The sequence below is a fragment of the Paenarthrobacter sp. AMU7 genome (assembly GCF_041200195.1).
Classification (GTDB): Bacteria; Actinomycetota; Actinomycetes; order Actinomycetales; family Micrococcaceae; genus Arthrobacter.
Genome location: NZ_CP165735.1, coordinates 4,463,794 through 4,518,023, shown reverse-complemented (window position 1 = coordinate 4,518,023; position 54,230 = coordinate 4,463,794). Strand labels below are relative to the sequence as shown.

Sequence of the window (54,230 nt, the reverse complement as noted above, 5' to 3'; positions counted from 1 at the left end):
GCCGGAACCGGCTCGTCGACGGTGTGGTGACTGGTTGCCCCAGCTCTTACCGACCCTAATTGACTTATGCACATAGCGCAGCCCCTACTCCCGCCGGGACCTTTGCGGTCATAGACTCATGCCAACTGAGTTCTGGAGAATTCCGGAAAAGGGGTGGCGGGTGAAAGCAGGCATAGCGCGCGAGAGGCTCGACGGTGAGCGACGTGTGGCCGCAACGCCGGAAACGGTGAAGCAGCTGGTGGGGTTGGGGCTGGAGGTTGAGATCGAGTCCGGTGCGGGGCTGGCGTCCGGGCATGGCGACGACGACTACCGGGCGGCGGGCGCCGCTGTGGTGCAGTCGTTGGTTCTCGGATCGCTTGATGTCTATTGCCACGTACGTCCCATGGAACCGTCGACGGCGGGAGCCCTCCGCCGGGGTTCGGTCACCGTCGGGTTGGGGTCGCCGTCCTCGGAGTTGCCTACGGTGCGGGCGCTCGCCGCAGGTGGAATCACGTCCTTTGCCCTCGAGCTGGTTCCCCGTATTTCCCGCGCCCAATCCATGGATGCGCTCACTTCGCAGGCCCTGGTGGCCGGCTACCGCTGCGTCCTCGAGGCGGCCATGCGTTTGCCCCGGTTCTTCCCGCTGTACATGACGGCGGCCGGGACCATCCCGCCCGCCAAGGTGCTGGTGTTGGGTGCAGGTGTTGCAGGACTGCAGGCGATCGGCACAGCCAAGCGGCTCGGGGCCAGGGTTTCCGCCAACGACATCCGCCCGGCTTCGGCGGACGAAGTAGCGTCCATGGGCGGCACGTTCATCAAACTGGACCTGGAAACCGCCGAGGCATCCGGTGGATACGCCCGCGAACTCAGCGCAGACCGCGGCGCGTTGCAGCGGGCACTCCTGGCACCGCACGTTGCCCAAGCCGATGTATTGATTACCACCGCCGCTGTTCCCGGGAGAAGGGCGCCGCTCCTGGTGAGCCGCGAGATGGTGCAGGGTATGCGCCCCGGCTCCGTGGTAGTGGACCTGGCGGCCGAATCCGGCGGGAATGTTGAGGGAAGCATCCCAGGGCAGGACATCCCCGTGCCCACCGCTGACGGCCAAGGGTTCGTGACACTGGTGGGAATCAAGGACCCAGCCTCCGCGATGCCCGCAGACGCTTCCCGCCTCTACGCCAAGAACGTGGCCAATCTGCTGGCGCTCATGACCAAAGACGGGACGGTCTCCCCGGACTTCGACGACGAAGTAGTAGCGGGCACCTGCCTCACCCACCTCGGCGAAGTCAGGCACGCACCCACCGCGGAGGCACTCAGGGCGCTCGCAGGCGAAACAGCACCCGTTGGCACAACCCGTCCCGGAACTGAAGGAGTGCGCTGATGGATGGCATGAGCCTGCTGACGATCACCGTGCTGGCCGTGTTCGTGGGCTTCGAGGTTGTTTCCAAGGTTTCCAGCACCCTGCACACGCCGCTCATGTCCGGCGCGAACGCCATCCACGGCATCATCCTGGTGGGAGCCATCATCGTTGCCGGACAGGCTGCTGACCCGTGGGTGCTGGCAGTAGCCTTGTTGGCTGTCGTCCTTGCCACGGCCAACCTAGTGGGCGGATTCGTGGTGACCGACCGCATGCTGGAGATGTTCCGCGGAAGGCAACGGCCGCCGTCGAAAGTTGAGCCGGCTGGTCCGGGCTCCGCCGAAGCCGTGACGAAGGAGCGCCAACCGTGACGCTCCTCAATCCCACGTGGACGGCACTCCTCTACCTGGCTGCGGCGGCGTGCTTCATCCTCGCGCTGAAGGGGCTGAACTCACCGAAAACGGCCCGTCGCGGCAACCTGATTGGCGCCTTGGGCGCCTTGTTGGCCGTGGTCACGGTTTTTGTCTCCGTTAAGTTGGACAACGTTCCCTGGATCCTCGGTGCCATTGCGGTGGGTTCAGGTGTGGCGGCGCCGGTGGCCCGCCGCGTGCAGATGACGCAAATGCCACAGCTCGTGGCCCTCTTCAACGGTGTTGGTGGTGGTGCTGCTGCGCTTGTTGCCATGCTGGAACTCTCCCACTCAGACGATCCCTGGGTTCGCCTGGCCATCGTCTTTACGCTGCTGGTCGGTGCGGTGTCCTTCGCCGGTTCCGGTGTCACGTTCGCCAAGCTCCAAGGGCTCATGACCACCCGCCCCGTCACATTCCCGGGCCTGCCCGCACTGATGGCTGTGGTTCTACTGGCTGCGGTGGGTGCCGGTGTAGTGGTGATCCTGAACGGCTCGCTCGCGCTGGCGCTGGTGCTGTTGGTCCTGGGTCTTATTACCGGCATCCTCTTGGTTCTTCCGGTGGGTGGCGCGGATGTTCCGATCGTCATCTCGCTCCTGAATGCCTCCACCGGCTTGGCTGTCGCGGCATCGGGGCTGGTGCTGGGCAATGTTCTTTTGCTGGTCGCCGGAACGTTGGTGGGAGCCTCGGGCACCATCCTGACCCGGGCCATGGCGGCGGCGATGGGCCGGAGTGTCGCCGGCATCATGTTCGGCGCCTTCAAAGGTGGCTCGACGGCAGGATCCACCGCTGTGAGCGAGCGGCCAGTGCGGTCCTCCAGCGCAGAGGACGTTGCAGTGCTGCTCGGCTATGCCCAGCGGGTCATCATTGTGCCGGGATACGGGCTTGCGGTCGCACAAGGACAGCACACCGCGGCCGAGCTCGCCCTGGCGTTGGAAGCCCGCGGAATCGACGTGGATTTCGCCATCCATCCCGTGGCAGGACGTATGCCCGGACACATGAACGTGCTGCTGGCTGAGGCCAACGTGCCCTACGAATCGTTGAAGGAAATGGGCGATATCAACTCCGAATTCAAGACCGCCGATGTTGCTTTGGTGGTGGGCGCCAACGACGTCGTCAACCCTGCCGCGAAGACCACCTCCGGCTCACCGATCTACGGAATGCCCATCCTTGAAGTTGCCGACGCCCGGCAGGTGGTATTCCTCAAACGCTCCATGCGTCCGGGATTTGCCGGTATCGAAAACGAACTCCTCTACGAACCCCAAACCACCTTGTTGTTCGGAGATGCCAAGGATTCACTGACCAAGGTCCTGGGCGCGGTGAAAGGACTCTAGGAAAAACCCGCGAACCGCGTCATGTACTGGCCCGTGGCGGCACAAGTCTTTACAGACAGTTTGTCAAGCACCGCTAGGAGTCATTGACGTGAAGGACAGCAACAAAAAATCGTCGACCGGGACGCCTTTCAGCCACATCGAAGGCAGGGCCGTGACCAATTGGCGGGTCCTTGTGGGCCAGACGGTGGAGGTCTGGCGGTACAACGAGGTAGTGGACCAAGGCTGCGTGGAGTCCGTCACCTATGACGGCAAAGTCCTCTGGCTTGCCCAAAGCGGTCCCATAGAGCGGAGGTTGGTGGAGAAAGAGCGGGGAACCGGTCTCAGGATCCGGCTGGTGGACTGACCGCTATGGCTGGGCGCGGTAGCTGAGCCTGAGCGCCGGGGCTGCCATTCCGGCCCTCCGACCCAACGGCCTTTCCACCCGTCCGCCGGCGTCCTATGCTGGGCTGCACGAGCTTCCGGATTCAGCCCAAGCCACCAACCCCAGCGAGGTGCGCCATGACAGTGAAACTCAACAAAAAGGCCTTTGACCATGCGAAGCGCCTGGTCACGGACGGCAAGGTGGTCAAGGACACCCGAGACGACTGGAGTGAGCACGCGCCCTCCACCAAGGACGAAAATGCCTTCCTGGACAAGCACGGGCACGCCGAATACTCCAAGTGGTTCCTCGGGGTGGACGACGACCACCCGGATGACCAAAAGGGCCACTACAAGTTCCCCATCGGTGATTTCACGAAGATCCACCGCTGTGGTGTGATCGCCGCCGAGAGCAGGGCCGGCCAGTACGACTACGACGACATCCGGGATGCCCTGGGGAAGCTCCTCGAGAAGATCGACCAGGACTGAACGCTGTGGGGTTCAGCAGCGCGCTCTCTCCGGGGCCGCCGGGCTGTGCGCCAGGATCTCCGCGAGCTCAGCCAGCCTATGCGCACGCGCGGACTCGGCCGGCGTGAACGGTTCGCCGGGTCGGGAAAAGACCAGCGGGCCATTCCAGGCCGTGGGGATCTTGAGGACGTCCGGTGAAGGCCCGACGCCGGCGCTCGTCTCGGGCGCCGGATGCTCCGGATCGCTCGGGACGACTTTGGCGGAAAGCAGCTCGGCCACTGCATGCGGAAGTTCCTTCGGGTTTCCGGCAATCCGGGTCGCCAGGGTCAGTGCTTTGGTCTGGCCATCTGCCATGGCCAAAGCGGTGGTGGGCCAAACAAGGGACCCACACCCGCCGCCGTCGGCCAGGGCTTTCAACAGTTCCTGCTCGGTGACGTCCCCCGGGGCGGAGAGAACAAACTCGTCCATGACAGTTCCGATGTGTCCCGGGGCGAGGGACCCGGCTCTCATCACCGGGTGGACGTGAAGGCTGAGGATGTTCGTGCCCAACTTGGCCAAGGACTGTGTGACCGTCTGCAGTGAACCTGGCTGGTCCAGCAGCACTGTCCGGGCCCGCCACAAGGCCGGCGCCAGATGTAGTCTGTGCCGTTGGCGGAGGGCCGGCGCGTGCAGCCAGCCCCGGAGGACCTTGGCAGCTGAAGGTTCGGCCACCCAGATCACCAAAACGGTGGCGGTCACTGCAAGCAGCAGGACCTTGGCCACGTAGGGGAGGGTGGTTCCCACCACGGCCGCATGAACCAACAGTTCGATAGGAAGCATCACCGCGATGTTGGCGAGGGTGAGCCGGGCCTTGGGAGGTTCAGGCAATTGTCCGCAGACATCACACAGAAGATCCGCGGTGACGGAAGTGCTCGGGTTGGGCTTCATGTTCCCATGCTGCCCTCCCCCCGTTTCGCGCCGGTTGCCAGCGCGTCACGTTCTGTGGACGGGCCGGTGAACGTGCAAGAACCCGGCGCCCTCGCGGAGAGAACACCGGGTTCGGTGAAGCAACTGGGAACTGATGCCCGCAGGGAGCCGGCGATCCTAGCGGGTTCGGTCGGAATCGAGTTCGGAGTCCAGGTCCGATCCAAGGCCAGAGGTCCGGGCAGTGCTGCGGGCGGCAGCAGCGTCCTTCAGGAGGTCGCGGATTTCGGCCAGAAGGGCAGTATCTGCCGGAAGCGGCTCTTCCTCGGGCTCCTCGGTGGAGAGGCGGTCCTTGACCAGGGAATTGATCTTGTTCATGGGTGCCACAAAGATGAAGTAGACCACGGCAGCGGTGATCACAAAGGTCACGAGAGCCGTCAGCACGGCACCGATGTTGATGAAGGTGGCGGGGTTGTCCTGCCAGATCCTGAAGCCGAGACCATCAGCGTTCACTCCGCCTGCGGCGGCGATCACGGGGTTAATAATGTTGGTGGTGAAGGCCGCAACGAGGGCTGTGAACGCACTGCCGATGACTACGGCAATGGCCAACTCGATCACGTTGCCGCGAAGTATGAAGTCCTTGAAACCCTTGAACATGGATGATCCTCCGAATAGGTGCAGTGTCTGCCTCCAGCAGAGATCAAAATACCACTCCGGGGTTTCCAGCCGGTGTAAGCGGGGATGTGAGAGAGCGTTGGTGGGAAGGGCTCGGGATGTGAGAGAGCGTTGCTTTCTCCCACATCCCGGCACACCCATGACTCCCTGTCAGGCGAGCAGGGACCTGGTGTGGTCGTTGAGGAACATTCCGCGGGGGTCGAACTCGCGGCATCAGTAACCACACCTTGCTTGCACTTTTTCAAAACAACCCGCTATGGTGTGAAGCGTGTCACTCATGGTGGCGCAACGCTTTTGATCTGCGGCGGGAGAGTCCTGCCGGTACATCCAGTCAGGCGCCGTAGGAGCAAATCCTCCCCAGGAATCTCTCAGGCCCATGTACCGCCGCGGTTAGGCAACTCTGGAAAGCAGTCCGGGCAACCGGGCTCACCGACGGTGCAAGCAGGCAACCATTCCTGCGGAATCTCTCAGGTCCAATACAGAGCGGGGAGGAACCCCACATCATCGTGGCGCTCATTGGGCGCCTGAATCATGGAGTTCCTCTTGACTGTTCAATCAACCCCCACCGCCTTCGCGGACCGGCACATCGGCGCCCGCCGCCAGGCCGACGTTGACACCATGCTCAAGGCCATCGGCTACGACTCTGTCGACGGCCTGGTAGACGTCGCGGTCCCTGATTCCATCCGCCAGGACACTGCCCTGAAGTTGCAGGACGCCCTCACTGAAGTCCAGGTCCTCGCCGAGTTGCGCAAACTGGCTTCCAAGAACAAAACCGCTGTCCAGATGATCGGCCAGGGCTACTACGACACCGTGACGCCCCCGGTGATCCGCCGCAACATCCTGGAAGCCCCCGCTTGGTACACGGCTTACACCCCGTACCAGCCGGAAATTTCGCAAGGCCGCCTCGAAGCGCTGCTCAACTTCCAGACCATGGTCCAGGACCTCACGGGACTTCCAGTAGCCAACGCTTCGTTGCTTGATGAAGCCACCGCCGTTGCCGAGGCCGTGTTGCTGATGCGTCGGGCCAACAAGTCCAAGTCGGCCAAGGACGGCAAGACCGTCCTGGACGCCGACCTCCTCCCGCAGACCATCGCGATCGTCAAGGGCCGTGCTGAGGCCCTGGGCTTCGAGGTGGAGATTGCTGACCTGTCTGCCGGTCTTCCCGATGGCGACATCAACGGCATCGTCCTGCAGCAGCCCGGCGTTTCCGGCCGGGTCTTCAACCACTCCGGCGTCATCGCCGACGCCAAGGAACGCGGTGCCCTGGTCACCGTGGCCGCTGACTTGCTGGCGCTCACCCTCATCACGCCCCCGGGCGAGCAAGGTGCGGACATCGCCGTCGGAACTGCGCAGCGCTTCGGTGTTCCGCTGTTCTTCGGCGGCCCGCACGCTGCGTACATGGCCGTTCGCGAAGGCATGGAACGTACACTTCCCGGCCGCATCGTTGGTGTTTCCAAGGACAACGCAGGCGTCCCCGCGTACCGCTTGGCGCTGCAGACCCGCGAGCAGCACATCCGCCGCGAAAAGGCCACGTCCAACATCTGCACGGCCCAGGCATTGCTCGCCATTGTCGCCTCGATGTACGCCGTCTACCATGGCCCCGAGGGCCTGAAGGCGATCGCCGAGACCGTCCACGGCCACGCACGTACGCTTGCCACCGCACTGCAGAAGGCCGGCCGCGAACTCGTCTCCGAGGCATTTTTCGACACCCTCACGGTGCGCGTCCCCGGGAAGGCGGACAAGGTTATCGCCGCCGCTGAAGCCCGCGGTATCAATTTGCGGTTCATCGACGCCGACACCGTTGGTGTCTCCGTTGATGAAACCACGACGCCGGAGGTCCTCTCCGCGGTAGCCGTCGCCTTTGGCGCCGGACCCGTGGGGGACGCGGCCGGGTTTGAGCTGCCCTCTGACGTGGTCCGGACGTCCGACTTCCTGCAGCACCCGGTGTTCAACACGCATCGTTCCGAGACGCAGCTGTTGCGCTATATCCGCAAGCTGTCCGACCGGGACCTTGCTCTGGACCGCACCATGATCCCGCTGGGCTCCTGCACCATGAAGCTGAACGCCACTGCTGAAATGGAAGCCATTTCCTGGCCGGAGTTCGCCTCCATCCACCCGTTCGCTCCGGACCACCAGACTGCTGGTTGGCGGGAACTGATTGAGGATCTGGAAGCTGACCTCACGGAGATCACGGGCTATGACCAGGTCTCCATCCAGCCGAACGCCGGTTCCCAGGGTGAGCTCGCAGGTCTGCTGGCAATCCGCGGCTACCACCTGTCCCGCGGTGATGAGCAGCGCACTGTCTGCCTCATCCCCGCGTCGGCCCACGGCACCAATGCAGCGTCTGCTGTGCTGGCGGGCATGAAGGTAGTCGTGGTGGCCACGGCTGCTGACGGCACCATCGATCACGCGGACCTGACCGCCAAGATTGAAGCCAACAAGGACGTCCTGTCCTGCATCATGATCACCTACCCGTCCACGCACGGTGTGTACGACGCCGACGTGCGGGAGGTGTGCGACGCGATCCACGCAGCCGGCGGCCAGGTCTACGTTGACGGCGCAAACCTGAACGCACTGGTTGGCTTGGCACAGCCGGGCAAGTTCGGCGGCGACGTGTCCCACCTGAACCTGCACAAGACCTTCTGCATCCCGCACGGTGGCGGCGGACCGGGCGTGGGCCCTGTTGCTGCGAAAGCCCACTTGGCTCCGTTCATGCCGGGCGACGCGAACAAGGCTGCGCACGAGCCTGGTCATGGTGTCGCGATTTCCGCCTCACGTTACGGCTCTGCCGGTGTACTGCCGATTTCCTGGGCGTATGTGAAGCTCATGGGTGGGCAGGGACTGACGGAAGCTACCAAGTCGGCCCTGCTTGCAGCCAACTATGTTGCTTCCCGCCTGGATGAGCACTTCCCCATCCTTTACACGGGTGAGGGCGGGCTCGTGGCGCACGAGTGCATCCTTGACCTCCGCGAACTGACCTCCCGCACGGGTGTCACGGCCGAAGACGTGGCCAAGCGGCTGATCGACTTCGGCTTCCACGCCCCCACCCTGGCGTTCCCGGTTGCCGGCACGTTGATGGTGGAGCCGACGGAGTCCGAGGACCTCGTGGAGATTGACCGCTTCATCGAAGCCATGATCACCATCCGCGCCGAGATTGAGCAGGTGGCCAGCGGTGATTTCACCGTTGAGAACTCGCCGCTGCGCAACGCGCCGCACACGGCTGCCGCCGTCGTGAATTCCGGCTGGGACCGGGATTACCCGCGCGAGCAGGCCGCCTTCCCGGTCCACCACCTGAAGCAGGACAAGTACTTCCCGCCGGTCGGCAGGATCGACGGCGCCGCTGGTGACCGGAATCTTGTGTGCTCCTGCCCTCCGCTCGAAGACTTCGAAAACTAAGGACTCCTGACATGTCTGAGAATTACACCGCTCTCTATGAGCAGCACAAAAAGGCCGGTGCATCCTTCACGGACTTCGGCGGCTGGCAGATGCCCCTGAAGTACGAGTCCGAACTCGCCGAACACCACGCAGTCCGCAAGTCCGCGGGCTTGTTCGACCTCTCCCACATGGGTGAAGTCTGGGTGTCCGGCCCGGACGCTGCGGCCTTCCTGGATTACGCGCTGGTAGGCAAGCTGTCCGCGATCGCCGTGGGCAAAGCGAAGTACTCGCTGATCTGCAACACCGACGGGGGCATCATCGACGACCTCATTACCTACCGTCGACCCTCTCCTGAGGACGGCGTGGACAAGTACCTGGTGGTCCCCAATGCGGGCAACGCCAAGGTGGTCGCCGCGGCGCTGCTGAAGCGCGCGGCCGGTTTCGACGTCGTCGTAGAGGACGTTTCTGCCGAGACGTCACTGATCGCGGTGCAGGGCCCGAACGCCGAAGCCATCCTGCTGACCCTGGTTCCCACCGATCAGCACGCGCTGGTCACCGATCTGAAGTACTACGCTGCGGTTGAGGTTGGGCTGACGTTCGACGGCGGCACCCAGGACCTGCTGCTGGCCCGCACCGGCTACACCGGCGAAGACGGCTTCGAAATCTACGTCCCGAACCTCGACGCCCCGCGCCTCTGGGAAGCATTGCTCGAAGCCGGCGAAGGCCACGGCCTCATCCCGGCAGGCCTCGCAGCCCGCGACTCACTGCGTTTGGAAGCCGGAATGCCGCTCTACGGCAACGAGCTCTCCATCCACGTCAATGCCTACGCCGCAGGGCTCGGCCCGGTAGTTTCCTTAGCTAAGGAAAGCGACTTCGTTGGTCGGGAAGCACTGACGTCGATCAAGGCAGCCGGGGTCGGATCCACCATCGGCCAGAAGCTGGTCGGTCTCAAAGGTACCGGCCGCCGCGCCGCCCGCGGACACTACTCGGTCCTCAAAGACGGCTCGCTCATCGGCGAAGTCACCTCCGGCCAACCGAGCCCCACGCTCGGTTACCCGGTAGCGATGGCGTATGTCGACGTCGATCATTCAGAGCCGGGCACGACGGTCGAGGTGGACCTGCGAGGGAAGGCTGAGCCCTTCGAAGTAGTCGCGCTCCCGTTCTACAAGCGTCGGAAGTAGCCCCTACAGCGGGTGATCTTGAAAAGTTTTCAGTTAGTGAGAGAAGGAATCTTATGAGCAAGGTAGTTGCTGAATTGAAGTACTCGGCTGAGCACGAGTGGGTTGCCGCTGACGGTGATGGGCCTGTGGGGATCGGGATTTCCGCGGTTGCCGCTGATGCCCTGGGCGACATTGTGTATGTGGACCTGCCCGAGGTTGGTTCCACGGTGACCGCAGGTGAGACGTGCGGTGAGGTGGAGTCGACCAAGTCGGTATCGGACCTGTACTCGCCCGTGACGGGGGAGGTGACCGAGATCAACGACGCCGTTGTCAGCGATCCGGCACTGATCAACAACGATCCCTACGGTGCCGGCTGGCTGTTCAAGGTTGCCGCCACGGAAGAAGGGCCGCTCATGTCGGCCGAAGAATACGCTGCAACGAACGGTGGAGAACTGTGAACCCGGTATCTGTAACTGAGTACAAGCAAGTGGTGTCGGCGTCGCTGGACGCCCAGCTGTCAGAGCTGGATCCCGAGATCGCTGCGAAGATCGACGACGAACTGGGTCGCCAGCGCGACGGCCTGGAAATGATCGCCTCGGAGAACCACACGGCCGTTGCCGTCATGCAGGCCCAAGGCTCGGTCCTGACCAACAAGTACGCCGAAGGTTACCCGGGCAAGCGCTACTACGGCGGCTGCGAGCACGTTGACGTGATCGAACAGCTCGCGATCGACCGCATCAAGTCCCTTTTCGGGGCCGAGTACGCGAACGTCCAGCCACACTCCGGTGCGCAGGCCAACGCCTCCGTGATGCACGCCCTCATCAAGCCCGGCGACACCATCATGGGCCTGAACCTGGCTCACGGTGGGCACCTCACGCACGGCATGCGCATCAACTTCTCCGGCAAGCTCTACAACGTGGTTCCCTACGGCGTCCGCGAGGACACCCACACGGTGGATATGGCCGAGGTTGAGCGCCTGGCACAGGAGCACAAACCTGCGCTGATCGTTGCCGGCTGGTCCGCTTATGCGCGGCAGTTGGACTTCGCTGAGTTCCGCCGGATCGCCGACTCCGTGGGCGCCTACCTGATGGTGGACATGGCCCACTTCGCCGGCCTGGTGGCTGCGGGGCTGCACCCCTCGCCCGTCCCACATGCGCACGTCACCACGTCCACCACGCACAAGACCCTCGCGGGTCCGCGTGGCGGCATCATCCTCTCCAACGACGCCGGCATCGCCAAGAAGATCAACTCGGCTGTGTTCCCTGGACAGCAGGGCGGACCGCTGGAGCACGTGATCGCCGGCAAGGCTGTCGCGTTCAAGATCGCCGCCTCGGAGGAGTTCCGGGAGCGTCAGGAACGTGTCCTCGCGGGTGCCCGCATCCTTGCCGAGCGCTTGGTCCAACCCGACGTCACAGACAAGGGCATCAGTGTGGTCTCCGGCGGCACGGACGTGCACCTGGTCCTCGTTGATCTCCGCAATTGCGAACTAGATGGCCAGCAAGCCGAAGACCGCCTCGCCGAGATCGACATCACCGTCAACCGCAATGCCGTCCCGTTCGACCCCCGCCCGCCCATGGTCACCTCCGGACTGCGCATCGGCACTCCGGCGTTGGCGACGCGCGGCTTCGGTGAAGCAGCCTTCCGCGAGGTGGCCGACATCATCGCCGAGGCATTAATCGCCGACGCCGACGCGGACCTTTCCGGGCTGCGTCACCGTGTTGATGTTCTTGCGAAGGCGCACCCGCTGTACCCGGGAGTCGCGAACCTCGCCTAACCGGGGTTTTTGGCTCGTTGGTGTTTTGTCCGGTTCGGGGGGGTGCTGCGGGACGTGCCGTTCGCGCGGCATGTTGTGCAGCGAAGCCCCGAATCGGCGAAGGGGGGTTTGGGGTCCGTTCCGTTTGTTGGGGGCGGGGCGGGTTCAACGTCGTTTTACTAGTGAGGAAATAGCCATGGCCGTTGGGGTCTTCGATCTGTTCTCTGTAGGCATTGGGCCGTCGAGCTCTCATACTGTGGGGCCGATGCGTGCCGGGGCGGTGTTCGCCCGTGAGCTTCGTGAATCCGGTGACCTTGAATCCATTGCCGGTTTGCGGGTTGATCTGTACGGATCGTTGGCCGCCACCGGTAAGGGGCACGGCACCTTCACTGCTGTCCTGCTGGGGCTGGAAGGATACGACCCTGAGGAGATTCTGCCTGACGAGGTGGAGGAGCGGTTGGCTTCCATTGCGGAGACGGGGAAGCTCAACCTGGCCGGTGCGTCCGGTGAAGGTGTGGAGCTGCCGTATGCGGTGGAGGATATGGTGTTGCATCCGTTGACGGTGTTGCCGCGGCATACGAATGGGATGAAGTTCGCCGTGGCCGACGCTGAGGGAAACACCTTGCGGGAGGCGACGTTCTTTTCGGTCGGTGGCGGGTTCATTGTCCGGGAGGGTGAGGAGAACGCTGCACAGCAGGAGTTGGAGGAGTCGAAGAAGGAGTTGCCGTTGCCGTTCCGGACGGCGGCGGAGTTGTTGGGCCGGTGTGCGTCCAAGGGTTTGGGGATCAGCGACATCATGTTCATCAACGAGCGGGCGTCCCGGTCGGAGGAGGAGATCCGGGAGGGTTTGCTGCATATCTGGCATGTGATGGAAGCCTGTGTTGAAACGAGTTTGAAGCGTGAGGGTGTGTTGCCCGGTGGGTTGAGGGTCCGGCGTCGTGCTCCTGACTGGTTGGAGCGGCTGCTGAAGGAGGACAAGGACCGGAACGATCCGAAGTATTGGCAGGAGTGGGTGAACCTGATCGCCCTGGCCGTCAATGAGGAGAACGCCTCGGGTGGCCGGGTGGTGACGGCGCCGACCAATGGTGCTGCGGGGATCATTCCGGCGGTGCTGTATTACGCGTTGAATTATGCCCCGGGCATGGATCAGGCCTCCCAGGAGGATCGGGATGATGTGGTGGTGAAGTTCCTGCTCACTGCCGGTGCCGTGGGTGTGTTGTACAAGGAACAGGCCTCCATTTCGGGGGCTGAGGTGGGCTGCCAGGGTGAGGTGGGGTCGGCGTCGTCGATGGCTGCTGCCGGGTTGGCTGAGGTGATGGGTGGTACGCCGGGTCAGGTGGAGAACGCGGCGGAGATCGCGATGGAACACAACCTGGGGCTGACGTGTGATCCGATCGGTGGGTTGGTGCAGATTCCGTGTATTGAGCGGAACGCGATCGCGGCGGCGAAGGCTATCAACGCCGCGAAGATGGCGTTGTGGGGTGATGGGACGCACCGGGTGTCCCTGGATGAGGTGATCGTGACCATGCGGGAAACGGGCAAGGACATGTCCCATAAGTACAAGGAAACCGCGATGGGCGGCCTCGCCGTCAACGTCGTCGAATGCTGAACAACCAACAAGGAAGAAACTCATGACACTCGCACCTGAAGGCCGTAAGTTGCTGCGCGTTGAGCAGCGTAACTCGGCGGTCCCGGTTGAACGCAAGCCCGAGTGGATCAAGGCCAAGGTCCAGATGGGTCCTGAGTTCGTCCAGCTCAAGAACCTGGTGAAGAAGGAAGGCCTGCACACTGTGTGTGAAGAGGCCGGCTGCCCGAACATTTTTGAGTGCTGGGAAGACAAGGAAGCGACGTTCCTGATCGGCGGGTCCGAGTGCACCCGGCGGTGTGATTTCTGCCAGATCGATACCGGCAAGCCGTCCCCTGTGGACATGTTCGAACCCACCAAGGTGGCCCGTTCGGTGCAGGCGATGCAGTTGCGCTACGCGACCGTGACCGGTGTGGCCCGTGATGACCTGGCCGATGAGGGTGTGTGGTTGTACGCCGAAACGGTCCGGAAGATCCACGAACTGAACCCGGGCACCGGGGTGGAGTTGCTGATCCCCGATTTCTCCGGCAAGCCGGAGCACATCGCGGCGATCTGTGATTCCAAGCCCGAGGTGTTCGCGCACAACGTCGAGACCGTGCCGAGGATTTTCAAGCGGATCCGTCCGGCGTTCCGGTACGAGCGGTCCCTTGATGTCATCACGCAGGGCCGTGATTTGGGCATGGTGACCAAGTCCAACCTGATCCTGGGCATGGGCGAGACCCGGGAGGAAATCTCCGAGGCCCTGCGTGACTTGCACGCGGCCGGGTGTGATTTGATCACGATCACCCAGTACCTGCGCCCGTCCGAGCGGCACTTGCCGGTGGACCGGTGGGTCAAGCCGCAGGAGTTCGTGGATCTCCAGCACGAGGCCGAGGAGATCGGGTTCCTTGGTGTGATGTCGGGTCCGTTGGTGCGGTCCTCGTACCGGGCCGGGCGCCTCTGGGCCACCGCGATGCGGAAGAAGGGCCGGGACATCCCCGCCCACCTCGCCCACATTGCCGAGGGTATCCAGGACTCCGGCACCACCCGCCAGGAAGCCTCCACCATCCTCGCCGCCCACCCGCGTTGAAATCTCCGTCGGGGCCAACCCGGGGGCGGCCGGCCGCCGTCGGGCCTTAAGTAATGAAGCGGGGAGTATCGAACACCAGCGCATTTTTTGCTCAAGACGGGCACAATGTTCGCGCACCGAGGCCAAGGTCAGGACGATTGCGGCGAAATTCAGCGGTGCCCACTCCTTGGACATGCCCGGAGAAGGCGAGTACCCACACCCCCGCCATGACTGAGGTCTCGGACGGGGGACCAAGTAGTGCGGGTTCAAAAAGTGAGTAATGGCATCGCGAAGGTGGGTATTTTTCGCCCGCTGTTCGAAGGAAAAGAGGCGTACCCGGAAACGTAGCCACGGGCCCGCGCTTGGTTGAACTATTGGGGCATCGCTTCATCCGACAACAACGGCCGGATGCTGGGGGTTGCGAGGCGGCTCCCCGGGACGTAGATCAACCAAGGAGTCTTATCATGCGCAAGCTTTCCAAGAAGAGCCGGGTCACCGCAGCCGTCGCAGGCGTGGCATTGGTAGCAGTAGGTGGCGGAGCCGCGTACGCCTACTGGACCACCACCGGTTCGGGCAACGGCACGGCGACCAACTCGGCCGGCGGCGGAACCGTCACGCTGCACGCTACGTTCAACGGCGGACTGGCACCGGGTAACCAGGTCGATGTGGCGTACACCGCCGACAACTCCACGTCGTCGAGCACCGTCGTCGGCGCCCTCAGCGCCAACGTCACCACCGACATCGCCGGATGTCTTCCAGCCTGGTTTGAGGTCACTGCCGCCACCAGCAACAGCCCGGTCGCAGCCAACAGCACAGGGACGTCCGTGGGCAGCGGCGTGCTGAAGTTCAACGACAGCACCACGGTCAACCAAGATGCCTGCAAGGGTGCAGTCGTCACGGTCAACGTCACCAGCTTGTAGCCCCTGACCGCCGGGGACCACCTCGCGAGTGGTGGTCCCCGGCCTCCGTCTTTCTGCCCGCAGTACCGAACACGTCCGAAAAGAGCTTCCATGGACCACCGGCCACAGCGAACAACGCCGTTCCGCAAAGCACGAGTGCCACTCCGTGCGCTGATACTGGCGCTGGTGGTTGCCCTCGTCCCTGTGGCGGCCCTCGCGGCAAGCAGCGGGCAGGGCGCATCCCAAGGTGCCCCAGCCAAGGTTTCCAAAGGGATTGTGGTCACGCTGTCTCCCTCAAGCAGGACACTGGACCAGGGGCAGTCCACCACGTATACCGTGTCGGCCGCGTCCACGGGAGGCTTCACGGGAACCGTCACATTCGCCACCAGCGGGTTGCCGACCGGAGCGGTAGCCGCGTGGCAACCGTCGTCGGTGGTCCTCACCTCCGGAAGCACGGCGCAAGTGACCATGACAGTGCAGACGGCCCCCTCGACACCCGCCGGTAAGGCGGATTTCACGGTGAAGGGCAGCAGCGGTTCAGTGCAGGCTTCCGCGCCGGCGCAACTCCAAATCCTGGAGGTCAAGAGGACGTTTGACGTTTCGGGCTCGGTGGACGGATTGCTTGCGCCGGGAATCACCCGGCCGATGAATCTCCAGATCTCCAACTCCAACAACAAGAGCATCGCGGTGACCAACCTGACCGTGGCTATCAGCCGGGTGGTTCGAACCCCCGCGGCAGTCGCTGCCAATCTGGCCTGCACCACGGCGGACTACAAGATCACCCAATATTCGGGAACGTATCCGCTGACGGTTGCACCCGGCACCCGCACACTGTCGGAGCTGGGCGTGCCGGAATCCAAGCGACCACAAATTGCCATGCTCGACACATCCAAGCTCCAGGACGGTTGCAAAGGCGCGACCCTCCAGCTCGCATACTCCGGCACGGGACAGGCGAACTGACATGAAGACGACAGTCCGAATTCCCCGTATTCCCGGCAAGGGACGCCTGGCGCGAACTGCGGCTGCCACCGTGGCCCTCTGCATCCTCGGTGGTGCGGGTTCCGCCTATGCCTACTGGGTTACCACCGGAACCGGCAGCGGCTCAGCAACGAATGGCACCATGCAGGCCGTCACGGTGGACGCGCTCGTCCCGGGCGATACCCTGCAGACCAGTTTGGTCCCCGGTGGGACTGCTGATGTCATCCTCCGCGCCACCAACCCCAATGCCCACCCCGTGACCATCTACGGTTTCGCGGCCAACGGCCCTGTGACAGCTGATGCGGCCCACCCCGGCTGCACCACGACGGGGGTGACCTTCACGCCTCCACCGACACCCTTGGCGCCGGCAGTAACCATCCAGCCGAACACCTCCATCCAGCTCACGCTTGGCAATGCGGCCAGCATGAGTGCGGCGTCGGTGTCCGCCTGCCAAGGCGCTGCATTCGATGTTCCCGTCATTCTGGAGGTACGGAAGTGAGCCGGCTTCGTCAGACCAAAGGCAGGGTGGCGTCCTCGCCCGCCACCCTCGGGCGCTGGAACAGGATCGTCGTGATTGTCCTCGGAATATTCCTGGTTTCCTGGGGAGGGCCGGCTGCCAGCGCTTTCTGGGGTTCGGTCAGCAGCGGATTCGGGGCAGCCAAGGCCGACGCCGTAGCACAAGGCGCCAAGCCCACCACAGCCGTATCCGGAACCAGCGTGACGGTCACCTGGACTGCAAGCACGACGGCGGCAGGACGGCCCGTGACCGGCTACAGTATCGCCCGCTATGGTTCCGCGACCGGTGGCACTAAGGTCGCTGCCACCGGAACCTGCGGGACTTCGGTCGCAGGGCTGAGCTGCGTTGAGTCCAGTGTCCCCGCCGGAACCTGGTATTACACGGTGACTCCCACGCTTTCGCTGTGGCAGGGGACTGAAAGTGTGCGAAGCACGGCCACGACCCCCGTCACGGACACCACTGCACCTCTGGCACCCCTCGTCACGGCACTTCAGACGATTCATCAGGGCAACGCCGCCAATGTGCCTGTCAGTGGCACGGCCGAAGCCAATTCATCGGTTGTCCTGACCGTCAGTGGCACTGGCTCTGCTCCGATCACCCAGACGATCATCACCAACAGTTCGGGCAGTTGGACAGCAAATCCGGTTGATGTCAGGGTCTTCACTGACGGAACCATCAACTACTCGGCCCGGGCTACGGATGCGGCAGGCAACACCGGCGCCGCGGGAACGGCCACGTCCACCAAGGATGTCTCATCGCCGACGGTGACCGGCGTCCAGTTGACCAACGGCGGCCTCGCAGGAGTCGTGGATAAGGGCGACAAGGTAACGCTGACCTTCTCGGAGCCCTTGAACGCCAACACCATCTGCAGTGCCTGGAACAACAGCAGCACCGGCACCCAGACGCAATCCGGCAACGGAAGCAGCCAGGTGGTGGTGAACATCAGTTCCGGCAGCGTTCTCACGGTGACGGGTGCAGGTTGCCAGACGCTGAGGATCGGTAGCGTGGCCCTTGGCGGCGACTACACCTCCACAGCCTTGACGTTCGCCGGAAACAACGCCGCCGGATCAATCCTCCAGTGGAATCCGGCAGCGGGGGCGCGAACACTCACCATCACGCTGGGTGAGGGAACCGCGGGTACCAAGACAGTTCCTGCGACACTTCCACTCCCGACGCCGACCTACACCCCGGCCTCCGGACTGACCGACATAGCCAGCAACCCGTTGGTGGTCACCACCGTGCCGGGAACCCCCTCGCGGTTCTAACGCAGCACTCCGGAGCCCTTGGACAGATAATGCCCCTTATCACGCGTGATGAGGGGCACTATCTGTCCACAATCCCGGAGTAGCCCAGCGGCCGGGGCGTAACCTTGAGACGGACGCCAGCGCCGTCGTCGTACGTTTTGATCCTTGCGACGAAAGGCGAGCCGCCCCCTTGAAGGCTGTAGCGGAAATATTCACGATGGGTCCTGGAAACAAGGACCACCATCCCGCCCTCCGCTGCGCCGTAGGTGTGTTTGTTCCGCTGATCACGCTGACGCTGATCGGACGCCTGGACCTGGCAGTGTTTGCCTCGTTCGGAGCCTTCACCGGAATTTATGGCCGCAACGAGCCCCACAGCATCCGCTTCCGCAGCCAGTTGCGCGCCGGCGGCTTCATGCTTTTCATCATTCTCCTTGCCACTCTCATGGCCCGCTTTGCGCAGAGCCCGGGGCTGGAAGGTGCCGCATATTCGTGGTTGCTGACGGCTGCGACCACCATTGTGGCCGGCGTGTGCTCCGTGGTGGTGGCTGCCTGGCGGCTCCGTCCGGGCGGTTCGCTCTTTCACATCTTTGCGTTCGCTGCCATCGCGTCCATCGCCGCCCAACCGCCTCTGTGGGAAGCGATGCTGGTATCGCTTCTGACCACTGTTTTTTGCCTCCTGATTGGCATGTCGTCCCGCGTCGTCAAGAGCCACCGGACACCGTGGAAACGTCCGCTTCCCATCCGTCACACCGAGGCCGAGCGGCGGGCGATCTGGCTGGAAGGCGGCGGTTACCTGATTGCTGCGGGCCTTGCGGGGACCATCGCGACGCTGGTGGGGGAGCGGCTCGGGTTCGGGCACACCTACTGGGCGATGGTTGCGGCCGTGGTTCCGCTGGTGGGCCACTCGACGCGCCACCGCGTGAGCCGCGGCATCCAAAGGATCGCAGGAACGGTGATCGGGCTGGTGCTGCTGGCCGGCATCCTGTGGCTCAACCCGGCGCCCTGGGCCATGGTCCTGGTGATCGCGGCGTGCCAGTTCGGCGCGGAAATGTTTATCGCCCGGCAGTACCTGGTGGCACAGGTCTTCGTGACTCCGCTCGCGTTGATTGCCACGTTGTTGGCGGCGCCGGTCGATCCTGCTTTGCTCCTCCGGGACCGCATCATCGAGACGGTCATTGGTGCCGCCGTCGGCGTCGCAGTGGTGGTGGCCCCGGCGGTCTGGCGGCGAGTGCGCGGGGGATTGTCCAGGGCCTGAGCGGGTTGACGTCAGCGGTGCGGCAAGTTATCGCCTAGGATCGATTGGTTAGACAAGCGAGATACATGTCTACCAAAGGACTGGTGATGAGCGACAAAAGTGAACGTCAGGGCTATTGGTACGGGCTGGAGAGCCGTAAGCAGATGGGCGCAGTGGACGTCCTGAATGCACTCAGGGACTATCGCTCCGCCGAGGCTGATATGCGCCGCCGAACGCGCGCCTCCATGGGAATGGGCGAAACCGATCTTCTAGCCTTGCGCTACCTCCTTGAAGCCGAGCGGGCCGGGCGCGATGTGGGACCCAAGGAGTTGGCCGTCCGTCTCGGTGTGACGTCGGCGTCCATGACCTCCCTGGTGGACCGCTTGGTCAGGTCCGGCTACGTGAGCCGGGAACCGCATCCAACCGATCGGCGGGCCCTCATTCTGCGTCCGACCCCGGGTTCTGACCAGGAGGTTCGCGGCACTTTGGGGGACATGCATGCCCGGATGATGGAGGCCGCGGAAACCCTGAGCGCAGAAGACACCGCCGTGGTGGTGGAGTTCCTCCGGCGCATGCGCGCAGCCATTGACAGCGTCGCAACCCCCTGACGTCCCGGCTGGACATAATTGATAAGTACACATATAACTAGATAGCCAAGCTACTTACTAGTGAATGTGTGGGAAGACGATGACAGTCGCGCTGCGTGAACCAAGTTCCACACCAGTGGCTGAGAATGACGTGCACGTTGTTACGGACCAGGTAATTCCCGTGGGACCAGTGCATTGCGGGGCGCATATGGCCATCTCCGCCGGACCATCCCATGACGCCATGAAGTGGGTTTCGGTAGAGCCCATCTGGCCGGAGTGGGCCTGCGGGTGCGGCTTCCGCATGGACATCGACGCCATTGATCCCGTGAGTGGGGTCTGGATCGCTGCGCTTCGCCGCCAGAGTCTCCAGCATGAGCTCGCTATCTCCCAGAACACTCTTGCCTTGGCCTTTAGGAAGGCCGTTGACGCCGGAGTCAACCCTCAGGCGCTTGCGGAGGTGGCCGGCGTTCCGGCCGCCGAGATCGAAACACTCCTGGCGTGACCACGCTTGACGTTGCGGCCGTCCGCCTTGATCGCGGGGCCGGGTGTTCAAGCATGGCGCAGCCAGGTGCAGTCCAACCAAGTGCAGCCCAGCCAAATGCAGCAGTGCTCGGCGGACGGTACCGTCTCGGCGGTCGGCTGGGCGGCGGCTCGGAAGCCTACGTCAATGAGGCCCTCGACCTCCGCACAGGAAAGCACGTGGCCGTGAAGATCTTCCGGGCAACGGATCCCTCCACAACGGACCTCGCCAAGGACTCGCCCTTCCGCCGCGAGGTGGACATCCATAGCAGGCTTCGCCACCAGAACATCGTCGCGGTGCTCGGTTCGGGCACGACGGCGGACGAGGACTCCCAGCGAAGCCGCAACTATCTGGTGATGGATCTGATGGACGGCAACGACCTCCGGTCCATCCTCCACGAGCACCCGGCCTCGCCCGAGCAGACGGTGGCGTGGATGAGCGGAATCGCCAGGGCACTCACGCATCTTCATCGCCGGGGGATCGTCCACAACGACATCAAGCCGGGCAACATCCTGGTGGATTTCCACGCGGACCCGGACGGTCCCGGGATCGCAAAGTTGACGGACTTTGGGATAGCCATCGACGGGCGCCATTCGGCGCCCAAATCGTCGTCGGGAACACCGCATTACTTGAGTCCCGAAGAGGTGTGCGGCGGCACGTCCACGTCGGCCAGTGATATCTACTCGCTGGGCTTGGTGGCACTTGAATGCCTGACCGGAACCAAAGCGTTCCCAGGCCCTCCCCTCGAGTCAATGGTTGCAAGGACTCTGGGGGAACCCCGAATTCCCGGCACGGTTCGGCGGCGCTGGTCCATGGTGCTTCATGCCATGACAGACCCCGATCCTGCCGGCAGGCCGTCTGCCAGCCAAACCGTCGGCATGCTCCGACGGCTCAGCTGGTAGCCAACAATCAGGTCGATAGCGGCATGCGTCCTTATGCCGAACTGGGTCCTACTTATGAAAGAGAGATGAAAAATGGGAATCATTGGTTGGATCGTTTTGGGTTTGATTGCTGGAGCCATCGCCAAGGCCATTAAGCCTGGCAAGCAGGGCGGCGGCTGGATCGCTACGCTGCTGCTCGGTATCGTCGGCGCAGTTCTGGGCGGTTGGATCGGCAGCGCGCTCTTCAACGTCGGCATCAATGAGTTCTGGTCGCTGTCCACATGGCTGCTCGCCATCGGCGGCGCACTGCTGGTCCTCATCATCTGGGGACTGCTTACCCGCAAGAAGGCCTAACCGCCTGATAGCCACACCGCCTGAACGCCACGAGGCCCCGACGCTGCTGCGTCGGGGCCTCGTAGCTGTCTGCGGTGCGGCGTCCAGCGGTGAAGTTCAGGGGTACGGTCAGGTGGCTGAATAGTCGAGGGCCAACTCGATGAGTGCGCCCACGGGGTGTCGCCCACGAACTCGGCCAGGAACAACGCGGCAGTGGTGGAGCCGGCGTAGGGTCCGCCAAGGTTCCTTCAGTGTAGGGGTGGGACTGCGAGGATTCACCCAGTACAGGCGATCCGCGAGGCGGCCCCTGAGCGTAAGGATTGTGTTGTCCGCCGTGAGACGCTTGGGCGAAGCCCGGAAGGGGGGTTTCACCGTGCAGGCTTTCAGGGACATCATGAGCGCTGCGGATTCCGGCTGGGTCTACCCGCTCGGGGCCGTGTTCGTGGCGTTGTCCGCAGTCTTTCCACCCATTCCCACTACGTCCTTGTTTGTGGCTTTGGGGGCCCTGTCCGCCACCGACAACCTTCCCAACGGATACCTGTTGGTGGTCGCGATGCTGGCCGGAGCGGTTGCCGGTGACCTCGGTGCGTATGAATTGGTCCGGCGCCGGGACATGGCCACCTGGAAGATCCTCCAGGGCCCCCGGACGCAGAAGGCCCTGCATGCCTCCAGGGAGCGTCTATCAAAGCACGCCGCATCGTGGGTCCTGACGTCCCGGTTTGTCCCGCTGGGACGGTTGACCATGAACGTAGCCAGTGCCATCACCCCGGTGCCGCGTGGCAGGTTTGTCCTCTATTCCGTCGCAGCGGGCATCCTGTGGTCCGCCTACTCTGTGGGGATTGGCGCCCTTTCAGGGCTTTTGCCGGGGCTTTCCACAGAGTTCGCCGTTGTCATCGCCATTGCCTTCTCGCTGCTGCTGGGCCGGGGAATCAGCGCCGCGGTGACGTGGTATTTGCAGTTGGACGACTGACTTATCCCGCCCGTGCTGCTGAAGAGACCCGCGCTACTGCAACGACGACGTCAGCCTGGCCAGATTGTCCAGAGCCACCTGGCCCACCGGTCGCCGCAGCCAGTCCTCCAACAGCAGCTCCGTGCTTGCTGCGCGGTAGCCGTCTTCGACCTCACGCATCCGGTCCACGATGGATCGACCATGGACCAGCACTGAGACTTCCATGTTGAGGCTGAACGAGCGGACATCTGGATTTCATGACCTCGTGTCCGGCTACGAAATAGAGGGTCAAGACCACCACGAAGACCACGGCGAAGGTCCCGTTCACTACGTTGTAGCCAACCTGGACCGCTCCGCCGCCAATGGCCAGCCAGACATTGGGATCCGCCGCCGAGGTTTCCAGCCATTCCAGCAACGGAGTCAGTGCTCCGCCCAATGAACCGTTGACGTCCCGGAACCACTCTTGTTCACTCACGGCCTCGAAACTGGACGGCAGCACCCTGACCAGCGCCGCGCCCTCCTCCACCAGGATGGGGACCACGAAACGGATCAGCACAACCACGAGCACCAGGAAGCCAACCGCTACCACCAGCACTGCGCCGCCACGTGAGAGCTTCCACTTTTCAAGCCAACGGACCAAGGGATACAGGCCCAAGGAGATGAACAAGGCCGCGAAGATCAACGTCAGCGAGTACCGCAACGTGATGACGGCCGAACCCAAAGCCAAGGCAACCAGGACACCCAATGCCGTGATCAGGCCGAATCGGAACGGCCCGGCTTCCAACAGCGGAAATGCCTTCAATCGCGTCATGCGGTCCCTTTCGGCGGTATATGGATGGTGGGCCGTCGCGCGAATCACGCCAACGCGAGCTCCTTCAGGCGGGCGTACTCCGCCTCGGTAATGTCGCCAGCGGCAAGCAGTGCTTTGGCTGATTCGATTTGTTGGGTGGGCGTCGGCGCTCCAGCAACCTCCCGGATGTAATTTTCTGTTTCCTCCACTGACTCACGGACGCGTATTTCGCTGCGAAGCGCCATACCTTTCCCGCGCATGATGACGTAGATCAGGGCCGAGATAAACGGTGCCACGAACAGGCACAGGATCCAGAGGGCTTTTACACCGCCGCCCAGGGCTTTATCGCGGAGAAGATCCGAAATGATCTGAAAGAGGAGGATCAAATAGGCAATGAAGAAGAAAGCGACAATGATGCTCCACAACGATTCCAAAAAGTTCATGGTGTCTTTCCCATCGTTCGTTCGGCCCGGGGCAGGGCCGTCGTCATCCGGCAAGGGACCCGTTCCCCGGCGGGACCACAACACCATTCTCGATTCGCCCGGACCCGCCAGCGGCAGTCTGCGCTGGATCGGCAGCGATTGGGCAGAAAGATCACCCACTAAGGGTGAGCGGAGATTGTGAGGCCCGACGACGGGCGGCTGGGCTGGGCGCCCGCTCCGGTCACAAATTCCCCATAACCTGGCCGTTGCAGTTGGCGTCAAACGGTCGGTTACGCTGCTCAAAGCCACGCACCACCGCACGTTTTAGGGTTCCAATGACGCACTCTTTACCAACTCCTCCGGCAGTTGACCTCCCAACCAAAGCCAAGGTCACGCGAGGGTCGGAGCAAGCGCCCCATCACCATTCGGCAGCGGTCGCACTGGGGGCCTTCAGCATGGCGGCTGTCGTCGGGGTCTTCGCGCTGCTCGTGCACACACTCGCTCGACAGTCTCCGCGGATTGGCCCGGTTTACACGGGCTGGTCGGAAGCCGCCGCCGTCTCACCGATGACTGCCCTTCGCTGGTTCCTCAGCGACATGACCGAGCCCCTGTTCTGGGCTTCGGACCTCGCCGCACTTGGCCTGCTGTCAGGGGCCGCGCTGGCATGGTGGGCCGGACGGCGGGGGAAGAGTTGGGTGGGATCGCTCACCTACGGAACCGGCCTCTGGCCGTGGGTGCTGGCGTCGGCGTCGCTGAGCTTGCTCCTATCCAACCTGGCTTTCGGGTGGATGCTCGACGACGGGTGGCAGCCCACGTTCGTGCCTTTTGTTTGCGTCGCTCCCGCCATGGTCCTTCTCTACGGGGCCGGCTGGAAGACCTGTGTCACCGGCGCCGTTCTGGGAGCAGCCACCACAACGCCCCTGGCTTTGCTGTTCATTCCGGCCCTTTCGACGCCGCTCGGCCTGCCCGTGGTGGTGGCAAACGTCCTCGCGATGTCCGTTGGTTCTGTGCTGGCGTTCATGGTCGCCAGACGGTTGCCGTGGCTGGCACTGCACAAGCCGGGGCGACCGCCGGAACCGTGCCGGCCGCCGTCGGGCGTTCACGGCACCTTCCGCAACGATGCCGCGTGGGCTGCCCGCCGCGTCCTCAAGGACTTCACTGAAACGCACTTCTTCGCCAACGAGCTCGCAGCTATCGGCGTGATTCTGGCCGTCTCGGCGGCGTTCGTGCTCAACCCGGCGTTTCCGTCGTACGGAACCCACCTGTTGCCCCAAATACTGTTCGCCCAGGCGCTGACCTCGGCAATCGGCGTCGTCCTCTGGCAGCGCTGGTACCGCGACGGTGGGTGGGCGGCCACCTATGCGTCCGTGGTGTCCGTGGCTCCTGCCGCCGTCCTGGCCTACGGAGGCTCGTGGTCCGCGGTGGTGGGAGGCGCTGTGCTGGGAGCAGTCCTGGCACCACCCCTTGCCCGTGTGGTTTCCGCTCGCCTGCCCGCCGGATTTCACCCGGTGATCGGCAACACGGCGGCCATGGCAGTGTCGACGGCGGTCGCCCTGCCGTTGCTGGGGCTGCTGCCGCACTAGCCTCTTTTGGCCTTCACCGTCAGCCGCCGACGTGATGGATCGTGAAGGCACTCAAGAACCCGACGGCGGCCGTCAGCCCCGTGAGGTTATGGTGCTCTTCGAAAGCCTCGGGAATCATGGTGTCCGCCAGCATGGCCAGGATTCCGCCGGCGGCGATCGCGGTGATGAACGCAATGACAGTCCCGGGGGCGTTCTCCAACGCGGTGTAGCCGATGAGCGCCGCGAGTCCGCTGAACACAGCAATGCCGGTCCACGTGCCAAAGACGTAGGCAGGGCTTCGCCCGGCCTTCTTCATGCCGGCTGTGCTGGACAGGCCCTCGGGAACATTGGAGATAAAGACGGCGGCCAGCATGGCGGGGCTCACCGCCCCGCCGGCAAGGAGGCCGACGCCGAGCACCACCGATTCGGGAATGCCGTCAATCAGCGCGCCCACGGCAATGGCCGTTCCACTGCCGGGGCTGTCCTTTTCGGACGGCTGGGGTCCGGAGGAGCGTTTCCGATGTTTGGCGCCGGCGCGAGCCAACAGAACGTTCGAGCCCACAAAAATCAGTGCACCGAGGAGGAAGCCCAAGATGGTGGGGATCAATCCGCCGCCTTGGACGGCTTCGTCCACCAGTTCGAAGGCAAGGGCTGAGATCAGGACGCCAGCGCCGAAGGCCATCACCGTGGAAACAACCTTGGGCGGGACTTTCCACAGCCAGGCAATGCCCGCGCCGAGAACCAGGGCTCCGCCTGCCAGTGTTCCCCACATCAGGGCTTGCAACCACATCGGCATTCTTATGCCCTTTCCTTGGCCTTTCACGTGCCCCATGAGTGTTTCATATGGGGTTGGTGGGGCTGTGGTGAGTCTTGAGGTTTTCCTGAGGAACTGTTGCGGGTTTGCAGGATTAGTTCTTGATCCAGCCCCGGCACAGTAGTTCTTGTCAGCCAGAGAGGCTGGAAGAAACGGCCGGCCGGACCCGCGGTGGCCTCCCGAAAGGACCATACTCAGATGGCCATCAGCCTCAAGACCACCTCCGGCAAAATCCTCGCTTCCGTCGCACTGGTCGGCACCGCAGCCGCTGTCGCCGGCATGGGAACCTACGGTGCGTTCACCTCATCGACCTCCGCGTCGCAGGCCGTCACCGCAGGTACGGTCACCATCGCCCTGGGCGCCCCCGGCCCGGCCAACACCCTCAACGTCCCCATCGCAGGACTGCTGCCCGGAGACAAGGTCGAAAAGCTCGTCACCCTGGCCAACACCGGCAACTCGGACCTGAACAACGTCACCCTCACCACCTCCGCCGGGGCCACCGGATCCCTGCTCACCACCGACGTGACCAACGGTCTGCAGCTGACCATCGAAAACTGCTCCGTGGCCTGGACCGGCACCGCAGCCCCCTACACCTGCACCGGAACCAAGAGCACCGTCCTGGCCTCCGCCCCGGTCATCACCGCCAACAAGGCCCTGGCCAACCTGACCGCACTGACGTCCGCCAAGACCGACAACCTCAAAATCACCACCGCGTTCCCCACCACCGCGAACAACGACTTCCAAGGCGCCACCTCCACCATCGCCTTCTCCTTCACCGGCACCCAGCGCACCGAAACCACCAAATAACACCCACCCGCTGACCCCCAACAGGCAGCCCGCGGTAACACCGGGCAGCCAGCTGCGATTGCCGCAACAGAAACACCGTCAAGCCCCGCCGGGCCTGGTCGGGCGCCCCCCTGCCCGATCAGGTCCGCCGGTATTTTCCCGGCAGCCAATATTTCCGGGCCAGCTGTACTAATGAGTACGCCGGACCCCTGATCACACCCTGGTCCTGAGCCAGCCTTGAGGACTTTCCGAAGGAAGCCGGAGCCGGGCCACGCAGGCTCCGATTCAGGCTCGCCCCGGAAGCCGATCAACACCCGGAAGGAACGCCAGGACAATGAGCACCCTCAACAGCACCCCCAGCACGGGCATCAAGGCAGCCGACGTCACTACCTGCCACATCCCGGTCGAAGACCAGCGGGTAAAAACCCAGATCATCACCACTGGCGCCACAGAGCCCCAAGCAGCACCTGGTGAGTGACTGGCGGGCAGTGATGAGTCACGCTGAACCACACCCGACACCATCGGAATCTGTCCTGGACGCGTGCACGCTACAGGCACTGGCTGAGGAGTTGGACGACTCTGCGCCGGCCATCAGCTTCCTCTCCACATACCTGTCCATGCTGCCGGGCAGGATCCTCAGAATCTCCACGGGCCTTTGCCTGCGCGATGCCGATGCCAGTATGGACGCGGTCTTGAGCCTCAAGATTTCCTCCGCCATGGTGGGGGCCTTGGAAACGGAAAACCAGTGCCGGGCCCTTGAAATCATGATCCGGGGCGACCATTTCGATTCCGCGGTCCTGGCACTCCCCGCGCTGCAGAACTCCACGGACCGCTGCTTCGCGGAGGGTCCGCAGCTGCTCGTGAAAGCGCAAGGGTCACTGCGGCAGGGCCAAGGGCAATGAATCCCGGGCGGTGAGCGCCCGGTGGTTGGTCCCCGGTGGTGAGTCCCCGGTGGTGAAAAGGAGTTAGTGGTGGGTCGGCACGGAGGTGTCGGCGGCTTTGACCTCATGCGGCACCAGGAACAACGCGGCAACGGCCAGGACACCGGCACCTGCAAAGACGTAGAAGCCTGCAGGGTAGGCGATATTCGCGGCCACCAGGGTTCCGGTCACCGCAGGACCAACGATCGCGCCCAACCTGCCGACCCCCGCAGCGAAGCCCAGTGCAGTTCCGCGGAGCCTGGCCGGGAAGAGCTGGCTGCCCCAGGCATACACCAGCACCTGGGAGCTGAAGACAAAGACTCCCGTCACGAAAACGGCCGCGTTGAGCAGGAATTCGTTCTGGATCTTGACGCTGAGGATGGCAAGCAGCACCGCCGACAACCCGAACCACAGCAGCACGATCTTCTTGGTCCCATGCTTATCGGCAAGGATTCCGGCGACGAACAGCCCCGCCACGGCGCCCACATTCAGGACCAGCAACAGCGTCAGCCCGGTGCTCACGGGATATCCGGCGGCAGCCATCAGTTGCGGCAGCCACGTATTCAGCCCGTAGACCAGCAGCAGCCCCATGAAGGATGCAATGCCAATACCAACCGCCACCAGAGGATAGGGCTTCTGCAGGAGGTCGCGGAAGCCGGTCTTTGGTTTGGTACCGGCGGAATGTTCGACGGCGGCCGCCGCCTGTGCGGATCCGGCCGCCTTGGACTCGCCCTCGTTGGCCGGAGTTGCTTCCGGGAGGGATTCGGGCAACTTGGCCCACAGGAATGGCAGCAGTACCAGCCCAGCCACGCCACCGATGATGAACATGAGCCGCCAGTCGGGAACAATGAAAATGGCCAACAGAGCCGTGGATACGGCGCCCACGTGGTACCCGGTCATGGTCCGGGTGGTGGACTTTCCGGCCGATCCTGCTGGTGCGTAGTCGTTCATGTATGCCAATGCCGCCGGAAGGCAGGCGCCCAACCCTAGACCGGCCAGCAGGCGGAGCAGTGAGAAGACCGCAACGTTCGGGGCGAAGGCAACGCCGATGGTGAACAGCGAGAATCCTGCCACGCAGGCGATCAGGAGTTTCCTACGGCCAAACTTGTCCGATAGCGGCGCGATGAACAGCGCCCCGAGACCAACGCCAACCAAGGAGATGGTGGCCGCGAAGGTGGCTCCGACCGCGTCGAAGCCCAGTTCACCGGTCTTGATGAGTGTGGGGATGACAGTTCCGAGAACCACGAGGTCGAAGCCGTCCAGAACCATGGCCAGCCAGCATAGCCAAACGGGCCATTGGGAGCGGCGGGCAGATGACATCGTTGGCATAGCGTCCTCGGTACTTCGTTGTTGTTGGTCCTGGCTGATCGATTCCTGAGCCAAAGAACGTTCGGTCGGTCATGAGAGTTGTATCACCGTCTGATGTTGTGTGGCACACGTTCTACCATTGAATGGAAGGCGTCTGCCGGCATGGATGTCACCCACTCTCCACAAAGCAGGCCCCCTGACCAGCAAGCAACCGACCAGCAAGCAACCGACTAGCAAGCAACCGACCAGCAATCAAAGGAGCGCATCGTGGCCAACTCAGCATCCGGAGATTCCGTGGTTGACCGCGTGGTGCGGGTGATAGAAGCCTTTCCTGAGGGGGTAACGTCGCTGCAATTGACCGAGTTGGCTGACCGGGCCGGGCTCCCGCTATCCTCGGCGCATCGATTGGTCCGCCAACTCTCGGAGCACGGGTTGCTGGATCTTGGTGCCGGCGGGACGGTGCGCCTGGGCCTGCGTCTGTGGGAACTCGTCAACCGCAATTCGCCGACCTTGGCCCTCCGGCAAGCTGCCATGCCCTTCATGGAGGATATCCAGCAGGTCCTGAACCAGAACGTGAACCTTGCCGTGCTGGAAGGGTGGGAGGCGCTCTTCGTGGAGCGGCTTTCGCGGAGGGGATCAGTGGCCAACCGGGCCAGGATCGCCGGAAGGATGCCTGTCCATATCTCCTCGGCAGGGCTGGCCCTGATGTCCCACCAATCACGGGAACTGCAGGCGGAGTACCTCGAACAATTCGAGGATCCATCCGGGAAGGTGACTGCCGACGTCGTGCGTCATTTCCTGGCCGAAACGGCCCAGCAAGGATACGCGCAGCTCGCGGGTGTTGTGGATCCTGACACGTGGGGCATTGCCGTTCCTGTGATGAACGGCAAGCGTCGGACCGTGGCGGCACTGGGTGTCGTGGTCCCGCTGGCTGAGATGAGGCTGCAGGCACTGGTACCCGCGCTCCAAACGGCAGCCCGCGGCATCGGACGCCAACTGGGTGATTGATGGAGCTTCCGTTCAACGGAATTGTTGTAACGCCAATCACCCGTCGCGGGCCACACTGATTCCAGATTCATCCCGCTTCAGAGCAAGCCGGGATCCGCAACGAAGCGAGGAACAACCATGGTACGCACACCCATCAGCACCCAAGTGGCCATTATGGGCGCAGGCCCCGCAGGCCTCATGCTCTCCCATTTGCTGGCCAAACAGGGCATCGAGTCCGTAGTGGTGGAGATCCGCAGCCGCAAGGACATCCAGGAGACGGTTCGCGCCGGAATTCTTGAGCACGGCACTGTGAACTTGTTGGTGGATTCCGGCGTCTCCGACCGAGTGCTTCGCGAAGGCGACCGGCACGACGGCATCGAGTTGCGGTTCAATGGCGAGAGCCACCGGATCAACTTTAAGGAACTCGTCGGCGAATCGGTCTGGCTGTACCCGCAAACTGACGTTTTCATGGACCTCGCAGCGAAGCGGGAGGCCGACGGCGGCGACGTCCGGTACAGCGTCACGGACACCACGGTTCACGACCTCGAAGGCAAGCCAAAGGTGTGGTTCACGGACGCCGACGGCCATGAATTCGAAATCCAGGCCGACTTCCTGGTGGGAGCTGACGGATCCCGCAGCCACTGCCGCTTCCAGATCCCCGAGGCCGACCGAAAGTGGTACTTCCACGAGTACCCTTTCGCATGGTTCGGGATCCTCGCCGAAGCTCCGCGCAGCGCCGACGAACTGATCTACGCCAACTCCGAGAACGGATTCGCCCTGATCAGCCAGCGCACCGAAACTGTGCAGCGTATGTACTTCCAGTGCGATCCCAAGGAAAACGTGGCCGACTGGGATGACGAACGCATCTGGAACGAATTCCGCAAGCGCGTCAACGGCAACGGGTTTGAGCTCAAGGAAGGGCCCGTGCTGGAGAAAATGGTCCTGCCATTCCGCAGCTTCGTCCACACCCCCATGCGCTACGGCAACCTCTTCCTGGCCGGCGATGCGGCGCACACTGTTCCACCCACGGGAGCCAAGGGCCTCAACCTGGCTATCCATGACGTCAAAATGCTCTTTGAGGGCCTCGACTCCTTCTACTCCAAGGGATCCACGGCGCTGTTGGATTCGTACAGCAACCGTGCTTTGGACCGCGTATGGAAGGCCCAGCACTTCTCATACTGGATGACCTCCATGCTGCACACGGTGCCGGGTGCCGACGACTTCGACCGCGCCCGACAACTCGGTGAACTGCACTCGGTGGTGACTTCCGAGCACGCTAAGGCATACCTCGCAGAGTCTTACACAGGCTGGCCCGCCTCGCACTAAGCCCGCGGATTTGCCGGGCGAACCGTTCAGGAAGCGCTTGACGGTGGCTCATCTCCTGATGGCGATGGGTCGCCGCCCCCGGAGCAAGATCGGGCCCTTGGTCTCTTCCCCCCCAGTTGAACCCGGGCCTCCTATGTTCTGTGGGGGGTGTGGTGGTGGTTGCGTCGGGGTGTTTGGTGTGGGTCGATGTGGGGTGGGGGGATGAACCAGGGGATGCCGGTTTTGATGTCGATGCGCCATTGTTCTTTGTGGATGAGGTGGTGGTGGTGGCTGCAGAGCAGGGTGCCGTTGTCTGTTGAGGTGGTGCCGCCGTGGGACCAGTAGGTGGTGTGGTGGGCTTCGCACCAGGGTGCGGGCATGGTGCAGTCGGGGAAGGCGCATCCTTGGTCGCGGGCGGTGATGGCTTTGCGGATGTGGGGTGGGAAGATCCGGGTGGTGCGGCCGATGTCCAGGACGCGGGAGTCGCTGCCGAGCAGGACGGGGAGGATGTCGGCGTCGCAGGCGATTTTGCGGATGGTGTTCGGGTGCATCGGGCCGGTGAAGGTCGCGGTACCTGTCCCTACCCCGGCCCCTGTCCCTATCCCAGTTACTGGTGCTGTCCCGGCCCCTGTCCCTCTCCCGGTCCCTGTCCCTATCCCAGCCACTGTGCCGGTGCCGGTGCCGGGGTTGTGGTGGTGGTTGTGGACTTGTTCGAGGAGTTCTTGGTATCCGATGGTGACGGTGAGTTGGGGTGGGAGGCCGCCGTTGGCGGGTAGTTTTTCGGTGCGCATGGCGAGGCTGCAGGCGCTGGTGAGGCCGTTGAGGAGTTTCTGTGGGCGGCTGCGCCGGTCCAGGTCCGGACCGGTACCGGTGCCTGTGCCGTTGTCTGGGTTGTTGTGTGGGTTGTTGTGTGGGGTGTCCCCGGTTTCGGTGTTCTCCGTGGTGCCTGTGCCGGGGGTGGTGAGGCGGGGGTTGGTGGCGACGTTCATGGCGGTGGTGAGGATTTCGTATTGTTCGTCGGTGGCGAAGATTTCGAGGTGGTGGAGGCCGTGGCGGCGTCGGCGGCGGAGGAACACGCCTTGGAGTTGGCGGAGGATTTCTTCGGTGGGTTCGGGGCCGTCGTGGTCGATGACGTCGATCCAGCGTTTGGCCATTGTGGTGACGAAGTCCGGGTCGGTCTCAACCGCGGTGGTGGTGAGGGCGTGTTCCATCCGGGTGAGGGTGTCCTCGTCGGTGAGGTTCCGGACTTTGTCCAGAGCGGTGCTGATGATCGAGGCCGAACGGGAAGGCACCAGTGCGGAACCAACCGCTTGCGCGAGTATTTCGTGGCGGGCCGGGATGTCCTGCCCGGTGATCCCGGTTTGGGGGAGGACGTCGGGTGCGAGGGCGAGCCGGCGCTTGGCTTCTCCGATGCCGATCCGCAACCGTGCGCGCAGGAACTGGGCCGCGTTCCGGTACCCGTCATCCAGAACACTGGCCTTGGCCTCCGATGCCCAACGTGCTGATCCTGTTTCACCATCGGCCGCCGCAGCGGTGGCGGTTCCCGTCCTACCGAGGGAAGCTCCGCTCTGGGAAGCCGCGCTCTGCGAAGCTGCCGCGGTGCCGGTGCCTGGCTCCGGTTCCGTCCAGCCGGTCCGCCATTGCGGTGCTGCCGCCGAGGACCCCGGACCGGCCTGTAGAGCTTCGGTCCGTGTCCGTTCCACAGCCTGCGCCGCGACAACCTGCAAGTACTCCACCGACCGGGCGATCTCCTCGACCTTGCCGGCAAAATCCGCTGCCTCCACAAACCCAAACAACCGCGCCTCACCGGCGGCTATCGATCGCAACGCGTCGGCTGCGGCGGCACCCTCAAATAGCGCCGCTTCCAATGTGGGCACGTCAGGTAATGACGGCTCGGCGGACAACGGGCCCCGCCTTTCCCCTGGCGCGGATTTCGAGCCCGCGGACAGCGCCGCCCTTCGTGGCGCCACTGGCGCGGATGCCCCGGGTTTGGGCCACGCCTCAGGCACCTTTGGGGGCGCAGATCCCCGGTATTCGCGCGAGCCCGCGGACACCGCCGTCTCCAGCAATGCCTCAGGCAGAGGTTCACCGGGAGTGGGCAACGAATCGGGTCGAGGAAGCAGCCCGGAATTCCGGTCGGTAACAGCATCGCCGGCTGCTGGCGTCGGGCACTTGCGGACAGCGGGTTCGGTAATCGAGTCCAGAGAGAATGATGACATTTGAGGGGCGCCGGACGAACCTGCCCGCCGCGCCACGATCTGCCCTATGCCATCCATAAATCAAGCCTGTCACGATGGCTTGACCGCTATAAGCCCTCATCTGCGCTATGTGGAAAACTACCGTCGGAGGCTCCTGCAATACCTGCAGGCCACCGTCTAGAAGGCTCTTATCCGGCGACTCCGGTTTGGTGGTCGATGCCTGCTTGGTCCACCTTTCGGTGGAAACGCATGCCGGCCTTTCCGCCGACGATGGCGCCCAGAAGCGGGACGATCAAGGCGATGACGAGCCCGATGATCCCGCTGGCAGTCATCAGGCTTCCGTCGAGGGGAATCTGGGGTGCGCCGTTGAGGTCGTCGAGGATGTTGAACTGGTTACCTGCTACTGCCGCGAGGATCGCCACGAGAATGGCGACAATGATGCCCCACAACCACACAGCGAGCCCTTGCTTCGCACCATCGAAGCGGGCCATCCGGCCGGCGACGTAGCCGCCACAGTAGTAGGCCAGGAATAGGACGACTGCCAGCACGATTCCACCGACAATCCCCAGGGTTTCTGCGTTCTGCCGGGCCTGATCTGCTGCCTGACCGGCGCCTGACGGGTTCGCCGCTCCTACGCCCACCCCGATGGCCGTAGCCAAGGCGGTGAGAAGGACGGTCATCCCGACGGCCGTTAGCCAGCCAAAGAAGGCCGAGCCCCATTTGATGCCGCCAAAACGGTCCTTTTCCGCCCGGACGACCTCGTCCCTGCGGGCTTTGGGAGTGCTTGATCCCGAGTCATATCCATCAACCATGTCAGCTCCTGATCCGGTTGCCTGAACTTTGGTAAACCAAGCAAAACACCATCTTCAGCTAGAAAGCAAGGATGCTTACTAAAATGCTGTTACAGCAGTGGCAAGGGCAGACCACCGCCGGCCCGCCAAGGACTGCGGCGGGCAGTACACAAGCGTACGACGGCGGCAGCTCGCCGTTGAGCGCCGCCCGCGCGCCAGACGCTGCCCTCGCGCCTGAGGCTGCCCGCGCGCCTGACGCTGCCCGCGCGCCTGACGCTTCCCGCATATAGGGATGGACGGCTGTTCCGTGGGAGAATCGGAGACATGGAAGCCACCACCGCAGGAGCCCGGACACTCGAACGCGGACTCAGCCTGATCGACTGCGTAGCGGCCGGCTCTCACCGGCTGGAGGACATCACCAAAGCCGCAGGACTCAGCCGATCGGCCACCCACCGCATGCTGACCTCCTTGGTAGGAGCCAAGTATCTAAGCCAGTCGGAGGACAGGAGCTACCACTTGGGCGTGAAACTCCTGGAGTTGGGCACGCAAGCACAAACCAGCATCGACTTGCCGGGGGCCGTGCAGCAAGTCCTCTCCGATATTGCCCGCATCACCCTGGATGCTACCCATCTGGGGATACTGTCCGGCGATGAAGTGGTCTACCTGGCCAAGGCCCGTGGCCACCGGGGCTTCGAGATGACGTCCTATCCGGGCGTTCGCCGGAAGGCCCAGACTACGGCGCTGGGCAAAGTGCTGCTGGCCGAGAAGAGCGACGCCGAGGCGATCAAAGCCTTTAACCACACCATCACGCCAACGCCGCTCTCCATCAGGACGGCCGAAGAATTCCTGGCCGCGCTGCATGAGGCCAAGCACAACGGCTATGCCATGGATGACCAAGAGAACGAACTCGGAATCACATGCCTTGCCATCGGGATACCTGACTTGAGCGGGGCCATGGCTGCCGCGGTCTCAGTCTCGGCCCCAAGTGTCCACATGAATCCCGAGCGTATCCAATCCCTCGTTACGTTGCTGCAGAAGTTCCAGCCGGAGCTCACAAGTTGCCTGCCGCCGGGGTTCGAAAGGGCCTGGATCTAGTGATGTTGAGCCGCGCAGGGAAGGGCCGGACCCGATCCCTGCTACCGGGTCACGGGTTCTGAAGCGTCCAGCAAACCAAGCTCATGGCGCCGTGGCATGCCTTCCCAGTCGCCGGGCACCAGGCAAGCGAAGGCGCCTGTCCGCACCGCGGTGCGTAGCCGGTCTTCCACGGAGGCTCCGGCAAGGAGGTCGGAGATGTATCCGGCCACAAATGCGTCTCCTGCACCGACGGTGTCCACGGCGTTGATGCGTACTGCGTCTTGACGGTATTCGGCGCCGTCGATCACACCGACGCAACCGAGCGGGCCGTTCTTGATGACTACCTGCTGTGGTCCCATTGCTGCGATCTTGCGTGCGAGTTCGAGGGAGTCCGGGCCGCGGCCCACTGCGATTGCGGCTTCGTCGTCGCCGGCGAAAACAAGGTCTGCCAGTTCAATGAACGTGCGGAAGACCGGCCCGGCCTGGCCCTCTGTCCACAGCGCAGCGCGGTAGTTCAGGTCGAAGGAGACGGTCACCCCGGCTTCGCGCGCCACGGACACCGCGTACAGCGCGGCTTCACACGCTGATTTGGAAAGGGCGGGCGTGATTCCGGTCAGGTGCAGGAGCTTCGCATTCCGGATGGTGTCCGTCGGGATGTCCTCCGGAGCCAATCTCGAGCCGGCACTGCCTGAACGGTAGTACCAGACCTTGAGGTGTTCCAAGGTGCGGCGTTCCTTGATCATCAGGCCTGTGGGTGCCCCAGGATCACGAATCCCCATGGTTGCGACTCCTTCGGCAGACACCTCGCGGAGCACCAAATCGCCGAGGCTGTCCTGCCCCACGCGTCCGAGCCAGGTCACGCTGGTGCCCAGGCGCTTCAATGCGATGGCGACGTTGGTCTCGGCCCCGCCCATGCCCAGCCCCAGCGAGCCGGCATGGGCCAAGGGCCCGGGTGTCTCGGCTTTCATGAGCGCCATGGTTTCGCCCATGGTCACTACGTCGGTGTAGGTAGTCACTTGGCTGCCCGCGCTTCCACGGCGTCGGCTACAAGGTGGCTGAGCTTCGACGCCCGCGCGGTCAGCTCCGTCAGGCTTCCGCCTGAGAAAGCATCGCGCAGCAGAGGCCCGCCGAGGCTGACGGCCAGGGCGCCGGCCGCAATCCACGCCGGTGCGTCGTCGATCCCGATGCCTCCGGAGGGCACAATCCGCATCTCCGGAAACGGCCCGCGGAGTTGGTCGACGTACCCAATGCCCACGGCCGAGGCGGGGAAGAGCTTCACCGCTGTGGCGCCGGCGTTCCAGCCGGCCAGCAGTTCGGTGGGCGTCAGCCCGCCCGGAAACACCGGGATGTCACGCTCGACGGCGGCACTCACCACTGCGGTAACCATCGCCGGGGTGACCAGATAGTCCGCTCCGCCGTCGAGGGCCTGCAGGGCTTGGTCGACGGTGGTGATGGTTCCGACGCCGATCTCAGCGTCCGGGCCGAAGCGTTCCTTGAGTCGAGGCAGTTCCTCGAAGACCCCTTGGGTGCTGAGGGTCAACTCGATGGAACGGACGCCTCCGCGCACCAGGGCTTCGATCACGGGGGCGTACTCGCGGGCGTGGTGTGCCCGCATGACGGCCACCACGGGATTGGCTGTCAGGATCGCGGAAGGAGCCGGCCGGTGCGGTTTGCCCGCTGGTTGGATGGTGCTCATCGGGCCAGCCACCCGCCGTCGACCGGAAGAACAACGCCGTGCACGTAATCTGCGGCCGGGGAAGCCAGGAACACCACCGCGCCGGCGAGGTCGTTGCCTGATCCCCATCGGGCGGCCGGGATCCGGCTGGAGATCTGCTCATGCCGGACGGAGTCGGCCAGTAATGCCTGGTTCATGTCCGTGGCTATGTACCCCGGGGCCACGGCGTTGACGTTGACGCCTCGTGGGGCCCACTCATTGCACAGCGCCTTGGTCAGCTGGGCCACTGCACCCTTGGACGCCGCGTAGGCCGGAACCCGCAATCCGCCCTGGAACGTCAGCAGGGATGCCAAATTGATGATTTTGCCGTTTCCGCGCTCCACCATGGCCTTACCGAAGCCCTGGCAGAGCTGGAACACTGCCCGGGTGTTGATGTTCATGACCGCATCGAAGTCCTCCAACGGGAACTCCACGGAGTCATGGCGGATCTGCGTGCCGGCGTTGTTGACCAGGATGTCGATCCGGTGCTTCGCCAGCGTCGTTTCGATCGCGTGCGCCACCGAGTCCTGGCTGGAGAGGTCGATGGCCGTTGCTTCGGCAGTAACGCCTGCCTCCGCCGCGGCCAGGGCCAGTTCCGGAGCGAGTGGACCACGTTGCAGCGCAACAAGGTTCGCGCCCGCCCGGATCAGGCCCAGGGCGATCCCCAGGCCGATGCCGCGGGAAGCTCCGGTGATGGCCGCCGTCGACCCTGTCAGGTCAAAAGGCGCGCGCGGCGCCGCTGCTGTGTCTGTCATGCTTCTCCCTTGCCGGGGACGGCTGCCGTAGCCGGCCCAACGAATACTTTGAGGACCGCTCCAGCGGTCATGGCCTTGGTGAATGCGGCCCGGGTTTCTTCGAGTGGGAAGACCTCCACAGGGATCCGTCCCAGCCCAAGCTCGCCGCCCTCGATGAGCTTGACTGCCCGTTCGACGTCGGCCCGCGTGTAGACGCGGACGCCCACCACCGTGTTTTCCGCAAAAGTCAGGGCCTGCAAATCAACCTCGACGGGCTTCTTGTAGACACCCACCAGCACGATGGTGCCCAGGACGCGAACTGCCTTCGGCAGCAGTGCCGCCACGGAGGGGTGGGCGGCCGAATCGAACACGATGTCCGCGCCGTCCCCGCCCGTTGCCCCCAGGATCGTGTGTACCGGGTCGGCACCCGAAGCAACAGTGTCGAAGCCAAGCTCCTCAGCCACCAAACGGCGCTCTTCGGAAGGCTCCGAAATCAGCACGCTACCGGCCCCTTCAGCCCGGGCAACAAGGGCAGTGAGGATGCCTATGGGACCCGCGCCGAACACCACCACCCGCTCTCCGCCCTTGAGGCGGGAACGGGAGACGGCATGTACTGCCACGGCCAGCGGCTCGGCCAGTGCGGCTTCATGCAGCGGAACAGCCGAGCTGACGGGAATGAGGGTCTCCGCCGGCAAAGCCACGTACTCGGCCAAGGACCCGGCGACGTCGATCCCGTACAGCTTCAGGCTGCGACAAACATGAGTGTCCCCCTCCCTGCAGGGATGGCACTTCCCGCAATGGATCAAGGGCTCCACCGTCACGCGGGTGCCCGCCGCAGGGCCTCCCGCGGCAGCGATTTCCACGATGCCGGTGATTTCATGGCCCATCACCACGGGCGCTTCAGCCCGGGGGTGGCTTCCGTGCAGGATGGAGAAGTCCGTGCCGCAAATCCCGGTGAGCTCAGACCGGACCAAGGCCCAGCCCTCCGGTACCTCGGGAAGCGGCACGGTCCGGTACTCAATGGTGTCCGGACCCGTCCAGACCGCGGCGCGCATGGTCTGCGAGGTGGTTGTTCCTGCCATGGTTTCGACGCTCATGCCGGCACGCTCCCGTTCAGCACTTCACTGTTGAGGATGTTGCGGGGTGTTCGCCCGGCGCAGACCTCCACCACGTTCTCCACCGTGCGGCGTTTGAGCTCCGCGTAGGACTCCGCGGAATACCAGGCCGCGTGCGGGGTCAGGACCGCGTTCTCCACTCCCAGCAGCGGGCTGGTCCTGGGCAAGGGCTCCACTTCGAAGACATCCAAACCCGCAGCGTGAAGGCGCCCGTCCTTCAGGGCCGCCGCCACAGCATCCGTGTCCACCACGCCTCCGCGGCAGGTATTGACCAGCACAGCCCCCGGCTTCACCTTGCCCAGTACCTCGCTGTTGATCAGGTGATGCGTGTACTGGTTGAGCGGCACATGCAGGGATATCACGTCAGCACGGGCGATGAGGTCCTCGAAGCCAACTACGGTGATCCCGTCCTCCGTGACAGACCCGGGGGTCAGTAGCGGATCCGAACCGATGACCTCGTAGCCCAGCCCCTTTGCTTTCCGGCCCGTGGCCGCACCGATCAAGCCCAGGCCCACCACCCCGAACACCCGCCCGCTGATCCGGTGCAACGGTTGCACCGGCCCCAGCGAATAATCGCCACGGCGTACACCGCGGTCCAGCTGCGTGATGCCGCGGGCCAGGCTGACGGCCAAGGCAATCGCGTGGTCGCTGACGTCCTCGGTGCCATAGTCGGGGACGTTGCAGATGGCGACGCCGCGCGCAGTGGCGGCTTCGACGTCGAGCGTGTCAACCCCGACGCCGTAACGGCCAATTGCTTTCAACCCCGGCAAAGCATCCAAAACCTTGGCGGTGATGGGCGCGTACTGGACAACGATCGCGTCCGCCCCGGCCGCTGCAGTGACGACTTCCTCTTCAGTGCGGCACTGAGCCAACACAAGCTCGACGCCGGCAGCCTCAGCGACAGCACGTTCGATATCGATGGAATCGTGATCGCAATCGGTGATGACAATTTTGGTGGGGTTGATGGGGTTGGCGGAGGGGGTGATGGGTTCTGACATTACTTGGCGTCCTCTTCAAGGAGAAGGTCACGATCGACCGTCTCCGGGGATTTGATGGTGGTGAACAAACTGATGCCCATGATGGCCATCATGTAGATGGCTACCGGGATCCAGGATCCGCTGAAGGCCGTGACCAGCGCGGAGCAGATCAGCGGGGCGATGCCACCGCCGAAAACGGAGGAGAATTCGCGGCCGAGTGCCACGCCGGCGTAGCGGTAGCGTGCGCCGAAGAGCTCGGGGAAATACGCAGCCTGGACCCCGACGGACCCCTGGGCGGCAAAAATGAAGCCCAGGACAATGACGACGGAGATCAGGAACAGGTTGCCCGTGTTGATCAGCAGGAAGGCCGGGATGGGGAAGATGAACAGGAACGTGGTCACCACCAGGTACATGGAGCGCCGGCCGAACCTGTCCGAGAGGTTTCCGAACACGTAGGCGGACACGCAGGCGAACAGGGCGCCAACCAGCAGGACCTTGGGAATGAACGTCGAGTCGATCTTGAGCTGGCTGATGAGGTAGGAGCCCAGGAACACCTGGAAGAGGTAGGAATGGGCGTTGGCGCCGACGTTCATGAAGAACACGCGGAACAGGTTGGGGCGGCCATTCTTGATGACATCTGCCACGGGGGTGTCCCGCTTGCCGATGCCGCCTTCTTCCTGGAGCTCCTGGAACACCGGGGACTCCTTGAGCTTGCGGCGGATGATGTAGGCGGCAATCGTCACGAAAATCGACGAGAAGAAGACCAGCCGCCATCCGTAGGATTCCAGCGCTTCCTTGGGCATCATCTGCACCAGGATCCATACCACCGCTCCAAGTGCCGTCCCCGCCGCCGCCCCGACGAACACCAGTGAGGAGTACTTGCCGCGCTGACCCCTGGGCGCGGTTTCCGCGATGAGGACGACGCCGCCGGCCTGTTCAGCTCCGGCGCCGAAGCCTTGCAGGAATCGGCAGGCCACCAGGAGCGCGGGCGCCAAGAGTCCGGCTTGCTCGTAGGTAGGCAAGAGCCCAATGGCGAATGTGGCGATGCCCATGAGGAAGAGGGTGGCCACCAGCACCCATTTGCGGCCCAGGCGGTCGCCGTATTTGGAGAAGAAGAGTCCGCCCAAGGGCCTGGCGCCGAAGCCGACGGCGTAGGCGCCGAAAGCGGCGAGGATGCCGATCGCAGGGTCGACGTTGGGGAAGAAGATCGTGTTGAAGATGATCGCGGAGGCGGTTCCATAGATCACAAAGTCGTACTGCTCCAGGGCAGTGCCGATCAGTCCGGCCCAAGCGGCCCGACGGACGTTTTTCACCTCGGACGGGGTGCCTGTACCTGGCCGGCCGGCATTCTGAACAACGCTGTTCTCAGTCAATCTTGTCTCCAAGCGGGTGGTGGCTCGTAGCCGTGGATGAGGAGTTTCACATAAGATTCCGATTATAGGGATAGCATCCCGAAAACCGCTGGAGATAAATGTAATGCATCCTGGGGCTGGAAGAAAGCGATTTCTAAGAATGTGAAAGGGGCGCACGACGGCGGCGGCCTGCCTCCGAGGGTGCCTCACCGGTCTGCGCGGAGATTCCGCCGGTTCTCACATTGGGTCTTGCCAAGCAAACGCTAAGCATGCTTACTGTATTGGTGTTCCTTAAAGCCGACGGGTTGAATTTCTTCCCCGCTCCGGCGTTCGGAAACCATGCCTGGTGATGCAGCCCGCTTGGCAACCACATAAGAGAACCGCATTCCAAGGAGACATCATGCTCGCTAGGGAAAACATTGACCGGTTGATGGGCCTCAACGGACACGTCCGTACCACTGAAGGTGACAAGGTGGGCTCGATCGGCACGTTTTACACCGATGATGACACCGGCGAACCCACCTGGGTGACCGTCAAGACCGGACTTTTTGGCAGTTCGGAATCGTTCATACCGCTTCAGGACGCCGCCGTGGATGGTGACGACGTAGTGGTTCCCTACAGCAAGGACCACATCAAAGATGCTCCCCGGGTGGCCGAAGACGGGCACTTGGATCCGGGTGAGGAGAGTCGCCTGTACAACCATTACGGACTCGAGGGCGAGCGCGGCTTCAGCGGTCACGGCGATGATTTGCGCGCCGACTCGACAACTGATCGTGATGCACATTTCGCCGGCACAGTGGGTACGCGGGACCCGGTGGGAACCCAGGATACGCTCGGCACCAGGGACGCGATGGACACGGGAGGCGCCTATCGTCCGGAGGCTGACAGGGACGACGACGACGCCATGACCCGCTCTGAAGAAAGGTTGAACGTCGGCACGGAGAAGCAAGCCACGGGTCGGGCACGCCTCAGGAAGTACATCACCACTGAGAACGTCACCACGACGGTCCCCGTGCAGCGCGAGGAGGTCCGTGTGGAGCGGGAGCCCATTACGGACGCGAACGCAGGCGATGCCATGTCCGGTGCCGAACTGACGGAGAGTGAGCACGAGGTCACCCTCCACGAGGAGAGGCCCGTGGTGGACAAGGAGACCGTCCCGGTGGAGCGCGTCCGCCTCGAAAAGGACACAGTGACCGAGGATGTTCGGGTGGACGAGGAAGTCCGGAAGGAGCGCATCGAAACCGAGGGAACCAGCTCGGACGACGTCCGCCGCTAAACGCATGGTGTGAGGCCCGCTCTACGTCCCACGTGCCCGGGTATGGGCGCAGAGCGGGCCCCGCATCGCGAATTTCGCTATCGCAAAAGGGCGGGCGATGGGACGATCTCCTTATGGGCGAACATGAGAAGGACCGGATTGCTGCGCGCTCGGACGCCGCACAAACGGACACGGGACAAACAGCCGCCGCACAAACGGACACGGGACAAACAGCCGCCGCACAATCAGCCGCCGCGCCGGAGGACAGGGCAGACCCCACCACCCAGCAGTTGAGGACCGTCGGCCAGCGGCGGCGCGAGGCCGAACGCAAGTTGGATATGCACTTGGAAGAAGCGAGCCATAAAGGCGAAACCCCGCCTAACGCAGGCGAGGGTCATTCCGAAGGGTAGAACCGCTGGAGTGCCCCGGATGTTTTGGGTGCCCCAGCGGGGTGTCGCTCTTGTGTGCCTCTCCCTGATGCAGTTGCAAGGCGCTGTGAATGAGGGGGAAATGGCTGAAGGCCTGGGGAGTGTTGCCCAGTTGCCGTTGGGCACGGGGGTCCCACTCCTCGCTCAGCAACCCCACATCGTTGCGCAGGGTGAGGAGCCGCTCAAAGAGCCCGGTTGCCTCGGTGGAGCGGCCGATGCCCAGCAGCGCATCCACCAGCCAGAATGAACAGGCAAGGAAAACTCCTTCGTCGCCAGGCAGGCCGTCGTGCCCGGTCTGGGTTCTGTAGCGGAGGACCAGGCCGTCATCCGTGAGTCCTTTTTGGATGGCTTCCACTGTCCCTGCGACGCGTGGATGCCTGTGCGGGAGGAAGCCGACGCGGGGGACCAGAAGCAGGCTGGCATCCAGTTCCTTGCTTCCGTAAGACTGGACGAAGGTGTTGAGTTCCTCGTCGAACCCCCTGGTCATGACGTCGTGATGGATTTCGCTACGGAGTGCTGCCCAGCGGTCGTGTGGGCCAGGTAGTCCGGAGGTCCGGACGCCTTTGACCATGCGATCTGCTGCCACCCATGCCATGACCTTGGAATGGGTGAAATGCTGCCTCGGTCCGCGCATTTCCCAGAGCCCGTTGTCCGGCTGGTCCCAGGCTCCTTCGAGATACTCCATCAGGGCCACCTGGATGTCCCAGGAACTGTCCACGGTGCCGTCCTGGAAAGCCGCCCGGGTCAGGGAAAGGCCGTCCAGGACCTCGCCCCACACATCGAGTTGCAACTGCGGGGCTGCGGCGTTTCCGGTGCGGACGGGCAGTGAACCTTCGTAACCGGAGAGCCACGGGATGTCTGCCTCGGGGAGTCTCCGCGCGCCGTCGAGCCCGTACACAATCTGAAGCTCCGACGGGTCGCCGGCGATGGCGCGCAGCAGCCAGTCCCGCCATGCGGACGCCTCCTCCGTGTACCCTGCGGCGAGCAGTGATTGCAGGGTCAGGGTAGCGTCGCGCAACCAGCAGTAGCGGTAGTCCCAGTTCCGGGGCCCGCCGATCTGCTCGGGCAGGGACGTGGTTGCCGCTGCCACGATGCCTCCGGTGGGCGCATACGTCAGTGCCTTGAGGGTGATGAGGGACCGCTCCACCGGTTCCTTGTACTTCCCGGCCATTTCGCTGCGGCCAATCCACTCCAGCCAGAACGACTCGGTCACTGAGAGCGCACGGAAGGGGTCGATCCGTCGCGGCTCCCGCTCATGGCTCGGCGCCCAGCGCAGCACGAACGGGACCCGATCACCCGCGCGGACCGTGAATTCGCTGTAGGTGCGCTTGTCCCGGCCCTCGAGCGGGACAGGGGTGGTGAGGTAGGCCGAGTCGGGACCCGCTACCGCGCTGATGCCGTGCTTGCTGTGCCGGACCCACGGCACCACGCGGCCGTAATCGAAGCGCAGGACCAACTCCATCTGCATGGTGACTTCGCCGGAGATGCCCTCCACGATCCGCACCAGGTCCACGGCGTCGTCCCGGACCGGCATGAAGTCGATCACCCGGACCTTGCCGCCGTCCACTTCCCACTCTGTCTCCAGGATGAGGGTGTCCTCGCGGTAGCGGCGTCGGGTGCAGTTGCCGCCGTCGGGTGTGCCGGCGGGCGCCAAAAGCCAGCGGCCAGCGTCGGGCGTGTGCAGCAGTGACGCGAAGCAGGCGGGGGAGTCGAACCGTGGCAGGCACATCCAGTCAATGGACCCGCTCCGCCCTACCAAGGCAGCGGTGTTCAGGTCCCCGATGATCGCGTAGTCCTCAATCCTGGCCATGGATCAGATCCTAGTCCGCGTCTCCCCCCAGACGGCTCAAGCCGTCCAGAATGAGGTTCAGGCCGAACTGGAATTCGTCGCCAAAGTCGTAGCCGGGTTTAAGGACATGCTCGACGGCGATCTCCACCATGCGGGGATACTCACCGGTGGCGAAGCGCTCCAGGATGGGGCTGGTGATCTCGGCTGCGGTGTCCCGCCCCTCGAACGGGAGGGCCGCTTCCTGCACGGCAAAGCCGTAAATGTAACTGTCCAGCAGGGCGTAGGCGTGGGCAGTGAGCTGGACGGAGAATCCTGCGGTCCTCAGCGTCGCGAGCGTTGCTTCGTGATGCCGGAGCGTTGCAGGGCCAGGCGCGGACCGGCTCTCCAGCAACCCGACTGCCCAGGGGTGGCGCCTGAGTGCCGACCGCATCCGGTGGGCCCTCAACTCCATCTCCTTGCGCCAGTCCCCGTCGGCTGCCGGCAGCTCGATTTCGCTGAACACCATATCCACGATGCCGTCCAGGATCTCGTCCTTGTTGGCGACGTAGTAGTAGAGGGACATGGGTTTGGTTCCCATGCTGAGGGCGAGCGTGCGGATGGTCAGGGCGTCGATTCCGGACTCGTCGGCGAGGGTGACGGCGCATTCAAGGACCCGCTCCCGGCTCAGCGGGCTTCGCTGCGATGCTGCGGTGGGCACGGGCACTCCTCGACTGGTTGCTGGGCTCTAGCGGATTAGTACAGTGTACGGTAATCTCATTGGTACAGCGTACGAAAATCACACCAAACCCCTGCTGCATCACTCACCCACCGCACAAGCACTGAAAGGGTCGGCCATGACCACTGGTCAGCAAGCCAAAGAATCCCGTCGCCACAAGGATCGGGCGTTGCCGGGTCCCACCATGCGTGCCATCGTGCAGGACGGCTACGGTTCCGCCGACGTTCTCCATGAGGCCCGGGTTCCGCGTCCTGTCATCGCGGAGAACGAAGTACTGGTGAAAGTCCAGGCGGCCGGGCTGGATCGCGGCACCTGGCACATAGCCACCGGCCTGCCCTATGCGCTGCGCCTGGTGTATGGATTCAAGGCTCCCAGGCAGCCCGTCCCCGGGCTGGACCTCGCGGGAACCGTTGAAGCGGTGGGAGCAAAGGTGACCCGCTTTGCGGTAGGTGACCAAGTGTTCGGCTCGGGCAGGGGAACGTTTGCCGAGTATGCCGCAGCCCGCGAAAACCAGTTGGCCCACAAGCCGGCGAACATCACCTCCGAGCAGGCCGCGGTGGTGCCGGTGTCCGCGTGCACGGCGCTGATCGCCCTGCGTGCGGGCGGCATCGAGCCCAGCCAGGACCACCCGGCGCAAGGGCTCAAGGTCATGGTCACCGGAGCTTCGGGCGGCGTAGGCAGTTATGTGGTGCAGTTCGCCAAAGCTGCCGGGGCTGAGGTCACCGGAGTGGCCAGTGCTGCGAAAGTGCCGATGCTGAGGACCCTCGGTGCCGACCACGTGATCGACTACACCACCCAGGACTTCCTCGACGGCACTGAGCAGTACGACGTCATCATCGACATCGCGGGCAACCCGTCGGTTACACGTTTACGCCGGTCACTCACCCCGTCCGGGACTGCCGTGATCACCGGCGGCGAGGAGGGCGGCTCGTGGACGGGAAGCATGGACAGGCAATTGCGCGCCGTGGCCCTCTCGCCCTTCATCCGGCAGCGCCTCACCATGATCGTGGGTACCCAAAACGCGCCGGATCTTGAGTACTTGGCAGGACTTCTCGAGGCGGGAACCATTACTCCCGTCATCGACCGGACGTACCCGCTGGCCCAGGTCCCGGACGCCATGCGCTACCTGGATGCCGGCAAGGTCCGCGGCAAGGTCGCCATCACCCTCTAAGCCGGTGGGTGCAAGGCAAGAGCCAAAAGAAGGAGGCGGACGACGGCGGGAGGTCGCCGTCGTGCGTCAGTTCTCTTTGCCGGGACCGGTTGCGGATAAGGTCTCAGGTGCGGGTCCCATGGTGGTGGGCTCGGCCAGGGGAGGCAGTTTCCTCTCGCCCCCGCGCTGGGAGGCGACGCCGGCAACAACAACCAGCGCGATACCGATGAATTGGACGATGGTGGGTTGCTGGTGCAGCACCAGCAGTCCCAGGAGAACGGCGAAGGCAGGTTCCAGTGACATCAGCGTGCCGAAAGCCGTGGACGTCATCCGGCGCAGTGCTTTCAGCTCCAACACGAACGGCAGGACCGGCATCAGGATGGCGACGCCCAGGGCACCTGCCAGGATGCCCCAGGTGAGGTGCCCGGCAGCCTGTGGAATGCCGACGACGGCGGCCGTCGCGGCGGCGATGGGGACTGTCAGGGAGAGCGCTCCGATGCCGGTGAAACGGTCGCCGATCAGCTGCGTCAGCAGGATATAGGCGCCCCACCCAGCGGCTGCGATGGCCGCGAACATGATTCCCAGGAAGTCGACGCGGCCATGCCAGGGTTCGGTCAGCAGGACCACTCCCAGCAGCGCCAGCACCGGCCATGCCAAGGCGCGGCGGTTATGGCTGCGGATGGCCGCCACCGTCAGTGGGCCCAGGAACTCGATGGCGACGGTGGTGCCCAACGGGATCCGCTCCACGGCAGCGAGGAACATGATGGTCATGAGCCCGGTAGCGATGCCGAGGCCCAGGAGTGGCAGGATGTCCGGCCGGCGAACCGATCGCAGGGGTGGGCGCGCGATGGCAAGGAAGATGATGGCACCCAGGCTGAGCCGCAACCATGCTGTTCCGGCCGCACCCACCTCCGCGATGAGGCCCACCGAGAGGGCGGAGCTGAGCTGCACCGAGAACATGGCTGCAACAGCAAGGCCCCAAGGCGGAATGGGGCCGCCTTTGCGGGCGCTCACTTGTTGATTCCCATGCCGCTGGGATCCTTGTCCTGCCGATGCCCTGAGCCCACGCCGGGCTCAAAAACAGCAAGGATGAATCGGGCCGGCGAAGCCCCAAGGTTGGCGTAGGAGTGGGCGATGTCGCCTGGGAAGGTCATGGCATCACCACCTTCGAGGGTTACTGAGTGCTCCCCGGCATCTACGGTCACCGCACCGGCTTGAACCTGCAGGAGTTCCTTGGTGCCCGCCGTGTGGGCCTCGCTGGCATGGCTGTCGCCGGGGCCCAGGGTCCAGTCCCAGAGTTCCACTACGTCCGGTGAGTCGGTCCCGGCCACCAGGATTCCCTGGCCGCCCTGTCCGCTGCTCCAGAGTGTTGCGCCTTCGCCGCTGCGGGTGATCTTGACGGGCTTGGGGCGCGGGGACTCCACCAGGGCCGGGAGCCCAACTCCCAGGGCGTCGCTGATCCGCAGCAGTGTTCCGATGCTGGGGTTCGCGGCTCCTTGCTCCACGTTGACGATCATCCGGCGGCTCACGCCTGCAGCCTCGGCCAGGTGGTCCAAGGTCCATCCGCGGGCTTGGCGTTCCTGCTTGACCCGGGTGCCGATGGCCAGGGAGAGGGTGGTGGTGCTGTCATCCATAAGTGCAGCATACTGCACTTTCAGTGCACTCTCTCTATCAGCGAGGCCCGAGGCGGGGTGAACCGGGGGCTGGCCGCCGTCCCGCGCTCGTGCTACCACTGACCCTAGGAACAAAACCAAAGGAGAAATCGTGGCCGAAGACCTTCCTGTCCTTGTTATTGGTGCCACGGGATTCCTTGGTGGACAAGTGGTGGATGAGCTCCTGAAGCTCGGCAAGAACGTCCGGGCCTTGGTGAGGCCCAAATCCAACGCCGCCAAGGTCGAGGCCAAGGGAGTTGAGATCGTCCGCGGGGACATGCTGGACGCCGCCTCCTTGATCGCCGCGATGACGGGCGTTTCGGCGGTTGTCTCGACAGCCGCCGGCTATACGCGAAATGACAAGAACGCCCAGGCCATCGACACCTTTGGCAACAGCAACCTGGCCGTCGCCGCCAAGTATGCCGGCGTGCCCCGCTTCGTGCTGATCAGCATCGTCACCAGCGACCAAACGCCACAGATCCCGCATTTTTGGAACAAGAAGCTGGCTGAGGACAAGTTCCGGGAGCTCGGCGTTCCCTTTGTGGCTCTCCGCCCGGGTGCTTTCTTTGACCAGGCGGTGGGCATGGGCGGCGACCCCTTCGCCAAGGGCCGCTTTGTATGGCTTGGCTCCAAGGACGCCAGGCTCACTTTTGTCCTGGCCAGCGATGTGGCACGGTACCTCGCGGAGGCTGTTGACGCGGACATTGTTGAGGGGGAGCACATTGATGTTGGCTGGAGCCGCCCCGTCAGCATTCAGGACGCTGCGGACATTGCCGGCCAGCGGGCAGGCAAGCAGATCAAGGTGATGTCCATTCCCGCGGGCGCCATTGCCGGGCTCGGCAAGGTGACCTCGAAAGTCCTTCCGCTGGTAGGAGACATGGCCAGCATGGTGGCGTGGTTCGAGACCGGCAAATATGTTGCGGACACCACCCGCCAGGAGCAGGTGTTCGGGCCCGCGCCGACTCCCGAGGACGCCATCGCCCGGGTGGCCGCACGCTACGGCCACTGATGCAGGGCCCGTCGGAGGGCTTCGTATGGCTGGTGGGAGCCGTGGTTCATAAGTATGCTGACTGTATAGATTCGGCCGACGATCCCTGACCACGCGCCGAACGGACACGAGGAGCACGCTATGAGAATTGGTTCTTCCATTGCCCTGATTGCCATCGGCGCTATTTTGGCCTTCGCGCTCGCCCCGGGACTCATTCCCTTCCTGGACCAAGTCCTGGTGGGCTACATCCTGATGGTGGTCGGCGTCATTGGCCTCATCATCTCCATCGCCATGTCCAACAGGACCCGCCGGACGGTCGTCGAGCGCCGCACCGCCCCTGAAACAGTGGTCGAGCGGCGCGCCGCCCCCGAGACGGTTGTGGAGCGTCGCCCGGAGGTTTAGCAGCCGCTGCACCAGCAAGACAACAAGAAGCGCACGACGCCGGACTGCCGCCGTCGTGCGCTTCTTGCGTGGCGCGCTTCTTGCGTCGGGCGCCCAGTCGGCCGTCGTTCAGCAGTCCGGCCGCTCACCGCTCACACGAGTGAGAGGGTGAACGAAAGGACGAAGCCCGCTGCCGTGCTCAGTGCCACTGCGGGGCCGCCATGCTCGTAGGCCTCGGGCATGAGGGTGTCCGCCAGCGACGCGATCACCGCGCCGGCGGCGAACGCCAACGGCAGGGAGATGGTGGCGGGTTCGGCGGAGGAAAGGGGCCCGGCGCCAAGGACCACGGCTGCCACCAGCAGCACGGCGCACACACTCCAGAGCAGCATGATCGACCCGCCTTTGCGGCCCTGGCTGCGCATGGACGAGGCCCCCACCAGGGCCTCGGGGAAGTTGGACACAAATATGGCCGCCAGCAGTGCCAGGCCGCCGGATCCTTCTTCCAGGGAGATGCCCAACGCCACGTTTTCCGGTACGCCGTCCAGGGTCACAGCGGCCAGCAACGCCATTCCGGCAGCCCCGCGTGTGGAGGCGGACGTGGCTGCCCTATCCGACGCGGCGGCGTCGGTGTCCAGCTTCGGGCTGCCCTGCACTTCGTCTGCGGGCTTGGATTTCGATGTGCGGCCGGGTTGGGCCAGGCGATCCAGGAAGGCGCTGAGCGCGGTAAACACTATGGCCCCGGCAAGTAGCCCCACGGCCGCACGCACAATTCCGCCTTGCTGGTAGGCGTCCTCGAACAGTTCGAACGCCAGCGCGGTAATGAGTGAGCCGGCCGCGAAGGACAGCAGGATGGCGAGGAGCCGCTTCGGCAGCTCGAAACGCACACCGATGAGCGCGCCTATCACCAAGGCGCTGGAGGCAATCAATCCGAACCACAGTGATGCCATCACAATGCCATTATAGAAGTAAGTAACCTGATCTTCTCTAGGGCGAGGAAGCAGCGCTCGACGGCGGCAGCCCGCCGTCGAACGCTGCTTGCATTGGGCGGGCGGTCAGGCCGTTCCGGTGCCCTGCCGCGCACCGGGTGAATCCTCGCTCCAGGCCGGCGACTGGAAGTGGGCGCCGCCGAACATCGGGAAGGGCAGCAAGCCTTCCTGGTCCCGGAGTTGGGCAGCCATGCCGAGATCATCGCTGCAGCCGTGCGCGCTTCCTCCAGCAGGTTTCTTGAGAAACTCGCCGAATCCGTTGACCCTGACATGAGCCCGACGGCGCGGCTCGCCGCCGTCATGAGCGCGGGCACTACTGCCGGACTGGACGACGACGTCTCCCGGATCCTTTACGAATACTGGCCCCACATGCTCCGTGACCCCGAGCAGCGGCGCATCCAGGACGAGCTCACCAGCGCCCAAGAGCAGATCTACCGCGACATCATCGACGCCGGAACCCGCTCCGGCGAGTTCTCTCCCCTTCTGGACTCGGCCAAGATCGCCAGGACCCTGGTTGCCCAGGAAGACGGGCTGGTGATGGATGTGCTGGCCGGAAGTGCCGGCAGTGAGTACGTGCTGGATCTCATGGGGAGCCTGGCGTCCGCCCTTCTGGGGCTGCCGGCTGGGGCGCTGCTGGAGCGCATGGGCGCACGATCGGCACCGGCCACGTAACGGCGAACGGCGCGCCCGGCGTTAGGCTGCTGGCATGGAGAAGTCATTCGATATTGAACTGGTCAATCAGAACGAATACTTGGTGCGCTGGGCCTCGGAAGGCCAAACCGGGGAATCCCTGGTCCACACCAACCCGGAGTTCCTTGCCGAGGCTGGCCTTGGCGGATTCGACGAGCAGCTCGTTGTTGAAGAAACAACGTCGTACCTGGCCGAGCACCAGCCGGTGATCGACTTCCCCCAAACAGTGGACCTGGAAGAGATTGCTGCCGCCTATACGGATTACGCTGAACAGCTGAAGGCGCGGCTGGAAGCACGGTAGCCGGCGGGTCTATGCCCGCCCGTTAAGGCCAGAGGGCGATCGCGAGGACGCCGACCCCCAAGAGAAGATAGAGCACCGCTGCAGCAACCGATCGTTGGGTGGTGCCCGTGGCGAATCGGTCGTAGACCTTTTGAAGTTTTTCGCGGACCTTGTCGCCGTGAGCGATGCCGAGGGCAAGCAGAATCAGGCATGGCACGCAATAGATGATCGCGTATCCGGCGAGGACAAGCAGGCCCGTTCCCGTGGATGTATCTGCGTCCACCATCCGTTCAATGGCAATGAAGTAGGGGAACGCGTTGGGAAGATCGGCGCCGGTGACCAGTACACCGAACGGAAATGCTGTGCCTATCCCGAACCAGGATGGCAAGCCGATGCCCTTTCGGGGGCGATCCTTGAGGCGTCGGTAGCCGGTGATGAACAGTGTTACGGCAGCCACAAGGAAGACGATTCTCCGGAGCCAGACAAGTCCGTCACTGACGGTGTCTGCTGCTGCTCCGGCGCCGAGGAAGATCACTGTACCCAGAATGAATACGGTGCTCAAGGCGCCCACGACAAAGGACAATGCCGAGGTCACCGGGTGCTTGCGGACCGTGAGCAGGATGAGGGTTATGGTCACGATTGTCGCCGGATTGAGGCTGTCCGCCAAGCCGAGACCAAGGATCGCCCACAGCAGGCCGGCGGTCATTCGGCGTTCCTTCGTGGCTCCAGCCACGTCAGGATGTTCTCGACCGGGGGAAGAGCCTCCCTCGTCAGGGAGTTCATCACCATGCCATCTCCAAGGAGTCGAACGATCGACGCTGCCACGGGGTCTCCGAGCTCGGCTGCCAGGAGTTGCTCCCAGCGCTTTGATGCCTCCGCTGAAAGGCTCAACAGCCCGTCTGCGTTCTCTCCCAGGTCCGTGAAGGACACGAGGAGCGCCCTGTAGAGATCTGCGTCATCTTGTGACATCGAGATGCGCAGCCACGTCTCAACCACGTTCCCCCTGGTGACGGCCGCGTTGAGGGCCTCATCCAAGGATTCGATGGCCTGGACTGCCAAGCCTTCGAGCAATGCAGCCTTGGTTCTGAAGTGATGCGTGAAGCCACCCTTTGACACCTTCGCCGCGGCTGCCACGGCATCCATGGACGGTATGGATCCGGTGCTGATGGCGAGCTGACGGGCTGTGGCGAGAATCTGTTCCCTCATGGACATGGGAAAACAATAGCAGACCGACTAGTCGGTCTGCCACTCTTTTCAAGAGCAGCCCCGAGTCGAACTGCTTCCGGCTCTTGATTTTGCGTTAAATCAATGGAAATCTAAAGAAAAGCCCCTGAGGGGCAGGCCGAACTACTACCACAATGGAGCCTCCGTATGTCCTATTGCCAGCCCGCACTGCACTTGCGTCCGCGGTGGGTCCGGACGGGTCCGTCCCGCCCGCCACTTAATACCGGGCCGACGCATGAATGAGCTGCGCCGGCCCGTCGTCGTTATTGCCATGAGCCGCGAGGCATTCGCCCAGCAGTTTGACGGGACCCACCTTGACCGCGTGCGGAGGTGTGCTGACCTGTCCCAGCCGGAACTCGTTGAAGACCTGCACAACCCTGTTCATCATGAGCGGTTGGCGAAGGCAGAGCTGCTCCTGACGTCATGGGGTACTCCGTCTCTCACGGACGACATTCTCGACCGCATGCCCCGGCTGAAGGCCGTGTTCCACTGTGCCGGCACGGTCAAACACCTCGTCGGAGACTCATTTTGGGCCAGGGGCATCCAGTTGACCAACGCCGCCGAAGCGAATGCCATTCCCGTTGCAGAATTTACTTTCGCGTCCATAGTCCTCGCGGGAAAAAAGGCACAGTTCTACTCCCGCGAGGCGGTTGCCAGCAGGCCACCCCTCGGTGTGAACCACCCGCGGCATCCCTTCGGTACGGTGAGCAATTATCAGCAGAGCATTGGCATCATTGGTTTCTCGAGGATAGGCCGGCGGGTAGTCGAGCAGGTGTCGCGTCTGCACCGCTCCACTTGCTGGGTTGCTGACCCCTACGCGTCCCGCGAGGCAGTTGAACTGGCTGGCGGACAATTGTGCTCTCTGCAAGAGATGCTTCCAAAAGTCTCCATTCTCTCGATCCATGCTCCGGCCCTGGAAGAGACCCGCCACATGATCGGGGCAAAAGAGCTGGCAATGCTCCCGGATCACGCCACCCTCATCAACACCGCCCGAGGCAGCCTCGTTGATACGGCGGCTCTTGAGGCTGAATGTGCCAGTGGTCGACTCAACGCCGTTCTTGATGTCACCGATCCCGAGCCACTCCCTTCCTCCAGCGTGTTGTGGGGGTTGCAGAACGTTTCCATCACCCCGCACATTGCCGGGTCACTGGGAACGGAGACGTTTCGGATGACGGACCAAGCCCTTCAGGAGATGGAGCGCTTTGTTTCTGGGCTGGCCCTGGCAAGTCCCATCACCGTTTCTGATTTGGAGTACCAAGCATGACCATCGTCAATGAATCCACCGCCCTGCGCCGGAGACTGG

General features: G+C 63.7%; 59 protein-coding genes, 1 pseudogene and 1 riboswitch (1 of these 61 running past the window's edge). Of the genes and pseudogenes, 38 read left to right on the top strand and 22 right to left on the bottom strand.

The genetic code is table 11. The annotated features are described in order from the left end of the window. Positions 1–160 precede the first annotated feature (160 nt). The 5 genes from ABQM86_RS20830 (at position 161) to ABQM86_RS20810 (ending at position 3,920) form a co-directional block, all read left to right on the top strand. Positions 161–1,357: a Re/Si-specific NAD(P)(+) transhydrogenase subunit alpha gene (locus tag ABQM86_RS20830; RefSeq protein WP_369745486.1), complete on the top strand. Its 1,197-nt coding sequence runs from the start codon at positions 161–163 to the stop codon at positions 1,355–1,357. Further along, positions 1,357–1,704 (top strand): NAD(P) transhydrogenase subunit alpha, encoded by a 348-nt coding sequence (locus tag ABQM86_RS20825; RefSeq protein WP_280624754.1) that lies wholly within the window; start codon positions 1,357–1,359, stop codon positions 1,702–1,704. The genes ABQM86_RS20830 and ABQM86_RS20825 overlap by 1 nt, the downstream gene beginning before the upstream one ends. Next, positions 1,701–3,074, top strand: a complete 1,374-nt coding sequence (locus ABQM86_RS20820; protein ID WP_369745485.1) for an NAD(P)(+) transhydrogenase (Re/Si-specific) subunit beta — start codon at positions 1,701–1,703, stop codon at positions 3,072–3,074. The genes ABQM86_RS20825 and ABQM86_RS20820 overlap by 4 nt, the downstream gene beginning before the upstream one ends. Before the next feature lie 88 nt (positions 3,075–3,162). Further along, a complete protein-coding gene (locus ABQM86_RS20815) occupies positions 3,163–3,417 on the top strand; it encodes a hypothetical protein (RefSeq protein WP_280624750.1) in 255 nt (84 codons plus the stop codon). A 155-nt stretch (positions 3,418–3,572) separates the two neighbouring features. Continuing rightward, a complete protein-coding gene (locus ABQM86_RS20810; RefSeq protein WP_207595445.1) occupies positions 3,573–3,920 on the top strand; it encodes a hypothetical protein in 348 nt (115 codons plus the stop codon). A gap of 12 nt (positions 3,921–3,932) precedes the next feature. Here the strand turns inward: ABQM86_RS20810 and ABQM86_RS20805 are convergent, their stop codons facing one another. Together ABQM86_RS20805 and mscL are read right to left on the bottom strand one after the other, a co-directional pair. Beyond that, complete coding sequence (locus tag ABQM86_RS20805) at positions 3,933–4,826, bottom strand: amino acid-binding protein (RefSeq protein ID WP_280624746.1); 894 nt, start codon at positions 4,824–4,826, stop codon at positions 3,933–3,935. Positions 4,827–4,982: 156 nt separating this feature from the next. Then, entirely contained in the window at positions 4,983–5,459 is a 477-nt protein-coding gene (gene mscL, locus ABQM86_RS20800) for a large conductance mechanosensitive channel protein MscL (protein WP_207595443.1), read from the bottom strand. 313 nt (positions 5,460–5,772) lie between these two features. Next, positions 5,773–5,871, top strand: a riboswitch (glycine riboswitch). 149 nt (positions 5,872–6,020) lie between these two features. On the opposite strand from mscL, the gene gcvP reads away from it, so the two are divergent. The 16 genes from gcvP to ABQM86_RS20720 all read left to right on the top strand — a co-directional run bounded on the left by gcvP (position 6,021) and on the right by ABQM86_RS20720 (position 22,561). After that, on the top strand, positions 6,021–8,873 hold the full coding sequence (gcvP, locus tag ABQM86_RS20795) for an aminomethyl-transferring glycine dehydrogenase (RefSeq protein WP_369745484.1): 2,853 nt from the start codon (positions 6,021–6,023) through the stop codon (positions 8,871–8,873). 11 nt (positions 8,874–8,884) lie between these two features. Continuing rightward, a complete protein-coding gene (gene gcvT, locus ABQM86_RS20790; protein ID WP_369745483.1) occupies positions 8,885–10,033 on the top strand; it encodes a glycine cleavage system aminomethyltransferase GcvT in 1,149 nt (382 codons plus the stop codon). Between the two features lie 53 nt (positions 10,034–10,086). Further along, on the top strand, positions 10,087–10,470 hold the full coding sequence (gcvH, locus tag ABQM86_RS20785) for a glycine cleavage system protein GcvH (RefSeq protein ID WP_089596855.1): 384 nt from the start codon (positions 10,087–10,089) through the stop codon (positions 10,468–10,470). After that, positions 10,467–11,786, top strand: a complete 1,320-nt coding sequence (glyA, locus tag ABQM86_RS20780) for a serine hydroxymethyltransferase (RefSeq protein ID WP_369745482.1) — start codon at positions 10,467–10,469, stop codon at positions 11,784–11,786. The genes gcvH and glyA overlap by 4 nt, the downstream gene beginning before the upstream one ends. A gap of 175 nt (positions 11,787–11,961) precedes the next feature. Beyond that, positions 11,962–13,374, top strand: coding sequence for an L-serine ammonia-lyase (locus tag ABQM86_RS20775; protein WP_280624726.1), 1,413 nt, complete (start codon positions 11,962–11,964; stop codon positions 13,372–13,374). A 22-nt stretch (positions 13,375–13,396) separates the two neighbouring features. Continuing rightward, positions 13,397–14,419 (top strand): lipoyl synthase, encoded by a 1,023-nt coding sequence (gene lipA / locus ABQM86_RS20770; protein WP_207595438.1) that lies wholly within the window; start codon positions 13,397–13,399, stop codon positions 14,417–14,419. Between the two features lie 443 nt (positions 14,420–14,862). Continuing rightward, positions 14,863–15,318: a hypothetical protein gene (locus ABQM86_RS20765; protein WP_369745481.1), complete on the top strand. Its 456-nt coding sequence runs from the start codon at positions 14,863–14,865 to the stop codon at positions 15,316–15,318. Positions 15,319–15,408: 90 nt separating this feature from the next. After that, the gene (locus ABQM86_RS20760) at positions 15,409–16,257 is read left to right on the top strand and encodes a hypothetical protein (RefSeq protein ID WP_369745480.1); all 849 of its coding nucleotides are present in this window, start codon (positions 15,409–15,411) and stop codon (positions 16,255–16,257) included. A gap of 1 nt (position 16,258) precedes the next feature. Further along, positions 16,259–16,774 carry a hypothetical protein gene (locus tag ABQM86_RS20755; RefSeq protein ID WP_207595435.1) on the top strand — a complete coding sequence of 172 codons (516 nt, stop codon included), beginning with the start codon at positions 16,259–16,261 and terminating at the stop codon, positions 16,772–16,774. After that, the gene (locus tag ABQM86_RS20750; RefSeq protein ID WP_369745479.1) at positions 16,771–18,057 is read left to right on the top strand and encodes a hypothetical protein; all 1,287 of its coding nucleotides are present in this window, start codon (positions 16,771–16,773) and stop codon (positions 18,055–18,057) included. The genes ABQM86_RS20755 and ABQM86_RS20750 overlap by 4 nt, the downstream gene beginning before the upstream one ends. Before the next feature lie 169 nt (positions 18,058–18,226). Further along, positions 18,227–19,291: an FUSC family protein gene (locus ABQM86_RS20745; RefSeq protein ID WP_369745478.1), complete on the top strand. Its 1,065-nt coding sequence runs from the start codon at positions 18,227–18,229 to the stop codon at positions 19,289–19,291. A 65-nt stretch (positions 19,292–19,356) separates the two neighbouring features. Further along, positions 19,357–19,878: a MarR family winged helix-turn-helix transcriptional regulator gene (locus ABQM86_RS20740; protein WP_369745477.1), complete on the top strand. Its 522-nt coding sequence runs from the start codon at positions 19,357–19,359 to the stop codon at positions 19,876–19,878. Between the two features lie 115 nt (positions 19,879–19,993). Then, positions 19,994–20,359, top strand: a complete 366-nt coding sequence (locus ABQM86_RS20735; RefSeq protein WP_337341253.1) for a hypothetical protein — start codon at positions 19,994–19,996, stop codon at positions 20,357–20,359. Further along, complete coding sequence (locus ABQM86_RS20730; RefSeq protein WP_369745476.1) at positions 20,356–21,279, top strand: serine/threonine-protein kinase; 924 nt, start codon at positions 20,356–20,358, stop codon at positions 21,277–21,279. Before ABQM86_RS20735 ends, ABQM86_RS20730 begins: the two co-directional genes overlap by 4 nt. A gap of 72 nt (positions 21,280–21,351) precedes the next feature. Beyond that, positions 21,352–21,612, top strand: coding sequence for a GlsB/YeaQ/YmgE family stress response membrane protein (locus ABQM86_RS20725; RefSeq protein WP_207595429.1), 261 nt, complete (start codon positions 21,352–21,354; stop codon positions 21,610–21,612). 352 nt (positions 21,613–21,964) lie between these two features. Then, entirely contained in the window at positions 21,965–22,561 is a 597-nt protein-coding gene (locus ABQM86_RS20720; protein ID WP_369745475.1) for a DedA family protein, read from the top strand. A gap of 33 nt (positions 22,562–22,594) precedes the next feature. On the opposite strand, the pseudogene ABQM86_RS20715 reads toward ABQM86_RS20720, so the two are convergent. From ABQM86_RS20715 to ABQM86_RS20705, 3 genes and pseudogenes are all read right to left on the bottom strand, one after another. Continuing rightward, positions 22,595–22,795: pseudogene (locus ABQM86_RS20715) on the bottom strand (cardiolipin synthase A); the annotation flags it as partial. Further along, complete coding sequence (locus ABQM86_RS20710) at positions 22,713–23,351, bottom strand: AI-2E family transporter (RefSeq protein WP_369745474.1); 639 nt, start codon at positions 23,349–23,351, stop codon at positions 22,713–22,715. The pseudogene ABQM86_RS20715 and the gene ABQM86_RS20710, both read right to left, overlap by 83 nt. Before the next feature lie 44 nt (positions 23,352–23,395). Then, the gene (locus tag ABQM86_RS20705) at positions 23,396–23,773 is read right to left on the bottom strand and encodes an SHOCT domain-containing protein (RefSeq protein ID WP_280624705.1); all 378 of its coding nucleotides are present in this window, start codon (positions 23,771–23,773) and stop codon (positions 23,396–23,398) included. Positions 23,774–24,087: 314 nt separating this feature from the next. Between ABQM86_RS20705 and ABQM86_RS20700 the strand changes: the two genes are divergently transcribed. After that, positions 24,088–25,335, top strand: a complete 1,248-nt coding sequence (locus ABQM86_RS20700) for a hypothetical protein (RefSeq protein ID WP_369745473.1) — start codon at positions 24,088–24,090, stop codon at positions 25,333–25,335. Between the two features lie 19 nt (positions 25,336–25,354). Here the strand turns inward: ABQM86_RS20700 and ABQM86_RS20695 are convergent, their stop codons facing one another. Further along, complete coding sequence (locus tag ABQM86_RS20695) at positions 25,355–26,110, bottom strand: ZIP family metal transporter (protein ID WP_207595425.1); 756 nt, start codon at positions 26,108–26,110, stop codon at positions 25,355–25,357. Positions 26,111–26,326: 216 nt separating this feature from the next. On the opposite strand from ABQM86_RS20695, the gene ABQM86_RS20690 reads away from it, so the two are divergent. The 3 genes from ABQM86_RS20690 (at position 26,327) to ABQM86_RS20680 (ending at position 27,816) form a co-directional block, all read left to right on the top strand. Next, positions 26,327–26,935 (top strand): TasA family protein, encoded by a 609-nt coding sequence (locus tag ABQM86_RS20690; protein ID WP_242703438.1) that lies wholly within the window; start codon positions 26,327–26,329, stop codon positions 26,933–26,935. A gap of 313 nt (positions 26,936–27,248) precedes the next feature. After that, complete coding sequence (locus ABQM86_RS20685; RefSeq protein WP_369745472.1) at positions 27,249–27,392, top strand: hypothetical protein; 144 nt, start codon at positions 27,249–27,251, stop codon at positions 27,390–27,392. After that, positions 27,385–27,816, top strand: coding sequence for an Hpt domain-containing protein (locus ABQM86_RS20680; RefSeq protein ID WP_369745471.1), 432 nt, complete (start codon positions 27,385–27,387; stop codon positions 27,814–27,816). Before ABQM86_RS20685 ends, ABQM86_RS20680 begins: the two co-directional genes overlap by 8 nt. Before the next feature lie 63 nt (positions 27,817–27,879). Here ABQM86_RS20680 and ABQM86_RS20675 read toward each other — a convergent pair whose 3' ends face one another. Continuing rightward, complete coding sequence (locus ABQM86_RS20675) at positions 27,880–29,163, bottom strand: MFS transporter (protein WP_369745470.1); 1,284 nt, start codon at positions 29,161–29,163, stop codon at positions 27,880–27,882. Positions 29,164–29,409: 246 nt separating this feature from the next. Between ABQM86_RS20675 and ABQM86_RS20670 the strand changes: the two genes are divergently transcribed. Together ABQM86_RS20670 and ABQM86_RS20665 are read left to right on the top strand one after the other, a co-directional pair. Then, positions 29,410–30,150, top strand: coding sequence for an IclR family transcriptional regulator (locus ABQM86_RS20670; protein WP_207595421.1), 741 nt, complete (start codon positions 29,410–29,412; stop codon positions 30,148–30,150). Between the two features lie 117 nt (positions 30,151–30,267). Beyond that, positions 30,268–31,455 (top strand): 4-hydroxybenzoate 3-monooxygenase, encoded by a 1,188-nt coding sequence (locus ABQM86_RS20665; RefSeq protein WP_369745469.1) that lies wholly within the window; start codon positions 30,268–30,270, stop codon positions 31,453–31,455. Positions 31,456–31,586: 131 nt separating this feature from the next. Here ABQM86_RS20665 and ABQM86_RS20660 read toward each other — a convergent pair whose 3' ends face one another. Both ABQM86_RS20660 and ABQM86_RS20655 read right to left on the bottom strand, forming a co-directional pair. Further along, complete coding sequence (locus tag ABQM86_RS20660; protein ID WP_369745468.1) at positions 31,587–33,311, bottom strand: DUF222 domain-containing protein; 1,725 nt, start codon at positions 33,309–33,311, stop codon at positions 31,587–31,589. Positions 33,312–33,820: 509 nt separating this feature from the next. After that, positions 33,821–34,444: a hypothetical protein gene (locus ABQM86_RS20655; RefSeq protein ID WP_207595419.1), complete on the bottom strand. Its 624-nt coding sequence runs from the start codon at positions 34,442–34,444 to the stop codon at positions 33,821–33,823. 83 nt (positions 34,445–34,527) lie between these two features. On the opposite strand from ABQM86_RS20655, the gene ABQM86_RS20650 reads away from it, so the two are divergent. Then, the gene (locus tag ABQM86_RS20650) at positions 34,528–34,713 is read left to right on the top strand and encodes a hypothetical protein (protein WP_369745467.1); all 186 of its coding nucleotides are present in this window, start codon (positions 34,528–34,530) and stop codon (positions 34,711–34,713) included. A gap of 34 nt (positions 34,714–34,747) precedes the next feature. Then, entirely contained in the window at positions 34,748–35,518 is a 771-nt protein-coding gene (locus ABQM86_RS20645) for an IclR family transcriptional regulator (protein ID WP_280624685.1), read from the top strand. A gap of 41 nt (positions 35,519–35,559) precedes the next feature. On the opposite strand, the gene ABQM86_RS20640 is transcribed toward ABQM86_RS20645, so the two are convergent. Genes ABQM86_RS20640 through ABQM86_RS20615 form a run of 6 tightly spaced genes read right to left on the bottom strand, consistent with a single transcriptional unit; the run spans position 35,560 to position 41,410 of the window. Further along, the gene (locus tag ABQM86_RS20640; protein ID WP_369745466.1) at positions 35,560–36,513 is read right to left on the bottom strand and encodes a sugar kinase; all 954 of its coding nucleotides are present in this window, start codon (positions 36,511–36,513) and stop codon (positions 35,560–35,562) included. Further along, positions 36,510–37,193, bottom strand: coding sequence for a bifunctional 4-hydroxy-2-oxoglutarate aldolase/2-dehydro-3-deoxy-phosphogluconate aldolase (locus ABQM86_RS20635; protein ID WP_369745465.1), 684 nt, complete (start codon positions 37,191–37,193; stop codon positions 36,510–36,512). Before ABQM86_RS20635 ends, ABQM86_RS20640 begins: the two co-directional genes overlap by 4 nt. Beyond that, positions 37,190–37,966 (bottom strand): SDR family oxidoreductase, encoded by a 777-nt coding sequence (locus tag ABQM86_RS20630; protein ID WP_369745464.1) that lies wholly within the window; start codon positions 37,964–37,966, stop codon positions 37,190–37,192. Before ABQM86_RS20630 ends, ABQM86_RS20635 begins: the two co-directional genes overlap by 4 nt. Continuing rightward, the gene (locus ABQM86_RS20625) at positions 37,963–39,042 is read right to left on the bottom strand and encodes a zinc-binding dehydrogenase (RefSeq protein ID WP_369745463.1); all 1,080 of its coding nucleotides are present in this window, start codon (positions 39,040–39,042) and stop codon (positions 37,963–37,965) included. The genes ABQM86_RS20630 and ABQM86_RS20625 overlap by 4 nt, the downstream gene beginning before the upstream one ends. Further along, complete coding sequence (locus ABQM86_RS20620) at positions 39,039–40,058, bottom strand: C-terminal binding protein (RefSeq protein WP_369745461.1); 1,020 nt, start codon at positions 40,056–40,058, stop codon at positions 39,039–39,041. The genes ABQM86_RS20625 and ABQM86_RS20620 overlap by 4 nt, the downstream gene beginning before the upstream one ends. Beyond that, positions 40,058–41,410, bottom strand: coding sequence for an MFS transporter (locus tag ABQM86_RS20615; protein WP_280624671.1), 1,353 nt, complete (start codon positions 41,408–41,410; stop codon positions 40,058–40,060). Before ABQM86_RS20615 ends, ABQM86_RS20620 begins: the two co-directional genes overlap by 1 nt. Positions 41,411–41,789: 379 nt before the next feature. Here ABQM86_RS20615 and ABQM86_RS20610 point away from each other — a divergent pair, with 379 nt between their 5' ends. Together ABQM86_RS20610 and ABQM86_RS20605 are read left to right on the top strand one after the other, a co-directional pair. After that, a complete protein-coding gene (locus tag ABQM86_RS20610; protein WP_280624669.1) occupies positions 41,790–42,665 on the top strand; it encodes a PRC and DUF2382 domain-containing protein in 876 nt (291 codons plus the stop codon). A 113-nt stretch (positions 42,666–42,778) separates the two neighbouring features. Continuing rightward, positions 42,779–43,054: a hypothetical protein gene (locus ABQM86_RS20605; protein WP_369745459.1), complete on the top strand. Its 276-nt coding sequence runs from the start codon at positions 42,779–42,781 to the stop codon at positions 43,052–43,054. Here ABQM86_RS20605 and ABQM86_RS20600 read toward each other — a convergent pair. Together ABQM86_RS20600 and ABQM86_RS20595 are read right to left on the bottom strand one after the other, a co-directional pair. Next, entirely contained in the window at positions 43,023–44,882 is a 1,860-nt protein-coding gene (locus tag ABQM86_RS20600; protein WP_369745457.1) for a glycoside hydrolase family 15 protein, read from the bottom strand. The genes ABQM86_RS20605 and ABQM86_RS20600 overlap by 32 nt on opposite strands. 10 nt (positions 44,883–44,892) lie before the next feature. Further along, entirely contained in the window at positions 44,893–45,558 is a 666-nt protein-coding gene (locus ABQM86_RS20595) for a TetR/AcrR family transcriptional regulator (RefSeq protein WP_369745455.1), read from the bottom strand. A 136-nt stretch (positions 45,559–45,694) separates the two neighbouring features. Here ABQM86_RS20595 and ABQM86_RS20590 point away from each other — a divergent pair, with 136 nt between their 5' ends. Next, positions 45,695–46,747 (top strand): NAD(P)-dependent alcohol dehydrogenase, encoded by a 1,053-nt coding sequence (locus ABQM86_RS20590; RefSeq protein ID WP_369745454.1) that lies wholly within the window; start codon positions 45,695–45,697, stop codon positions 46,745–46,747. 66 nt (positions 46,748–46,813) lie between these two features. Here the strand turns inward: ABQM86_RS20590 and ABQM86_RS20585 are convergent, their stop codons facing one another. Both ABQM86_RS20585 and ABQM86_RS20580 read right to left on the bottom strand, forming a co-directional pair. After that, positions 46,814–47,686 carry a DMT family transporter gene (locus ABQM86_RS20585; RefSeq protein ID WP_369746696.1) on the bottom strand — a complete coding sequence of 291 codons (873 nt, stop codon included), beginning with the start codon at positions 47,684–47,686 and terminating at the stop codon, positions 46,814–46,816. 50 nt (positions 47,687–47,736) lie between these two features. Then, positions 47,737–48,360 carry a helix-turn-helix domain-containing protein gene (locus ABQM86_RS20580; protein ID WP_369745453.1) on the bottom strand — a complete coding sequence of 208 codons (624 nt, stop codon included), beginning with the start codon at positions 48,358–48,360 and terminating at the stop codon, positions 47,737–47,739. A gap of 130 nt (positions 48,361–48,490) precedes the next feature. On the opposite strand from ABQM86_RS20580, the gene ABQM86_RS20575 reads away from it, so the two are divergent. Both ABQM86_RS20575 and ABQM86_RS20570 read left to right on the top strand, forming a co-directional pair. Further along, a complete protein-coding gene (locus tag ABQM86_RS20575; RefSeq protein WP_369745452.1) occupies positions 48,491–49,387 on the top strand; it encodes an SDR family oxidoreductase in 897 nt (298 codons plus the stop codon). A gap of 120 nt (positions 49,388–49,507) precedes the next feature. Next, positions 49,508–49,768, top strand: a complete 261-nt coding sequence (locus ABQM86_RS20570; protein ID WP_089596786.1) for a DUF6458 family protein — start codon at positions 49,508–49,510, stop codon at positions 49,766–49,768. Positions 49,769–49,899: 131 nt separating this feature from the next. Here ABQM86_RS20570 and ABQM86_RS20565 read toward each other — a convergent pair whose 3' ends face one another. After that, a complete protein-coding gene (locus ABQM86_RS20565; protein WP_369745451.1) occupies positions 49,900–50,697 on the bottom strand; it encodes a ZIP family metal transporter in 798 nt (265 codons plus the stop codon). Between the two features lie 165 nt (positions 50,698–50,862). On the opposite strand from ABQM86_RS20565, the gene ABQM86_RS20560 reads away from it, so the two are divergent. Next, complete coding sequence (locus ABQM86_RS20560) at positions 50,863–51,405, top strand: TetR family transcriptional regulator C-terminal domain-containing protein (RefSeq protein WP_369745450.1); 543 nt, start codon at positions 50,863–50,865, stop codon at positions 51,403–51,405. Between the two features lie 34 nt (positions 51,406–51,439). Next, a complete protein-coding gene (locus tag ABQM86_RS20555) occupies positions 51,440–51,724 on the top strand; it encodes a hypothetical protein (RefSeq protein ID WP_207595412.1) in 285 nt (94 codons plus the stop codon). 22 nt (positions 51,725–51,746) lie between these two features. Here the strand turns inward: ABQM86_RS20555 and ABQM86_RS20550 are convergent, their stop codons facing one another. Both ABQM86_RS20550 and ABQM86_RS20545 read right to left on the bottom strand, forming a co-directional pair. Further along, the gene (locus ABQM86_RS20550; RefSeq protein WP_280624647.1) at positions 51,747–52,409 is read right to left on the bottom strand and encodes a GAP family protein; all 663 of its coding nucleotides are present in this window, start codon (positions 52,407–52,409) and stop codon (positions 51,747–51,749) included. Beyond that, positions 52,406–52,915, bottom strand: a complete 510-nt coding sequence (locus ABQM86_RS20545; protein ID WP_369745449.1) for a TetR/AcrR family transcriptional regulator — start codon at positions 52,913–52,915, stop codon at positions 52,406–52,408. Before ABQM86_RS20545 ends, ABQM86_RS20550 begins: the two co-directional genes overlap by 4 nt. 247 nt (positions 52,916–53,162) lie before the next feature. On the opposite strand from ABQM86_RS20545, the gene ABQM86_RS20540 reads away from it, so the two are divergent. Continuing rightward, positions 53,163–54,191, top strand: a complete 1,029-nt coding sequence (locus ABQM86_RS20540) for a hydroxyacid dehydrogenase (RefSeq protein ID WP_369745448.1) — start codon at positions 53,163–53,165, stop codon at positions 54,189–54,191. Further along, on the top strand, positions 54,188–54,230 hold the start of the coding sequence (locus ABQM86_RS20535) for a DUF2264 domain-containing protein (protein WP_369745447.1). It continues 1,922 nt past the right edge of the window; the window shows 43 of its 1,965 coding nt (coding positions 1–43); it begins with the start codon at positions 54,188–54,190; the stop codon falls past the right edge of the window. Before ABQM86_RS20540 ends, ABQM86_RS20535 begins: the two co-directional genes overlap by 4 nt.

What these genes read in the sequence shown, in the direction of transcription:
- ABQM86_RS20825 (WP_280624754.1), top strand. Translation starts at nt 1,357, where the DNA reads ATGGATGGCATGAGCCTGCTGACGATCACCGTGCTGGCCGTGTTCGTG.
- ABQM86_RS20810 (WP_207595445.1), top strand. Translation starts at nt 3,573, where the DNA reads ATGACAGTGAAACTCAACAAAAAGGCCTTTGACCATGCGAAGCGCCTG.
- ABQM86_RS20805 (WP_280624746.1), bottom strand. Translation starts at nt 4,826, where the DNA reads ATGAAGCCCAACCCGAGCACTTCCGTCACCGCGGATCTTCTGTGTGAT.
- mscL (WP_207595443.1), bottom strand. Translation starts at nt 5,459, where the DNA reads ATGTTCAAGGGTTTCAAGGACTTCATACTTCGCGGCAACGTGATCGAG.
- gcvT (WP_369745483.1), top strand. Translation starts at nt 8,885, where the DNA reads ATGTCTGAGAATTACACCGCTCTCTATGAGCAGCACAAAAAGGCCGGT.
- gcvH (WP_089596855.1), top strand. Translation starts at nt 10,087, where the DNA reads ATGAGCAAGGTAGTTGCTGAATTGAAGTACTCGGCTGAGCACGAGTGG.
- ABQM86_RS20775 (WP_280624726.1), top strand. Translation starts at nt 11,962, where the DNA reads ATGGCCGTTGGGGTCTTCGATCTGTTCTCTGTAGGCATTGGGCCGTCG.
- lipA (WP_207595438.1), top strand. Translation starts at nt 13,397, where the DNA reads ATGACACTCGCACCTGAAGGCCGTAAGTTGCTGCGCGTTGAGCAGCGT.
- ABQM86_RS20765 (WP_369745481.1), top strand. Translation starts at nt 14,863, where the DNA reads ATGCGCAAGCTTTCCAAGAAGAGCCGGGTCACCGCAGCCGTCGCAGGC.
- ABQM86_RS20760 (WP_369745480.1), top strand. Translation starts at nt 15,409, where the DNA reads ATGGACCACCGGCCACAGCGAACAACGCCGTTCCGCAAAGCACGAGTG.
- ABQM86_RS20755 (WP_207595435.1), top strand. Translation starts at nt 16,259, where the DNA reads ATGAAGACGACAGTCCGAATTCCCCGTATTCCCGGCAAGGGACGCCTG.
- ABQM86_RS20740 (WP_369745477.1), top strand. Translation starts at nt 19,357, where the DNA reads ATGTCTACCAAAGGACTGGTGATGAGCGACAAAAGTGAACGTCAGGGC.
- ABQM86_RS20725 (WP_207595429.1), top strand. Translation starts at nt 21,352, where the DNA reads ATGGGAATCATTGGTTGGATCGTTTTGGGTTTGATTGCTGGAGCCATC.
- ABQM86_RS20710 (WP_369745474.1), bottom strand. Translation starts at nt 23,351, where the DNA reads ATGACGCGATTGAAGGCATTTCCGCTGTTGGAAGCCGGGCCGTTCCGA.
- ABQM86_RS20705 (WP_280624705.1), bottom strand. Translation starts at nt 23,773, where the DNA reads ATGAACTTTTTGGAATCGTTGTGGAGCATCATTGTCGCTTTCTTCTTC.
- ABQM86_RS20700 (WP_369745473.1), top strand. Translation starts at nt 24,088, where the DNA reads ATGACGCACTCTTTACCAACTCCTCCGGCAGTTGACCTCCCAACCAAA.
- ABQM86_RS20695 (WP_207595425.1), bottom strand. Translation starts at nt 26,110, where the DNA reads ATGCCGATGTGGTTGCAAGCCCTGATGTGGGGAACACTGGCAGGCGGA.
- ABQM86_RS20690 (WP_242703438.1), top strand. Translation starts at nt 26,327, where the DNA reads ATGGCCATCAGCCTCAAGACCACCTCCGGCAAAATCCTCGCTTCCGTC.
- ABQM86_RS20685 (WP_369745472.1), top strand. Translation starts at nt 27,249, where the DNA reads ATGAGCACCCTCAACAGCACCCCCAGCACGGGCATCAAGGCAGCCGAC.
- ABQM86_RS20675 (WP_369745470.1), bottom strand. Translation starts at nt 29,163, where the DNA reads ATGCCAACGATGTCATCTGCCCGCCGCTCCCAATGGCCCGTTTGGCTA.
- ABQM86_RS20665 (WP_369745469.1), top strand. Translation starts at nt 30,268, where the DNA reads ATGGTACGCACACCCATCAGCACCCAAGTGGCCATTATGGGCGCAGGC.
- ABQM86_RS20655 (WP_207595419.1), bottom strand. Translation starts at nt 34,444, where the DNA reads ATGGTTGATGGATATGACTCGGGATCAAGCACTCCCAAAGCCCGCAGG.
- ABQM86_RS20650 (WP_369745467.1), top strand. Translation starts at nt 34,528, where the DNA reads ATGCTGTTACAGCAGTGGCAAGGGCAGACCACCGCCGGCCCGCCAAGG.
- ABQM86_RS20645 (WP_280624685.1), top strand. Translation starts at nt 34,748, where the DNA reads ATGGAAGCCACCACCGCAGGAGCCCGGACACTCGAACGCGGACTCAGC.
- ABQM86_RS20635 (WP_369745465.1), bottom strand. Translation starts at nt 37,193, where the DNA reads ATGAGCACCATCCAACCAGCGGGCAAACCGCACCGGCCGGCTCCTTCC.
- ABQM86_RS20630 (WP_369745464.1), bottom strand. Translation starts at nt 37,966, where the DNA reads ATGACAGACACAGCAGCGGCGCCGCGCGCGCCTTTTGACCTGACAGGG.
- ABQM86_RS20625 (WP_369745463.1), bottom strand. Translation starts at nt 39,042, where the DNA reads ATGAGCGTCGAAACCATGGCAGGAACAACCACCTCGCAGACCATGCGC.
- ABQM86_RS20620 (WP_369745461.1), bottom strand. Translation starts at nt 40,058, where the DNA reads ATGTCAGAACCCATCACCCCCTCCGCCAACCCCATCAACCCCACCAAA.
- ABQM86_RS20610 (WP_280624669.1), top strand. Translation starts at nt 41,790, where the DNA reads ATGCTCGCTAGGGAAAACATTGACCGGTTGATGGGCCTCAACGGACAC.
- ABQM86_RS20605 (WP_369745459.1), top strand. Translation starts at nt 42,779, where the DNA reads ATGGGCGAACATGAGAAGGACCGGATTGCTGCGCGCTCGGACGCCGCA.
- ABQM86_RS20600 (WP_369745457.1), bottom strand. Translation starts at nt 44,882, where the DNA reads ATGGCCAGGATTGAGGACTACGCGATCATCGGGGACCTGAACACCGCT.
- ABQM86_RS20590 (WP_369745454.1), top strand. Translation starts at nt 45,695, where the DNA reads ATGACCACTGGTCAGCAAGCCAAAGAATCCCGTCGCCACAAGGATCGG.
- ABQM86_RS20585 (WP_369746696.1), bottom strand. Translation starts at nt 47,686, where the DNA reads ATGTTCTCGGTGCAGCTCAGCTCCGCCCTCTCGGTGGGCCTCATCGCG.
- ABQM86_RS20580 (WP_369745453.1), bottom strand. Translation starts at nt 48,360, where the DNA reads ATGGATGACAGCACCACCACCCTCTCCCTGGCCATCGGCACCCGGGTC.
- ABQM86_RS20570 (WP_089596786.1), top strand. Translation starts at nt 49,508, where the DNA reads ATGAGAATTGGTTCTTCCATTGCCCTGATTGCCATCGGCGCTATTTTG.
- ABQM86_RS20555 (WP_207595412.1), top strand. Translation starts at nt 51,440, where the DNA reads ATGGAGAAGTCATTCGATATTGAACTGGTCAATCAGAACGAATACTTG.
- ABQM86_RS20550 (WP_280624647.1), bottom strand. Translation starts at nt 52,409, where the DNA reads ATGACCGCCGGCCTGCTGTGGGCGATCCTTGGTCTCGGCTTGGCGGAC.
- ABQM86_RS20545 (WP_369745449.1), bottom strand. Translation starts at nt 52,915, where the DNA reads ATGTCCATGAGGGAACAGATTCTCGCCACAGCCCGTCAGCTCGCCATC.
- ABQM86_RS20540 (WP_369745448.1), top strand. Translation starts at nt 53,163, where the DNA reads ATGAATGAGCTGCGCCGGCCCGTCGTCGTTATTGCCATGAGCCGCGAG.